Raw genomic sequence first — 55,306 nt, 5'->3', positions numbered from 1 at the left:
GTGGGTGCCGGATGTACTGCCCTTCCTCCGGTCTGCGCTTTCAGTTCGTAGCCGAGATAGCCCACGTAACCGAGGTTGAAGTCGAGTTCCGGATGCGAGGGCACGAAGCGCGTCGCGAGTTGCGCGTCCAAGTAGTCGAAGAACGGAACTCGAATGTGCTCGTCGGACAATCCTTTTCGGCTGACCGTCAACACCCCGGCTTGTACGTCGTACGTGATGAATTCGGCCAGCGGCCCCGCGGAATCGCCCAGAATCGAAAAGCGTGCACTCGGCTCCGCAGTGGCCGAGCGGTCCAGCCAGAACGCATTGGGGCCTTCGGCGAACAGTGCTGCAAACGCCGCCGACGGGTCCACGGCAAAATCGAGGGTCACGTCGTCGACGTCGTAGTTGATCGCCGGTCGCAAGTCGGGCGTTTGTGACGCCGGTTCGTGTCGGATCACCGAATCCAGAGTTCGTCCGACAGACAGATCGCGGAAGTTCGCGAGCAGATCGATGCCGAACTCGGTACTGATGGACTCCGGATGAAACTGCACGCCCCACATCGGCTTGGTCCGGTGCCTGACACCCATGAGCAGTCCGTCGGAGGTCCACGCGGTGCGAACGAAGGCATTCGGCAGATTCTCGACGGTCAACGAGTGGTAGCGAACAGCTCGGAACGGTGACGGAAGTCCGGCAAAGATGCCCGAACCGTCGTGATCGATCAGCGAGATGCGGCCGTGCATCGGGACGGGCGCAACCACCACGTCGGCACCGAACAACTCGCACAAGCCCTGGTGACCTAGACAGACACCGAGAAGTGGGAGAGGTGCCTCCTCGATGAAACGGCGGCTGATTCCGAAGTCACGCTCGCGATCGGGCCGGCCGGGACCGGGGGAGATGACCACGTTGTCGTACGACGCGAGATCGAGGGAATCCCAGTCCGCGTCGTTGCGGACCACGGTGGGCACAACCCCGTTGACCTCGGTCAACAGGGTGAACAGGTTGTAGGTGAACGAGTCGTAATTGTCCACCAGAAGGGTGCGGGAACTCATGTCGATGATCCTGATCTCGGTCCGACGGATTCCCGAACAGTGTCCTCCTCCTCAACGGGTGCGTTGATCACCAGGTCTTCGAGTCGACAGGTCTCGGCGATCATCAGCTCGTACAGCGAGTTGAAGAAGTCAGGGGAGAGGTCGTGACTCCGGGCGAATTCGCGTGCCCGTTCCTGCACGAGGCGGACTCGGCCGGGTTGCATCATCGGAACCTCGCGGGAGCGCTTCCACTCGCCGATACGCAGGCAGAGTTCCAGCCGCTGCCGCACCGTTTCGAGAAGTAGAGCGTCGATGGCGTCGAGGTCGCGCCGAAAGCTGTCCAACCCCTCGGCATTGTCCGGATACGCCCGGGTCTCCGTGCCTGATTCGGAACTCGTTGTGGTCAAGAACTCTTCCACGAGGCCTCCCGGTGCTCGGCGTGACGCGAGGTCGACAATGCGGTGTCCGGAACGTAAATCACCTCCGGACACCGGCACCCCGACCGACCATCGCCGTTCGGGGAGGTGTTCCACGATCGTCTTTCGCCGAAACCTGCGGCGGCCCGAATTTCTGCGAAACCTGTTGGCGGGCGAATTAGCTTGCGATGCAGGCGGGTTCGTGACCGCCTACGTGGGTGCCTATTTGGGGGTGACCCAAGTGGTGATCTCGGCGTGGACTACTTCCTTGCCGTCGCGGTCGAAGATCGAGATGGGAACGACCAGTTCAGTTCCGCTGTCGATCGCAGCGAAGTCCGGCAATGTCTCGAGGCGGGCGACTGCTCGCAGACCCGTTTCGGCTTTGGCGAGGTAGTCGACCTTCATCGACTTGGGGATCCAGCGGTGTGAGTTCGGAACCGTCGCTTCGCTCAGCATGCCCATTGCGACCTCCGCGAGATTGCAAGCTGCGATCGCGTGAAACGTGCCGAGATGGTTGTGGACACCCCACCATTTGGGGGAGCGGACCTCGCAGAGCCCTGGTTCCAGCTTGGTCACCCGGGGGAGAACGGAGGCGAAATAGGGGACGCGAATGGACATCGCCGCCGAGAAAACTGCATGTCCGAGGGCGTTGTCCGGCAATTTCTGCCATCCGCGATAGGTAGGGCTGGAGGTAGTCATGAACCTATCTTACTTCTGAGTAAGGTTGTTGTCGCGCAGCTCACTCGGAAAAGGCAGTTCGGGGGAGTTGAGGAATTGGGCCAGGTACGGCATACTGGTCGGGTTGCCTTGTCCGGGACGCGGTCGTTTGCGGCCGTGATCGGGTAAGGGTAAGACGTCACAGACGATCGATCGCAGATCCGTCAAGGGAAATCGGGTCTACGACTGTGACCATGCAAGACGAGAAGTAATGCAGGACGGAAGCAGTACCTACTTTGTGTTCGACATCGAACACGTCCGGTACGCATCACGCGCCAGATGATCGAAAGATTATCCGGCGCAGGATGAGTGAGAAGGCGACACGCCCGACCGCGTGTACCGGAGAACAATGACAAACGAACAGCGGCAGCAGATCCTGATCTCGATCCGAATCTCGGTACTCCCGAGAACTTGGACTTGGTCCCGATCGCTTCAGTGTTCGTCGTGTCATCGTCCAGGCAAGGACTGTGCAGACGAGGTAGCTCGAGCCTGACCAGGCGGGCTACGAAACGCGGCAAGAAAAGGACACTAAGCGTGGCGGGACAAAAGATCCGCATCAGGCTCAAGGCCTACGACCACGAGGCGATCGACGCGTCAGCGCGCAAGATCGTCGAGACGGTAACCCGTACGGGTGCCCGCGTCGTTGGACCTGTGCCGTTGCCGACCGAGAAGAACGTATATTGCGTCATCCGCTCGCCGCACAAGTACAAGGACTCGCGCGAGCACTTCGAGATGCGTACTCACAAGCGGCTGATCGACATTCTCGACCCGACGCCGAAGACGGTTGACGCGCTCATGCGCATCGACCTTCCGGCCAGTGTCGACGTGAACATTCAGTGACGGCGGAGACAAAAACAATGACTGATACCAAGATCAAGGGAATCCTGGGCACCAAGCTCGGCATGACCCAGGTCTTCGACGAGAACAACCGGGTTGTCCCGGTCACCGTCGTGAAGGCTGGGCCGAACGTCGTAACCCAGATCCGTACCGAAGAGCGTGACGGCTACAGCGCCGTTCAGCTCGCGTTCGGCGCCATCGACCCGCGCAAGGTGAACAAGCCGACTTCCGGCCAGTTCACCAAGGCCGGTGTGACCCCGCGTCGCCACGTAGTGGAGCTCCGCGTTGCGGACACCTCCGACTACGAGGTCGGCCAGGAGCTCACCGCCGAGGTCTTCGAGGACGGCGCATACGTCGACGTCACCGGAACCAGCAAGGGCAAGGGCTTCGCCGGAACCATGAAGCGTCACGGCTTCAAGGGACAGGGCGCGTCGCACGGTACCCAGGCTGTTCACCGCCGCCCGGGCTCCATCGGTGGCTGTGCAACTCCCGGCCGCGTGTTCAAGGGCATGCGCATGTCCGGACGCATGGGTAGCGACCGCATCACGACGCAGAACCTCTCGGTCCACAAGGTGGATGCCGAGAACGGCCTGCTGCTGATCAAGGGTGCGATCCCCGGCCGCAAGGGCGGCCTCGTGATCGTCAAGAGTGCAGTGAAGGGTGGTGCACGGGCATGACCAGCACCGAGACCAAGTTGACCCTGGACGTCAAGGTCGCCGGCGGCAAGACCAACGGCACCGTCGATCTCCCCGCTGAGATCTTCGACGCTCCGGCCAACATCGCGCTTCTCCATCAGGTTGTCGTCGCGCAGCTCGCAGCTGCTCGTCAGGGAACCCACTCCACCAAGACCCGCGGCGACGTCCGCGGCGGTGGAAAGAAGCCGTACCGCCAGAAGGGCACCGGCCGCGCACGCCAGGGCTCGACTCGCGCACCGCAGTTCGTCGGCGGCGGAACCGTTCACGGCCCGCAGCCGCGTGACTACAGCCAGCGCACCCCCAAGAAGATGAAGGCAGCCGCTCTGCGCGGAGCCCTCTCTGACCGCGCACGCAACGAGCGCATCCACGTCATCACCGAGCTGGTTGCAGGGCAGACGCCTTCGACCAAGGGCGCTATCGCGTTCCTCGGCGAGATCTCGGATCGCAAGAAGCTGCTGCTCGTCGTGGGTCGCCAGGATGTAGCCGCTTGGAAGAGCGTGCAGAACCTGGAAGGCGTGCATCCCATTGCACCCGACCAGCTCAACACCTACGACGTGCTCAATGCAGACGATGTCGTGTTCAGCGTCGAGGCACTCAACGCGTTCATCCACGGGCCCGCAGAGAGCGCTCAGAACAAGGAGGACGCCAAGTGAGCACCATCGCTGACCCCCGCGACATCCTGCTCGCTCCGGTCATCTCCGAGAAGTCCTACGGACTGATCGAGGAAGGCACCTACACCTTCCTGGTGCACCCGGACTCGAACAAGACGCAGATCAAGATTGCCGTCGAGAAGGTCTTCGGCGTCAAGGTGACCAGCGTCAACACCGCCAACCGTCAGGGCAAGCGTAAGCGGACCCGATTCGGTTACGGCAAGCGCAAGGACACCAAGCGCGCGCTCGTGACCCTGTCCGCTGACAGCAAGCCCATCGAGATCTTCGGAGGACCGGTCGCGTAAGCGCCGGGACTTGACGAGACATAGAGGACGAGAAGACTCATGGCAATCCGTAAGTACAAGCCGACAACACCGGGCCGTCGTGGCTCGAGCGTCTCGGACTTCGCCGAGATCACTCGGTCGACCCCCGAGAAGTCGCTGGTTCGCCCGCTGCACGGTCGCGGTGGACGTAACGCACACGGTCGTATCACCACCCGTCACAAGGGCGGCGGACACAAGCGTGCATACCGACTGATCGATTTCCGTCGCAACGACAAGGACGGCATCCCGGCAAAGGTCGCTCACATCGAGTACGACCCCAACCGCACAGCAAACATCGCACTCCTGCATTACGCAGACGGTGAGAAGCGCTACATCATCGCCCCCAAGGGCCTGGTGCAGGGTTCACCGATCGAGTCCGGTGCAGGCGCCGACATCAAGCCGGGCAACAACCTGCCGCTGCGCAACATCCCGACTGGTACCACCATCCACGGTGTGGAACTGCGTCCCGGCGGCGGAGCCAAGATGGCTCGTTCCGCAGGCGCCAGCATCCAACTCCTCGGTAAGGAAGGCAGCTACGCCACGCTGCGTATGCCTTCCGGTGAAATCCGTCGCGTCGACGTGCGCTGCCGCGCATCCGTCGGCGAGGTCGGCAACGCCGAGCAGTCGAACATCAACTGGGGCAAGGCCGGCCGTATGCGTTGGAAGGGCAAGCGCCCGACCGTTCGTGGTGTCGTGATGAACCCGGTCGACCACCCGCACGGTGGCGGCGAGGGCAAGACCTCAGGTGGACGCCACCCGGTCAGCCCGTGGGGTAAGCCGGAAGGCCGTACCCGCAAGAACAAGGCAAGCGACAAGATGATCGTCCGTCGCCGCCGCACCGGCAAGAACAAGCGCTAGGAGGGAGTGAAGGATGCCACGCAGCCTTAAGAAGGGCCCGTTCGTCGATGACCACCTCCTCGCGAAGGTGGATGTACAGAACGAAAAGGGAACCAAGCAGGTCATCAAGACCTGGTCCCGTCGTTCGACAATCATCCCGGACTTCATCGGCCACACGTTTGCAGTTCACGACGGCCGCAAGCACGTCCCCGTGTTCGTTTCCGACTCCATGGTCGGACACAAGCTCGGAGAGTTTGCACCGACCCGCACGTTCAAGGGTCACATCAAGGATGATCGGAAGGCGAAGAGGCGATGAGCAACACCGAAACCGCCAACCCGACTGCCAAGGCCGTAGCGAAGCACGTTCGCGTTACGCCGATGAAGGCACGTCGAGTTGTGGACCTGGTCCGCGGGCGCTCGGTTGAAGACGCCCTGAACATCCTGAAGTTCGCGCCGCAGGCAGCGAGCGAGCCGGTCGCCAAGGTGATCGCCTCCGCAGCAGCCAACGCCGAGAACAACCTCGACCTCGACCCCAGCACGCTTGTCGTTGCTACGGCGTTCGTGGACGAGGGCGCGACCCTCAAGCGGTTCCAGCCGCGTGCACAGGGACGTGCGTTCCGTATTCGCAAGCGCACCAGTCACATCACCGTGATCGTGGAGAGCCTGCCGAAGACCGGAACATCGACCCGTAATCGCCGGAAGGGAAGTGCTCAGTAGTGGGCCAGAAAATCAACCCGCACGGCTTCCGTCTCGGCATCACCACCGACTGGAAGTCTCGCTGGTACGCAGACAAGCAGTACGCGGAATACGTCAAGGAAGACGTCGCGATCCGTAAGCTCCTCGCCACCGGCATGGAGCGCGCAGGAATCGCGAAGGTCGAAATCGAGCGCACCCGTGACCGTGTTCGCGTGGACATCCACACTGCACGTCCGGGCATCGTCATCGGCCGCCGCGGCGCCGAAGCCGATCGCATCCGCTCCGAGCTCGAGAAGCTGACCGGCAAGCAGGTTCAGCTGAACATCCTCGAGGTCAAGAACGCAGAAGCTGAAGCACAGCTCGTCGCACAGGGTGTGGCCGAGCAGCTCTCGAACCGCGTTGCCTTCCGTCGTGCAATGCGCAAGGCCATCCAGTCGGCCATGCGTCAGCCCAACGTCAAGGGAATCCGCGTTCAGTGCTCCGGTCGTCTCGGCGGCGCCGAGATGTCCCGTTCGGAGTTCTACCGCGAAGGCCGTGTGCCGCTGCACACGCTTCGTGCGGACATCGACTACGGCCTCTACGAGGCCAAGACCACCTTCGGTCGCATCGGCGTCAAGGTCTGGATCTACAAGGGCGACATCGTCGGTGGCAAGCGCGAGCTCGCCGCCAACACGGCCGCACCGGCCGGGGATCGCCCGCGTCGTGAGCGTCCGAGCCGTCCGCGTCGTTCCGGTGCCACCGGTACCACTGCGACCAGCACCGAGGCCGGCCGCGCAGCGACCGCAACCGCCGATGCTCCCGCAACTGAACAGAATCAGGAGGGCTGACGCATGTTGATCCCACGGCGGGTCAAGCACCGCAAGCAGCACCACCCGAGCCGTTCGGGTGCCGCCAAGGGCGGTACCCAGGTGACCTTCGGTGACTACGGCATCCAGGCTCTCGAGCCTGCCTACATCACCAACCGGCAGATCGAGTCCGCTCGTATCGCCATGACTCGGCACATCAAGCGTGGCGGCAAGATCTGGATCAACATCTTCCCGGATCGCCCCCTCACGAAGAAGCCGGCCGAAACCCGAATGGGTTCCGGTAAGGGTTCGCCCGAGTGGTGGATTGCCAACGTCAAGCCCGGACGCGTTCTGTTCGAGATGACATACCCCAACGAGGAGATTGCTCGTGAGGCCCTGCGCCGCGCGATGCACAAGCTCCCGTGCAAGTGCCGGATCGTGACCAGAGAGGAGCAGTTCTGATGGCTACTGGAACCCCAGCAGCAGAGCTCCGCGAGCTCAGTGAAGACGAGCTGGTCACCCGGCTCCGTGAGTCGAAGGAAGAGCTTTTCAACCTTCGTTTCCAGATGGCTACCGGCCAGATGGACAACAACCGACGACTGCGCACCGTTCGTCACGAGATCGCGCGCATCTACACCGTCCTGCGTGAGCGTGAGCTCGGACTCGCTGTGGGTCCGGATGCAGGTGACGCGGCATGAGTGAGGAAAAAGCAGTGAGCACAGAAGAGCGCGCGAGCCGTAAGGTCCGTGTCGGATACGTCGTGTCCGACAAGATGGAAAAGACGATCGTGGTCGAGCTCGAAGACCGCGTCAAGCACAAGCTCTACGGCAAGATCATCCGCCGTACGACCAAGGTGAAGGCGCACGACGAGAACGGCGTTGCCGGCGTCGGCGACCGCGTTCAGCTGATGGAAACCCGTCCGCTGTCCGCGACGAAGCACTGGCGTCTGGTCGAGGTCCTCGAAAAGGCCAAGTAAGCCTGATCGAATCCTCGAGCTGATCGAGTATCACCGAATGGCCCGCTTCCCCTTGGGGGAGTGGGCCATTCGGCGTTTCAGGCTTTCCGAGATTGTTCCGGGTGAGGGGTTCGAGTTGCGTCGAGCAGTGCTGATTTGGTAATCGGCGAACCCTTCCCTACAATAGAACGGTTGCCTGTGGCAGAGGTGTGTCTTCACGTGCGCAGCTCGAACGGTGCTTGCAGTGATCGTCTCCCGGCGTCAGTCGGTGGGACTGCAGCTCAGACACGACGCAGGTGGCAACAATGACCGCGCGCACCGGGTCGGTAATCCGTTGCGCACGAAATTCCAGGTCTAGGGAGATCAAGTGATTCAGCAGGAGTCGCGAGTTCGCGTCGCTGATAACACGGGTGCCAAGGAAATCCTTTGCATCCGCGTTCTCGGCGGTTCGTCACGTCGCTACGCCGGGATCGGTGACGTCATCGTCGCCACCGTCAAGGACGCAATCCCCGGTGGAAACATCAAGAAGGGTGAGGTCGTCAAGGCCGTCATCGTTCGTACGACCAAGGAGCGCCGTCGTCCGGACGGTTCCTACATCAAGTTCGACGAGAACGCTGCAGTGCTCATCAAGGCTGACAGTGATCCCCGTGGAACCCGCATCTTCGGACCCGTCGGCCGTGAGCTGCGCGAGAAGAAGTTCATGAAGATCGTTTCGCTTGCCCCGGAGGTGCTGTGATGAAGGTGCACAAGGGTGACACCGTTCTGGTCATCGCCGGCAAGGACAAGGGCGCGAAGGGCAAGGTCATTCAGGCCTACCCCGCGACCGACAAGGTCCTCGTCGAAGGCGTGAACCGAATCAAGAAGCACACCGCGGTTTCCGCGAACGAGCGCGGAGCATCCTCCGGCGGCATCGTCACGCAGGAAGCCCCGATCCACGTTTCCAACGTTGCAGTCGTCGACTCGGACGGAAACCCCACTCGCGTGGGCTACCGCACCGACGAAGAGTCCGGCAAGCGCGTTCGGATTTCCCGGAAGAACGGGAAGGACATCTGACATGACCTCCACCGAAAACAAGGTCCAGCCGCGCCTCAAGGCACGCTACCGCGCTGAGATCAAGGACGCGCTCAACAGCGAGTTCGACTACTCGAACGTCATGCAGATCCCCGGCGTCGTCAAGGTTGTCGTCAACATGGGCGTCGGCGACGCTGCCCGTGACGCCAAGCTGATCAACGGCGCTGTCCATGACCTGTCGCTGATCACGGGCCAGAAGCCCGAGATCCGCAAGGCACGTAAGTCCATCGCGCAGTTCAAGCTCCGCGAAGGTATGCCCATCGGCGCACGCGTCACCCTCCGTGGCGACCGCATGTGGGAGTTCCTGGACCGCCTCGTGTCTGTCGCTCTGCCCCGTATCCGCGACTTCCGCGGTCTCTCGGGCAACCAGTTCGACGGCAACGGCAACTACACGTTCGGCCTCAACGAGCAGTCGATGTTCCACGAGATCGACGTGGACAAGATCGATCGCCCCCGCGGTATGGACATCACCGTCGTGACCACCGCAACCAACAACGAAGAAGGCCGTGCACTGCTCAAGCACCTCGGCTTCCCGTTCAAGGAGAACTGAGCGCATGGCTAAGAAGGCATTGGTCAACAAGGCCAACAAGAAGCCCAAGTTCGCGGTTCGCGCCTACACCCGCTGCCAGCGGTGCGGTCGCCCGCACTCGGTGTTCCGCAAGTTCGGCTTGTGCCGTATCTGCGTTCGCGAGATGGCTCACGCCGGCGAGCTTCCCGGAGTTCGCAAGAGCTCTTGGTGATCTGAGGCCCTCGGGCTTCGTCACACCACGCATCTGAATGGGCGTGGGTTCCTTTGGAGCCCACGCCCATTCGGCGTTTCAACCGAGATGTGCGCTGAATGTGCATCGTGCTGATCCTGAAAAGAACTGTCCCGCTGCAACTCTGGGTCGAAACGGTCCGTCGGCCGTCGACGTCGATCTTCGGACGTGAACGAGCAGTTCAGATTTCGGGACGCCTCGATACCTGGCCCGGCAGTGTCTTCCGGGCGATGGTGAGGTAGGCGACGTGGCATCTCGGTGGACACCTGCGCCAAAGTTCCCTACACTAGAGCGGTTGCCGTGGCTGACGCATGCGTTCAGCTCGGTGCGGTAACTTACGCCGTCTGACACAAGTCGGACGGCCCAGCCGAATTGCTGGAGGCCCACGATCGGATTCGTCCGGTGTTGCATGGGAACCACAGCGAGAAAGGTGTCGAGGTCGACCTATGACCATGACTGACCCCATCGCAGACTTCTTGACGCGTCTGCGCAACGCCAACACGGCGTACCACGATGAGGTGAAGCTTCCCCACTCGAAGATCAAGGCGAACATCGCCGAGATCCTCAAGCGTGAGGGCTACATCTCCGATTTCCGTACCGAAGACGCTGAGGTCGGCAAGACCCTCATCGTCGACCTGAAGTACGGACCCAGCCGCGAGCGTAGCCTCGCCGGCGTGCGTCGCGTTTCCAAGCCCGGACTCCGGGTTTACGCGAAGTCCACCAACCTGCCCAAGGTCCTCGGAGGCCTCGGCGTGGCCATCATCTCCACGTCGTCCGGTCTGCTCACCGATCGCCAGGCGGCCAATCAAGGAGTAGGCGGGGAAGTCCTCGCCTACGTCTGGTAAGGGAGGCCACCACAATGTCGCGTATTGGAAAGATTCCGGTCACCGTCCCCGCGGGCGTTGACGTCACGATCAGCGGCCAGGATGTCACCGTCAAGGGTCCCAAGGGCACCCTCGCGTTGACCATCTCCGAGCCCATCGCAATCGAAAAGGCAGAGGACGGCTCGCTGAGCGTCACCCGCCCCGACGACGAGCGTCGTAGCCGCGCGCTGCACGGTCTGTCGCGGACCCTCGTTGCGAACATCATCACCGGTGTTACCGAGGGTTACACGAAGAAGATGGAGATCCACGGTGTTGGTTACCGTGTGGCACTGAAGGGCAAGGACCTCGAGTTCGCGCTCGGCTTCAGCCACCCGGTGCCGATCGAGGCTCCCGAAGGCATCACCTTCGTCGTCGAGTCGCCCACCCGGTTCTCGGTGTCCGGCATCGACAAGCAGAAGGTCGGGCAGATCTCGGCCAACATCCGTCGTCTCCGTCGTCCGGACCCGTACAAGGGTAAGGGCGTGCGTTACGAGGGTGAGCAGATCCGCCGCAAGGTCGGAAAGACGGGTAAGTGATATGAGCCAGACTGCAAACCAGAAAGCCAAGCGGATTCCGCTGGGCAAGGATGCGTCCACCAAGCGTCGTCTCTCGAAGACGCGTCGTCACTTCCGTCTCCGCAAGAAGGTCTCCGGCACGCCCGAGCGTCCCCGCTTGGTCGTCAACCGGTCCTCGCGCCACATCCACGTCCAGCTCGTGGACGACCTGGCAGGCCACACCCTGGCCTCCGCGTCGACCATCGAAGCCGACGTGCGCGTGGCAGAGGGCGACAAGAAGGCTGCGAGCGCGAAGGTCGGTCAGCTGATCGCCGAGCGCGCCAAGGCTGCCGGCGTGGAAGCAGTTGTCTTCGACCACGGCGGACACGGCTACCACGGTCGCATCGCGGCCCTGGCAGACGCGGCTCGCGAAGGCGGGTTGAAGTTCTGATGACCAACATTTTCAACGGAAGGACAGCCTGATGCCGGGACGTCAAAGGCGTGACGGCGGAAGCGGACCCGCCGGACAGAATGGCCCCAACAGCGGTGACAACAGCAACGCTCGTGGGGACAACCGTGGTGGCGGCCGTGACCGTCGCGACGGTGGCCGTGGCGGAAACGCTGCGGAGAAGTCACAGTTCATCGAGCGCGTTGTCACGATCAACCGCGTTTCCAAGGTCGTCAAGGGTGGTCGTCGCTTCAGCTTCACCGCTCTGGTGATCGTGGGAGACGGCAACGGACTGGTCGGCGTCGGCTACGGAAAGGCCAAGGAAGTTCCCGCGGCCATCCAGAAGGGTGTCGAGGAGGCTCGCAAGAGCTTCTTCCGCGTCCCGATGATCGCCAACACCATCACTCACCCCGTTCAGGGTGAGGCTGCTGCCGGCATCGTCATGCTTCGCCCGGCAAGCCCCGGTACCGGTGTTATCGCCGGTGGCGCTGTGCGCGCCGTGCTGGAGTGCGCTGGAATCGCGGACATCCTGTCGAAGTCGCTCGGTAGCGACAACGCCATCAACGTCGTGCATGCGACCGTTGCTGCGCTCAAGGGTCTGCAGCGTCCCGAGGAAGTTGCGGCTCGCCGCGGCCTCACCCTCGAAGAGGTTGCACCCGCCGGCATGCTTCGCGCTCGCGCACAGGCTGCTGGGAGTGTGAAGTAATGGCAGATCTCAAGGTCACTCAGATCAAGAGCATCATCGGGACCAAGCAGAACCAGAAGGATTCTCTGCGCACGCTCGGTCTCAAGGGCATCCGTCAGACCGTTGTTCGTGAGGACAACGCACAGAACCGCGGTCTGATCAACGTGGTGCGCCACCTCGTAACAGTTGAGGAGGTCTAACCATGACCATCAAACTGCACCACCTGCGCCCCGCTCCCGGATCCAAGTCCAACAAGATTCGTGTTGGACGCGGTGAGGGCGGCAAGCGTGGTAAGACCGCAGGTCGCGGTACCAAGGGCACCAAGGCACGTAACACCGTGCGCGTGGGCTTCGAGGGTGGACAGATGCCGCTTCACATGCGTCTGCCCAAGCTCAAGGGCTTCAAGAACCCCTTCCGCACCGAGTACCAGGTCGTCAATGTCGGCGACATCGCCCGTCTGTTCCCCGAAGGTGGAGCAATCACGGTCGAGGATCTCGTTGCCAAGGGCGCAGTCCGCAAGAACCAGCTCGTCAAGGTTCTGGGCGACGGCGAACTGACTGTTGCCGTTCAGGTGACCGTCGACAAGTTCACCGGTTCCGCCAAGGAAAAGATTGCTGCAGCCGGTGGTTCCGCTACCGAGCTGTGAGTGATCACGCTTAGCTAGTCCGATGGCCGCAGCGCAGCGTTTGCTGCGTTGCGGCCATCGGCGTCTACGAGGTCGTGTCACGGATTGGTCGTGCTTGCTCGGACGGGTCAGTATTCTGGTCACCGAGTGGCAAATGTATCTTCGGCTTACCCGGTTTTCGTGGTCTGCCCGCTTAGTTCCCAAATGCTCACTGTTAGAGTTCAAAAGTTCGACAGGTCAAAACGATCTGTCTCCCTACCGTCGTGCCAGGAGGATCTTTGCTTTCCGCCTTCGTCTCGGCCCTCAGGACCCCAGACCTGAGGCGGAAGATCCTCTTCACCCTCGGCTTGGTGGCTCTGTATCGGGTCGGCGCTCTCATTCCGTCCCCAGGTGTCGACTACGGCCGCGTGCGTCAGTGCATCGATATCGCCAACTCGGGTGACTCGGCAGGTATCTACTCGCTGATCAACCTGTTCTCCGGCGGTGCTCTGCTTCAGATGTCGATCTTTGCGATCGGCATCATGCCGTACATCACGGCAAGCATCATCGTGCAGCTGCTGACCGTGGTGATCCCGAAGTTCGAGGAACTTCGAAAAGAAGGCCAGTCCGGTCAGGCCAAGATGACGCAGTACACGCGTTACCTGTCCATCGCTCTGGCCATCCTGCAGTCGACTGGCATCGTCGCCCTTGCGGCGCGTGGACAGTTGCTCCAGGGCTGTGACGACATCATCGCCGACAAGTCGATCTTCGGTCTTGCCATCATCGTGCTGGTCATGACTGCCGGTGCTGCCATGGTCATGTGGTTCGGTGAGGTCATCACCGAACGCGGCGTCGGCAACGGTATGTCGCTCCTCATCTTCGCCGGTATCGCATCGCGTATCCCGAGCGAGGGCAAGTCGATTCTCGACAGCCGCGGTCCACTGGTCTTCGCCTTCGTCTGCCTCGCAGCGCTGTTGATCATCGCCGGTGTCGTCTTCGTCGAGCAGGGTCAGCGCCGCATCCCGGTGCAGTACGCAAAGCGGATGGTCGGACGCAAGATGTACGGCGGATCCTCGACGTACCTGCCACTGAAGGTCAACCAGGCCGGCGTCATCCCGGTGATCTTCGCGTCTTCACTGCTGTACCTCCCGAACTTGATCGCACAGTTGACTTCGGCCAGCACAGCGGTCGACCCCAGCTGGTGGCAGCGCTTGATCAACACCTACCTGGTGAACCCGGCCAACCCGGTGTACATCGCGATCTACTTCGGCCTGATCGTCTTCTTCACGTACTTCTACGTCGCCATCACCTTCAATCCCGAAGAGCGCGCCGACGAGATGAAGAAGTTCGGTGGCTTCATCCCCGGTATCCGACCCGGTCAACCGACCGCGGACTACCTCAACTACGTGCTGAGTCGCATCACCCTTCCGGGTGCGATTTACCTCGGCACCATTGCTGTTCTGCCCAACCTGTTCCTCGATATCGGGAATGGTGGCGGCGCGCAGAACCTGCCGTTCGGTGGCACCGCGGTGCTGATCATGGTCAGCGTCGGTCTGGACACCGTGAAGCAGATCGAGAGTCAGCTAATGCAGCGTAACTATGAAGGGTTCCTCAAGTGAGACTTGTCCTCCTTGGTCCTCCCGGTGCCGGCAAGGGCACCCAGGCCGCTATCTTGTCCGAGAAGTTCGGCGTTCCCCACATTTCGACGGGTGATCTCTTCCGCGCGAACATCGGTCAGGCCACCGCTCTCGGTGTAGAAGCAAAGAAGTACATCGACGCCGGTGAACTCGTACCGAGTTCGATCACCAACGACATGGTGAAGGCTCGCGTCGCAGAACCGGACGCAGCAAACGGATTCCTTCTCGACGGATTCCCGCGCTCGGTCGAACAGGCTCAGGCACTCGAGGGAATCCTGAAGGACCTCGACACCAAGCTCGACGGTGTTCTCTCCTTCGTCGTCGACGAGGACATCGTGGTCGAGCGCATGCTCGCCCGCGGTCGTGCAGACGACACCGAGGACGTCATCCGCAACCGCCTCCGGGTCTACCGCGACGAGACGTCACCGCTGTTCGACTACTACAAGGACAGCATCGTCTCCGTCGACGCGATCGGCGAGGTCGAAGAGGTCAACGCACGCGCACTGGCAGCGTTGGGTAAGTAATGGTCTTCGGGCGTAAGCGCAAGGTTGTTCCGTTCCGCTCCGCGGGCGAACTCGACGCGATGGCTGCTGCCGGCGCGATCGTGGGTTCGGCGTTGGTGGCGGTGCGCGCTGCGGCGAAGCCCGGTGTCAGCACTTTGGAACTGAACGCGGTCGCAGAATCCGTCATTCGTGACGCCGGCGCCGTGCCCTCGTTCCTCGGGTACCACGGCTTCACCGGTTCGATCTGCTCCTCGGTCAACGATCGCGTCGTTCACGGGATCCCTTCGGCTCAGGACATCCTGGCCGAAGGTGACCTCGTTTCGATCGACTGCGGTGCGATCCTCGACGGTTGGCACGGTGACTCTGCTTGGACGTTCGGTGTCGGCGAGATCAGCGTCGCCGATCAGGAACTGAGCGAGGCAACTCGGCTTTCGATGGAAGCCGGGATCGCGGCGATGATCGCAGGCAACCGTCTGACGGACGTTTCGCACGCGATCGAGGTCGGCACCAAGGCGGCCGAGAAGTTGCACGGTCGTTCCTACGGCATCGTCGACGGATACGGCGGACACGGAATCGGTCGGGAAATGCACATGGATCCGTTCCTCGCCAATGAAGGCGCCCCGGGTAAGGGTCCTGAATTGGTTGTCGGATCTTGCCTGGCGATCGAGCCGATGCTCACGCTCGGCACCACCGACACGGTGATTCTCGACGACGACTGGACTGTCGTGACCACCGACGGTTCCCGCGCAGCGCACTGGGAACACACAGTCGCTGTGACCGAAGACGGGCCGCGGGTTCTTACCCTTCGGCCGGAGTAGTCGGCACAGTCGCTGACAAGTGTTGGCAGCGAGCATGTTTCACGTTCGAAAAAGTCCCAGCCTCATGTCGAGGCTGGGACTTTTTCGACGGGGGAGCGGTGTGTGTCGTCACCCTGACCGGAGGCGCATTTGGCCTGGTCGTTTACATCGCGTAACATGGCTAGGCGGTGCGCTATGCGCGTCGATAGTTCGTGTGCCTACGCCCGGATCGCTCCGGGATCGGGCCCGCGAACTGCCGGCGATCTTTCCATTGCGTGCCAATGTAACGGAAGCCGATGCACGAAGCATGCCAAACCAAACGGATCGCGGAGGATATGGCTAAGAAAGACGGGGCCATCGAGGTCGAAGGACGAGTAGTCGAGCCGCTGCCCAATGCGATGTTCCGCATTGAGCTCGAGAATGGCCACAAGGTCCTCGCCCACATCAGCGGAAAGATGCGTCAGCACTACATTCGCATCCTCCCGGAAGATCGCGTTGTCGTAGAGCTCTCGCCCTACGATTTGTCGCGCGGACGCATCGTTTACCGCTACAAGTAACGAACTTCCCGGACCTGACCTGGGTCAGGGAGAAGTATGTCTGCTGCGGTTCATCGCGGCAGGCTGCGACAAAACAGGAGATCAGAAGACGTGAAGGTTCAGCCGAGCGTCAAGAAGATCTGCGAGAAGTGCAAAGTGATTCGCCGTAACGGTCGAGTCATGGTGATCTGCGAGAACCTGCGTCACAAGCAGCGTCAGGGCTAGATCTAGCTTTTCGAAGATCTGCTTGGCAACAAGCAAAGAAGACCTCCCAGTACCAGCCATTGTTGACGAGACCCCACGCGATCGTTCACCGATCGCCAAGGTCGGACAATGGTTCACCCCCGGCACGGAGGCCGGGGCCCCACTGAGTTAGTTGATGAGATCATCTGCGCCTTCGGGCGTCGGTACTCGGCAAGAGGCACAGGGGAAGGGCTGGGAGCAGACCTCCGCACACCGATAAGGAAATGCCACCATGGCACGTCTCTCTGGTGTTGATCTTCCTCGCGAAAAGCGCATGGAGATCGCACTGACATACATCTACGGCATCGGCCGTACCCGCTCCAAGGAAATCCTTGACGCCACCGGCGTCAGCCCGGATCTCCGGAGCAAGGACCTCTCGGACGAGGACCTTGCAAAGCTCCGCGAGTACATCGAGGAGTCGCTCAAGGTCGAGGGTGACCTTCGCCGCGAGGTTCAGGCCGACATCCGTCGCAAGATCGAGATCGGCTGCTACCAGGGCCTGCGCCACCGTCGTGGTCTGCCCGTGCGTGGTCAGCGCACCAAGACCAACGCCCGTACCCGTAAGGGTCCGAAGCGCACCATTGCCGGCAAGAAGAAGGCGAAGTAATGCCCCCGAAGTCACGTAGCACCGGTCCGAAGAAGACCCAGAAGACGCGTCGCAGGGATAAGAAGAACATCCCGCACGGCGCCGCTCACATCAAGAGCACCTTCAACAACACCATCGTGTCCATCACGGACCCCGCCGGAAATGTCATTTCCTGGGCGTCTTCGGGACACGTCGGCTTCAAGGGTTCGCGTAAGTCGACTCCCTTCGCCGCTCAGCTTGCTGCTGAGAGCGCTGCCCGCAAGGCGCAGGAGCACGGTGTCAAGAAGGTTGACGTCTTCGTCAAGGGACCGGGATCCGGTCGCGAGACCGCAATCCGTTCCCTCCAGGCTGCTGGCCTCGAGGTCGGCACCATTTCCGATGTAACCCCCCAGCCGCACAACGGCTGCCGTCCGCCCAAGCGGCGTCGGGTATAGCGGGAAGGATAGGTAGAAGAAAATGGCACGTTATACCGGACCCATCACCCGCAAGTCGCGTCGTCTGCGCGTCGACCTCGTTGGAGGCGACCAGGCATTCGAGCGTCGCCCGTACCCGCCCGGACAGCACGGCCGCGCGCGTATCAAGGAGAGCGAGTACCTGCTCCAGCTGCAGGAGAAGCAGAAGGCTCGCTTCACCTACGGCGTCATGGAGAAGCAGTTCCGCCTGTACTACAAGGAGGCGAACAACCGCCCCGGCAAGACCGGTGAGAACCTGCTTCGCATCCTCGAGTCGCGTCTCGACAACGTCGTGTACCGCGCAGGCCTCGCTCGCACGCGCCGTCAGGCACGTCAGCTGGTCACGCACGGTCACCTTCTCGTGAACAACAAGAAGGTCGACATCCCGAGCTACCGCGTCTCGCAGTACGACATCATCGATGTCAAGGAGAAGTCGCTCTCCACGCTTCCGTTCCAGGTTGCGCGTGAGACCGTCGGCGATCGCCCGGTTCCCGGGTGGCTGCAGGTTGTCGGCTCGCGTCTGCGGATCCTGGTTCACCAGCTTCCCGAGCGCGCGCAGATCGACATCGCTCTGCAGGAACAGCTCATCGTCGAGTACTACTCGAAGTAAGGTGCTCCGCACCCCGTGAGTGGTTGAGGAGTCTCCGGATTCCTCAACCACTCACGGGGCCGCAGGCCCTTTCCCATCGTGGGCGTCAAATAGTGGACGTCCGTACAGGAGGAAATACCAATGCTCATTTCTCAGCGACCCACGCTGACCGAAGAGGTCATCGCTGATAACCGCTCGAAGTTCGTCATCGAGCCCCTGGAGCCAGGTTTCGGGTACACGCTCGGCAATTCGCTGCGCCGCACGCTGCTCTCGTCGATCCCCGGCGCTGCTGTCACCAGCATCCGTATCGACGGCGTTCTCCACGAGTTCACCACCGTCCCGGGCGTGAAGGAAGATGTCACCGACATCATCCTGAACCTCAAGGGCCTCGTCGTGAACTCCGAAGAGGACGAGCCGGTCACCATGTACGTCCGCAAGCAGGGCCCCGGCGCTGTTACCGCAGGCGACATCGTGCCCCCGGCAGGCGTCACCGTGAACAACCCTGATCTGCACATCGCCACCCTGAACGACAAGGGAAAGCTGGAGATCGAGCTCGTTGTCGAGCGCGGTCGCGGCTATGTCCCCGCCGTCCAGAACAAGGCGTCCGGCGCAGAGATCGGCCGTATCCCGGTCGACTCGATCTACTCGCCGGTGCTCAAGGTCACCTACAAGGTGGAGGCCACTCGCGTCGAACAGCGCACCGACTTCGATCGGCTCGTTCTCGACGTGGAAACGAAGAACTCCATCACCGCACGGGACGCGCTCGCTTCTGCGGGCAAGACCCTGGTTGAGCTCTTCGGCCTGGCCCGTGAGCTGAACGTCGAAGCAGAAGGAATCGAGATCGGACCCTCGCCCGCCGAGGCTGATCACATCGCTTCCTTCGGACTCCCCATCGAGGATCTGGACCTCACGGTCCGCTCCTACAACTGCCTCAAGCGCGAAGGTGTTCACACCGTCGGTGAGCTTGTCGGCCGTACCGAGTCCGATCTGCTCGACATCCGCAACTTCGGACAGAAGTCCATCGACGAGGTCAAGGTCAAGCTGCATTCGCTCGGCCTGTCCCTCAAGGACAGCCCCGCATCCTTCGATCCCACCACCGTTGCCGGCTACGACGCCGCCACCGGAACGTGGAGTGACACTGATGCCGGTTCCTTCGGCGATGCCGAGGGTACCGAGGACTACGCCGAGACCGAACAGCTGTAGCAGCTCAGGTCCTTTACTAGGAGATCATCATGCCCAAGCCCAAGAAGGGTGCCCGCTTCGGCGGGTCGGCTTCCCACCAGAAGGCGATTTTCGCCAATCTGGCTACCGCGCTCTTCGAGCACGGTCGCATCACCACCACCGAGTCCAAGGCCAAGGCACTGCGCCCCTACGCCGAGAAGCTCGTCACGCACGCAAAGGCCGGCACGCTGGCTCACCGTCGTGAGGTGCTGAAGGTCATCCGTAACAAGGATGTCGTTCACACCCTGTTCGCCGAGATCGGCCCGTTCTACGCGGACCGTAACGGTGGATACACCCGCATCATCAAGACGATCCCCCGCAAGGGTGATAACGCTCCGATGGCAATCATCGAGCTCGTCAAGGAAAAGACGGTCACCTCCGAGGCTGATCGCGCTCGTCGCGTCAAGTCCTCGCAGGAAGCTCCCGCCGCAGAGAACGTCGTCGAGGCCGTAGAGGCCGACGCGACCGAGGCTGAGGTCGAGAACGCTGACGCAGTCGTCGAGGCCATCGAGGACGAGACCGCAACTGCGGCCGACGCTCCCGAGGCCGAAGAGGCCAAGAAGGACTAGTCTCCCTTGGTTTCGGCACACGCTGAATCGAACGAGCCCGCCGCCCCCACCGGGGACGGCGGGCTCGTTCGATTGCGGCTCGACATCTCCTATGACGGCACCGATTTCTCGGGTTGGGCCCGTCAGACCGACCTGCGCACCGTGTGCGGCGAGATCGAAGACAAGTTGGGAACGGTACTACGACAACCGGTTCAGCTCACTGTTGCCGGTCGAACGGACGCTGGTGTCCACGCAACCGGGCAGGTAGCGCACGTCGACGTCCCGGGCGAGTTGCTCCCGGACGACCCTTCGCGACTTGTGCGCAGGCTCGCACGATTCTTGCCCAAGGACGTTCGGGTCAAACAGATCTCGGTGGTTCCCGGTGAGTTCGACGCGCGATTCTCGGCGATGCGACGCTATTACGAGTACCGGGTGACCAACGCGGCATTCGGCGTGGAACCCCTGCGCGCACGCGATACCGTGTCGTACCCCAAACCACTCGATCTCGGCGCGATGCAGGAAGCGTCGAATCGGCTTCTCGGCCTTCACAACTTCGCGGCATTCTGCAAGCGTCGAGAAGGTGCCACGACGGTGCGAGAGCTGCAACGATTCGACTGGGCACAAGAGGGCACGGTATTCACGGCCTACGTGAATGCGGACGCATTCTGCTGGTCGATGGTTCGCAGTCTCGTCGGCGCAGCCCTCTCCGTCGGTGAGGGACGGCGCACCGCCGACTGGCTGGCAGGTTTGCTCGACGAAACTTCGCGGTCCAGTTCCATCCTCGTTGCGCCGGCGCACGGACTTTCGTTGGTCCGCGTGGACTACCCCGACTACTCGGAACTGGCTGCCAGGAACGCGATTACCCGTGAGACCCGCGAGATTCCGTCTTCGGGTGGATGCTGCGGCGACTGATCGGCTGCATACAAAATGCCCTCCCACTCCGGTGTGGGAGGGCATTCGTATCGGGCGGCTATCCCGCCAGTTGGCGCGCGATGACCAGCCGCTGAATCTGGTTGGTGCCCTCGAAGATCTGCGTGATCTTGGCCTCGCGCATGTAGCGCTCGACGGGGAAGTCCTGGGTGTATCCGTACCCACCGAATACCTGAACGGCGTCGGTGGTGACCTTCATTGCCGCGTCGGTGGCAACAAGCTTTGCGACGCTGGCATTGCGCGAATACGGCACTCCGGCGTCGCGGCGGCGGGCAGCATCGAGGTAGGTGGCACGAGCGGAGTCAACTGCGGCAGCCATATCGGCGAGCACGAATCCGAGTCCCTGGTGATCGATGATCCGTTTGCCGAATGCCTTGCGCTCTTTCGCGTAAGCGACCGCGTCGTCGAGCGCGCCCTGGGCGATTCCGACGGCAACGGCAGCGATTCCGAGTCGGCCGGAGTCGAGCGCGCTGAAGGCGATCGGGAGCCCCTGTCCGCGCTGACCGATCAATCGCTCGTCAGGAATGAAGGCGTCGTCGTAGTTCGCGGAGGCAGTGGGGACCGCGCGTAGCCCCATCTTCTCTTCTGGTTTACCGAAGCTGAGGCCCTCGGTGTCCTTGTCCACCAGGAGGCAGGAGACCCCGCGTGAGCCGTCGTCACTGGTGCGGGCGAAGAGGTTGTAGAAGTCCGCCTTGCCGCCGTTGGTGATCCAGGCTTTCGAGCCGTTGACGCGGTAACCGCCTTCGGTGGGCGTCGCCTTGCACGACAAAGCGGCGGCGTCGGATCCGGCCTGCGCTTCGGAGAGGCTGTATGCGCCGATGGTGTTGCCACCCAGCATGTCCGGAAGCCAACGGTTCTTCTGTTCGTCGGTGCCGAAGGTGAACAGCGGGAAGCATGACAGGCTGTGCACGCTTACCGCCACCGCAACCGCGGCCCAGCGAGAGGCGATCTCTTCGAGGACTTGGAGGTAGACCTCGTACGGCTGATCGCCGCCACCGAACTCCTCGGGATACGGAAGGCTCAGTAGGCCTGCTTGTCCGAGTGCAGGGAACACTCCGTCGGGATACTTCTCGGCCTTCTCGTATTCGTTGACCTTGGGCGCGAGTACCTTGTCCGCGACATCACGCGTCAGTTCGATGAGATCGCGAGCTTCTTGGCTGGGCATCAGGCGTTCGACGGGCACGGTCGGCTCCTAGCTAGGTAGTAGTACTGAGAACGATACTGCAGTACTGTCTTGCGTATGGCAAGGCTGGTTCGCAAGACGACTGCGCGCAGGGCGGAACTGTTCGATCAATTGGTCGAGCTGTTCCTGAGCGAGGGTTTCGCCCACCTCACGCTCGACGAGATCGCAGCTCGTCTGCACTGCTCCAAGAGCACCTTGTACACCGTGGCGGCCGGCAAGGAGGACCTCGTGCGGGCGGTGACAGTTCACTTCTTCCGTGCGGCGACCGATGCGGTGGAGAGCGCCGTCGCTGCAGAGGCGACGCCCACTCGTCGAGTGGCGGTCTATCTCGAAGCAGTCGGTGATCAATTGTCCCCGGCGTCCCGTCAATTCATGGAAGACCTGTCTGAATCGGCGTCGGCGAGCCAGGTTTACGAGAAGAACACCTCGATCGCCGCGGATCGCGTGCGAGCACTGATCGTGGAGGGGGTGGATTCGGGCGCATTCCGGCAGGTACACGCGTCATTTGTTGCCGATGCGGCCGCGGCGACGATGGTTCGGATCCAGCAACGCGCGGTTTATCGGGCAACGGGATTGGACGACGCCAGCGCGTATCGGGAATTGGCGGCACTCATCACGGACGGGATCACTGCGTGAGAGGTCGCTAGCATCGATGTTCATGGCACCTTTGAACGTCGAAGTCATCGTAGGTTCGGTCCGCGAAGGGCGAATAGGACGAGCAGTGGCGGATTGGTTTGTCGAGCGCGCAACCACGAACCCGTCGTGGAAGGTGTCGGTGATCGACCTCAGAGAGCTGTCGTTGCCCCAGGATTTCTCGGATTCACCTGCCACGGAGGTTTTCCGCAAGCGAATCGGGCGCGCCGACGCTGTTGTTGCCGTGACCTCCGAATACAACCACGGATATCCGGCTGCCCTCAAGACCGCATTCGATTCCGTGAAGCACGAGTGGCGGGCCAAGCCGATCGGCTTCGTGTCCTACGGCGGGATTTCAGGTGGTGTTCGGGCCGTCGAACAGCTGAGGCAAGTAGTGGCGGAGTTGCACATGGTCTCGGTGCGTCAAAGCGTGACCATTCACCGGGTTCGTAAGCAATTCGGACACGAGCCGTACGGCATCGATCCGATTGCGATCGATGCGACCGAGAAGATGATTCGTGAATTGCATTGGTGGGGGAGCGGATTGCGTACGCAGCGTGCGAGTGACCCATACCCCGGCTGATCGGGAACCTACGCGATCACGCCATCTGGTGAGCGTCGCCGGCTCGTGGACGACCGATGAACGAGGTCTCGGAAGCAATGGTCACCAGGGTCAGTTCGACGCGAGTGCGGCCGGTTTCGACCGTGATCTTGTCGCCGAGTGCGAATGGCTGGACTATCGAAATTTCAGGGTCGATCCGAGGCCATTGGCGCGGATGTCCGTACACGTAGATCGCGGTCACGCCGGCACGCGGAGGCAGCCCCTCGACTCCGTCGAACACGACAGTGTTGAAGGAGCCTTCAGGCCCACCGCCCTGACCGGACACGCGGAGTCGGTCGGGCACTCCCATGGAGTCGGTGAGCGCGGTCCAGGCTTCCGGTCGATCAGTGTGGATGAGTACTCGTGCGCCGGTCGCGATGGCTCTGAAGATCAATTGCTGAGCTAGATAGAGTTCGCCGGCGACAAAGACCGTGTTGACGCCGGGCCCCGAAATTCTTGCTGTGACACCGTTCCCGTTTCGGTCGGAGCCGATGAGCTGGCCGCACCCGGCAAGAGGAAGAGCGAGCGAGTCGAGTGTGTCTGCGTCCATGCGGATGTGCGGCGTGATCGGGTCCAGCGCCGTCAGTGCGGTCGGCAGGTTGGTCAACAGTCCGTCGCGTTGGCGCCCCCGTAACGAGAGCAAACCGGCCAACGGTGCGTTCTCAGGTGGATTGCGCGTGGTGAAACGGCAAGTCGCGCTGACATTCGCCTCTCCGCGTTCGCCGTTGGGGCGCAAACGAATTGTCACGGATGTCCCGACCGTTGCCACTGCCCATATTCGAGTCAGGGTCGAGGTGGTGATGAAGCGGGGTTCAATCCCGTATCCCACGTTGGACACGCCGGGCAACGGGGTACTTCGCCACGTTTCGGTGACCTCATCGCTGTCCACTCCTCTTGTCACCTGGGCAGTGGACGAGGCAATTTCCGGTGCGGTCAGGATCCGCGCCTTGCATCCCGCTGTATCGAGAACCCGGATGACACGATTGGCGGCAACAGCGATCGCGCGGCCCGCGCCCTGTTCACCCCCGCCGCGGCGCTCGACTGCTGCAGAACCCTCGAGTGCGTCGAAACGTAGTGCAAGCCACACACTTCTGGTGGCGGTGGCTGGTAGCGGTCCGATGAGTCGTTCGTAGACTTCGGTGGCCGGGGTTCCGGATGCGGCGCGATATCCGTGACTGACAATGTCGATGCCGGTGAGCGAGATGTCCTGCTGATGAAGACAATCCACGAGCGCAGCCGTGGGCAGAAGATGGGACGCGTCGAACGAATGACGCCCGATCCTGGTCAGGTAGTCGCGCGGTGGAGCGATCTCGACGACAGCGACGAGTGAAGATCCGTCCACTCGCAGCCCGATCGACTGCTCGGAGGGGGTGTGAAAACTGACGATCGTTCCGCCGTCCACGTTCTTGTGGCGAAGATAGCGAAAGTACCTGGCAATCCAGGACATTACCGACCAACCGCCCACATGGAGCAGCATTGATCCGGCAACCACACAACCAATTGTCAGCGCCCAGAGCCAATCCAGCCCACTGACCATCGCGATTCCGCCCGCACCGATTCCGAGAATCTGTGCCGACACGAATTCGCGCGCCGAAATCCTGTGCGACGACGGCCAATGCTTCAACCGCGATCGGTCCACGGTTCCTCCCCGATACCTGACCTGCCTACTACCCGAAATTTCCGCCCCAGCGAAACTGTACTGTGTCTTCGCAAGGGGATGTAAGGCACGGGGGGAATGATGGCTGCAACACCTACCACGCGCTGGCAGGTCAACGGATACCGTTTCTTGGTCAGGCGGATGGAACATGCGCTGGTAAGACGAGACGTACGGATGCTTCATGATCCGATGCGATCTCAGTCGCGCGCCTTCACCGTCGGAATAGTCCTCGCCGCACTGGGATTGGCGGGATGCGCAGTACTCGCCCTCTTTCGGCCACAGGACAAGATCGGTGATGCCGACATTGTGGTCGCAAAAGAATCGGGCGCAATGTTCGTCGCCATGGAGGGTACTTTTCGTCCTGTGCTGAACTTGGCCTCCGCTCGACTGATTCTGGGTTCGCCAGGAAAACCGGCAATGGTCAAGGCATCCGAGGTCGAGGCGAAACCCCGGGGCGCGCTCGTCGGCATTCCCGGCGCACCGTCCGCGCTGCCGGAATCGTCCGACCCGACCAACGCCTTGTGGACGGTATGCGATTCCGTCGGATCCGACGGGAGAAGATCGTTGACGACTTCGGTCCTGGTCGGCTCGTCCAATGTCGGTGATAACACGACATATCTGACGAATGACAGTGGATTTCTGGTGAAGTCGGGTTCCGATCACTTTCTCGTGTACGACGGGAAGCGAGCGGCAATCGATGTGGATAATCCGGCGATCATGCGGGCTTTGGGACTGGAAGGGGCACAGGCGCGTCCGATCAGTACCGGATTCCTCAATTCGATTCCCGAAGTCCCGCGCGTCGAGGCTCCGCGAATTCCCGAACTGGGATCAGCGCCCCGGTTTCCTCTGCAGAACAAGACTGTCGGCTCCGTCGTCCAGGTTTCGGTGGGTGCGGACCCGCAGTACTACGTGGTACTCGAGAACGGTATCCAGAAGGTCGGCGCGGCAGTTGCCCAACTGATCTACTTCTCGGATTCGCAGGGCGCTACCGGGATCACCAGCGTCACCCCAGATGCCATCAGTCGTATCCCCTCGGTGAGTGAGCTGGCCGTCGACTCGTTGCCGCTGGTGGCTCCAGCGGTACTCGACGATCACGACGCACCTGTCGGCTGTCTGGAATGGGGTCCCTCACCTGCCGTCGAGGGCGGCGAAAGTAGTTCTGCAACCCTGAAACTCATCGCTGGATTGCAGGTTCCGATCCCGGAGGGTGGCAAGTTGGTGTCCTTGGCGCAGGCGGACGGATCGGGTGACAATCTCGACAGCGTCCATGTCGAACAGGGTTTCGGCGGGTTCGTTCAAGCGACCGGAATCGAGACGAACAGCACCAGACACGACGGAGTATTCTACGTAGCCGATACGGGTGTGAAATACGGAGTACCGGACGAAACTTCCGCTCGCGCCCTCGGATTGACGCGAACGCCTGATCGCGCGCCTTGGCAGCTGCTCGAACTACTTGCATCAGGTCCTGCGCTCGAGAAGAGTAATGCACTGATAGCTCACGACGGAGTCGCCCCCGATTCAGCGCCGGCCGCTCCGGTGAACTGATCTCGTCCGACAGTTCAGAGATCGACGTCCCGTCGTTCGGGAAGTCGCCGACGAATTACTCGACGTATGGGCATCGACGCCAACAGTGCCAGTAAGGCGAGAGTACCGACGGTTCCGGCTCCGACGAGTGCCGCGTCGCGAGATCGGTTGTCGGGGGCCTGTGGCGTGGGTAGGGGATCGATCGGTACCGACTGATGGTTGACCCTGACGCGTTCTTCTGGGACCAATTCGCCCGTGACTGCGGCGAGCGGATCGATGACGCCGTGACCGATGTAGGGATTCCAGCCCTGCGCCGGAGCGTGGGCGGTGGCTTCGATACGTTGTATGACCTGAAGTGCAGTCAGTTCCGGGTGAACTGACCTGACCAACGCAGCGGTTGCCGCGACATAGGGCGCAGCGAAACTGGTCCCGTTGAACGACTGCACGGCGCCGTCGGAACCGTAGACTCCGTTGGTCAGACCCGGCGACGTCGGGTGAAGTGAGGTGATTCCGGTGCCGGGCGCCGCCACGTCGACCCATGGACCGCCGAGGCTGAAGGAGCTGGCGGCGCCATTGGGGTCTACCGACCCCACTGTGAGTACATAGTCGTCGTACCAAGCCGGACTGGCAATCGTCACAACCGAGTTCCATGGATCGGCTTGGAAATTGAGGGGATCCGGTGGTGGATTCTGGTTCTTGCAACCTCCGGATCCGACGTTACCGGCAGCTGCGACGACTACGACATTCTTCGCGATCGTGGCGTATTCGATTGCAGCGCCGAGTCGTTGGTCGTTGATCCCGTCCCCGGCAGGTTTACAGGCGACTTCGGAGATGTTGATGACGCTGGCACCCATGTCCGCAGCGTGACGGACGGCCGATGCCATGGTGTCGACGTTTCCGTACCCGGATGAGTTCTCGGCTACGGCCGGGTCTTCGCGTTGGCCGGCCACCGAGAAGGCTGCACTGGACTGCCTGATCGAGATGATCTGTGCGTCCGGTGCAGCTCCGGAGAATCCGGAACCCTCGACCTGTTCGGCGGCAATGAGACCGGCCACGACTGTTCCGTGTGAGTCACAATCGTCGGTGCCGTCGGAGGTCCCGACGTAGTCACCGCCGCCTTCGAGCGACGGTAGCCGAGGATGCCTGCTGACGCCGGTATCGATGACAGCAATTCGCTGTCCTGCCCCTCGGGTGATCGGCCACACCGAATCGAATCCCAGATCTTGTTGAGAACGTGGAATGTCCGCACCGTCACCAACTGCCACGGCTGGGACGCACAGGGTTCGTTGTTCGGTGGGTTGTGGAGGTGCAGGCGGACCGTCCTCCGGCAGCATTGCAGGATCGACAGGGGAAGGAACCGCGCTCGATGCGCCACCCGCCCCGGCGAGAACGCTGAAGGCAACGATCACGAGACTGGCGCAGATGTTTGTTGCACGTCGAATCACCATCGATCACCGATCGCTCAGAGGCCACGCATGAGCGCGAAGAGTCCGCTGACCCAGCAGATCAACGGAACGATTGCTGCAATCGCAGCGAGGTCCAACAGTTCTGCTGCTCGTCGCATCACGGGGCTGAATGTGTTCTGGGGGGCGAGGATTCCCAGAATCAGTGCCAGGAGGAGAACGATCATCGTGATGGCGAAGATGACCATGGCATAGTCGCGATGCGCCCATGCCATGTCGCCCAGGAGAACGAGAATCACCGAGATCCCGGCCGTGATGAGTGGGATCGCCTGCTGCGCGCCCGCGTAGGTGCGCCCACGAAACATCAACACGACGGAAGTCGCGAAAGCGAGAGCAAGGTTCGGCCAGACGATCCCCTGACCAGGCCAGGACCACGCGAGTGCGACGGCAGCGGTGAGTGCGACCACTGACGTGGCCACGATCAGCCCCGTCAGATAGCTACGGGCCCGCCCTGCCCTTTCAGCCAACTCGGTCAGCCCGGGTAGTTCGGGCTCGGGCAGTCCGTCACGGTCGTCGTCGAGGGGATTACTCGGTGTCGGAACCGGGGGAAGCGGTAGTCGCGCGAACAACATAGACAGTCGAGCGGTGAACGTCAGAACGATCAATGCTGTGGCAATCACCGCGCCGCTGACGGTCGCGGTGCGCGCCTCGGGAAGCGTCGTCGTGACGGCGAAGGTGCCCACGACCGCGAGAAGGACGACGAGAAGTGCGGTGAAAACAGCTAGTCCGGCACCGCACAGGCGGAGGCAGATCAGAGTTACCGCGGCTGCAAATGCCGAACCGAGAAGCAGATGAGCCGAAAGAACAGTGCCGGGTACGCAGAGTGCGCCGGAGACGAACGCCAGCGGCACCGACGCGCATCCGAGCGTGACGGAACTTGCCGTGTCTCCGTACACGCGCGCTGTCACGACCGCGGCGACGGTGAACACCAAGGACGTGACTCCGCCGCAGACGGCGCCGATCAGCCCGGTATCGCCGAGGACCAGGGTGAGGGCCGCGATGAGCGCAGCGACGAGGGCGGCGCTCGAGCCGACAATGCGCGCGGTGATCGGAGTCCAGCGTCGGTAGATGTCTGCGTCCGTGGCCGCGACGGTGTACATGATGTCGTCGAAAAGTGGGGGTGGGGCAGCCGTGTCCGCAGCATCGAGTACGAGCAATTCCCCATCGCGGATTCCGTGCTCGTGCAACGACAGCGTCGGTGACAGCGGTGCCCTGCCGACTTTGGACAGAGTCCAGTCGACGGGCTCGAATTGTTCGGTGCTCTGGTCGAACTCGTTGAAATTGCTGTGATTGACAATTGTGTCCACAATGCCCGGAATGACCACCGCGAGCGGAACACGAAGCGGCACCGCAAGATCCACCTGCGAGTGCGCTGAAAGTACCGTCAACCTGCACAGCTCGGCAGAATGACTCGCGCGTCGTCCGTTTCCGGTGTTCGCAGCGCTGGTTGTAGTGATGCTGGTCAAGATCTTTCCCCTCCTATGACGCGATTCCCCCTTCGCGTCACCCCAGTTCACCCGAACAATACGACATGAAGTGCGCGCCCGTGTCAGGAGAGCTCCGACAACTGGTGGTACCGACCCGAGTGTCGGTGTTGTGATCTACTCTTTTGCAATTGCGCGATCACGCCTTGGGGGGCGGGCCGGTGATAGTCGGACGAGGCGCATGGCGGCATCAGCCGCAGCACCGATGGGGTGGGTGAATTGAGTACTGTCAGATTTGCGCGTCGAGCGCGCCGCGAATCGCCGCGCACACCGGGCGGCGAGCTGACGCTGCAGGCCCCACCGGAGATTCCTCGTGTCACGCCGGGAAACCTACTGACCAAACTATTTCCGGTGATCATGGTAGTTGCCATGATCGGCATGGTGGCGCTGATGTTTTCTTCCGGCATGGCGCGCAATCCGATGTCCCTGCTGTTTCCGGTCATGATGATGGTGTCGATGCTCGGGATGCTTGCCGGGGGCGGTCGTAGCGGTGGAGCAAGAGCTTCCGAAGCGAACGAGGACCGCAAGGACTACCTGCGGTACCTGGATCAGATGCGCAGCGATGTCGCTGCGACGTCCGGTGCGCAGCGTGCTGCTCTTCAATGGAGCAATCCCGAGCCGTCGCTGCTCTGGACACTCGCCGGAACTGTGCGGATGTGGGAGCGTCAGATCACCGACTCGGACTACTGTCACGTTCGTGTCGGTCTGGGTACACAGCGATTGGCCACCAGACTCGTATCTCCGGAGACCGGTCCGGTCGAGGATCTCGAACCCGTCGCTGCTGTCTCCCTTCGGCGTTTCGTCCGTGCGCATTCGGTTGTACAGGACCTGCCGACCGCCGTCTCACTTCGCGGATTTGCTGCGATGTCCATCGAGGGGCAGCGAGATTCAGCTCGTGCGCTTGTCCGCTCGATGTTGATGCAGCTGTGCACTTTCCATGGTCCGGACACGGTCCAAGTTGCGGTGGTGTGCGGACCCGATACCGAATCCGAGTGGGAGTGGGTCAAGTGGCTCCCACACGTGCAACACCCGGAGTCTCAGGACGGCGCGGGTGCTTCACGCATGGTGTTCGGTTCGTATCTCGAGTTCGAAAGTTCCCTCGGGGAACCGCTTTCGATGCGGGCTCGATTCGCTCGCAACACTCCGGCGAGTGCGGGTGTCCCGCATCTCGTGTTGGTCGTCGACGGTGGGTTGCTCGAAGGTGACACCGGCCTGTTGACCGAATCCGGGCTCGACTCGGTGACCGTCCTCGATCTGTGCGGGTTCTGCCCGCGACTGGCGGCGGCGCGCGGTTTGCGACTGGTCGTCGGTAGCGATCAGATCGGTGCGGTGAGCAGCGCAGGAGTCGAGAACTTTGCGACGCCCGACGCGGCGTCGACCAGCCTGGCGCAGTCGTTCGGACGTCGCATCGCACCGTTCCGTGCGGCATCGCAGAACGCCGTCGACGCAGCTGACGACGACCGGTCCGTTCGGACCTGGAGTCAGATGTTGGGGATCGGAAACATTGCGAGGTTCAATCCTGAGCATGGCTGGCTGCCACGTCAGGGGCGCGATCGACTCCGCGTGCCGATCGGAGTCGGACAAGACGGAAACCCCGTCGAACTGGATCTGAAGGAGTCGGCCGAGAACGGTATGGGCCCGCACGGGCTGTGTATCGGAGCCACCGGTTCCGGTAAGTCGGAGTTCCTGCGAACGTTGGTGCTCGGCCTGATCGCGACGCACTCACCCAACGCACTGAACCTCGTCCTCATCGACTTCAAAGGTGGTGCAACCTTTCTCGGCCTCGAAGAGGCGCCGCACGTTGCTGCGATCATCACCAACCTCGCCGAGGAATTGGCGATGGTCGATCGTATGAGGGACGCTCTCGCCGGCGAAATGAACCGTCGACAAGAATTGCTGCGTGCGTCAGGAAACTTCGCAAACGTCTCCGACTACGAGAAGGCGAGGCTGGCCGGCGCTGCACTCGATCCGTTGCCTGCGCTCTTCGTGGTTGTCGACGAGTTTTCCGAACTGCTCAGTCAACAGCCGGAATTTGCCGAATTGTTCGTGGCGATAGGGCGATTGGGTAGGTCACTTCACATTCACCTGCTGTTGGCCAGTCAGCGACTCGACGAAGGAAAGCTACGCGGTCTCGACAGCCATCTTTCGTATCGGATCGGTTTGAAAACGTTCTCGGCGAACGAGTCTCGTTCCGTCCTCGGCGTTCCCGATGCTTATCACCTACCGGGCACACCCGGTGCGGGATACCTGAAGTCCGATTCGGCGGAGATCGTCCGCTTCCAAGGTGCCTACGTGTCAGGCCCGTACGAGGGCGAGCGGATAGTGCCCACTCGATTCTCGGTCGATTCTCCCGTCGAACTTGCGCCGCTGCCCTTTACCGCGACGCCGGTGATCGGCCCGGAGGCTGTTGTCGTTCCCGTCGAACCCGACGTCATCGACATGGGTGAAGTCGGTGACGATGCACGTTCTCTCATGGGAGTCCTCGTCGACCGCATGCGCGGTCACGGTCCACGTGCCCATGAGGTGTGGCTCCCACCGCTCGAGTCATCTCCGACGCTCGACCAGTTGTTGCCGCGGTGGGTGGCCGGTGATCAACCTCGCGGAAATCTGAGCGCACCCTTCGGCATAGTCGACAGGCCATTCGATCAGCGCCGCGATCTACTCGTCGCCGATCTCAACGGATCGACGGGCAACCTCGCGATCGTCGGTGGCCCGCAGTCGGGAAAGTCGACGGCATTGCGCACGTTGATCTTGTCTCTGAGCATGACGCACACGTCAGAACAGATTCAGTTCTACTGCCTCGACTTCGGTGGTGGAACGCTCCTCGGATTGAAAGATCTGCCGCACGTCGGATCGGTGGCAAACCGATTGGATTCCGACCGCGTCCGGCGCACAGTTGCCGAGGTACTCGGTGTGGTCGCCAAACGCGAGCGACTGTTTCGTGACCTCGGCATCGAATCCATGGCCGATTTCCGTAGATTGCGAACAGCTGATCCCACCGGAGAAGGAGCGGCTGCGGGACTCCGAGAGGACCCGTACGGTGACGTCTTCCTCGTCGTCGACGGTTGGCCCAGCGTGCGTTCGGATTTCGAATCACTCGAGCCTCAGATAAACATGCTCGCGGGTCAAGGTTTGTCCTTCGGTGTGCACGTGATCGTCACGACGTCGAGGTGGGCCGAGATTCGGCCGGCGCTCAAGGATCAACTGGGTACACGTATCGAACTTCGATTGGGTGATCCGGGCGATTCGGATGCGGGTCGCCAGAAAGCGAGCTTGGTGCCGGAACGTCGACCGGGTCGTGGCATCACTCGCGACGGACTTCACCTTCTCACCGGACTACCTCGAATCGACGACACGCCAGGTAGTGAGAACTCGAGTGCGGCTGTGGCGGCGACCGTCGAACGTATTGCAGCCATGTCGAATTCGCGTCCGGCACCGACCGTGCGGATGCTTCCGGATTCGTACTCGCGGGCAGAACTTCTCGAAACTGTCGGGACTCGGTGGCCCTCATCGAGTGCGGCCGACGGTCGGTGCCTCACCGTACCGATCGGGCTCGGTGAGACCGACCTCGCCCCGGTGTACATGGACTTCCGGGAACACCCGCACTTCTTGATATTCGGCGACACCGCGTGTGGGAAGACATCTCTCTTGCGCGGAATAGCCGAAGGGATCATCGCGTCGAATACGCCGGCTCAGGCCAAGCTGATCATCGGTGACTATCGGCATTCCCTACTGGGGGTGGTCGAAGGGAATCACCTCGGCGGGTACTCGGCGTCGTCGACGACATTCGGTGAGTTGATGGTCGACCTGGCTCGGATCGTTGCCGCCAGAATGCCGAACGCGGAGACGACACAGCAGCAATTACGGGAACGGTCGTGGTGGAGTGGGCCGGAGATTTACGTACTGATCGACGACTACGACCTTGTGGCCACATCGAGTGGTAACCCGGTGGCGCCGTTGCTCGAATACATCCCACATTCCAAGGACATCGGTTTGTATCTGGTGATTGCCCGCCGTTCCGGTGGCGCAGCCAGAGCTCTGTACGAACCGGTGATTGCGAGAATCCGCGACATGGCACCGGCCGGATTGATCATGAGCGGAAGTCGTGACGAGGGAAATCTCGTCGGCACTGTCCGCGCGTCGGCAATGCCCGAAGGTCGTGGGGTCTACGTTTCTCGCTCGCAAACCCAACTTGTCCAAGTTCCGTGGATGCCACCGCTGTGACCGTTCCGTCCGCGGTGTCGGTCTCGGTACATTGGGGCACATCCAACATCTGGGTCGTATCGGGTCAACGCGAATTCTGTTGCAGTGCAGACCTCAGACGCGAACCGGCGTCGGGGCCCGGGACGGCCGTTGTCAATGCAATCGATTTTGTCGACGACGATTATGTCGACGTGGACGGTCGGATTGTCCCGACCGTATTGGAGTTGGCCAGGCTGATCTCCAGCGCGATGGACGGGTGCGGAATCGTCGACGCAGACATTCTTTATCTCAGTCATCCCTCGGATTGGGGCGTCCCGCGCAGGCGCCGATTGCTGGATGCCGCACGGCGAGTGGCGCACGATGTCGTCCTCGTGCCGACCGCGATCGCGGCGGCGAGGTCGGCGCATACGGCCTGGCGATCGCGGTGTGTCGTCCTCGAACTGCGCGGCGGAATGGTGGTCGCTTCCGTAGTCGGTGAGGTTGACGGTGAACTACGAATCGACGGGGCACAAAGTTCGGAGATCGCAGACCTTGCGGGGTTGTTTTCCGCGATCGGTGACTTGTCGGTTCGGGACGCTGTGGTGTTGGTCGGGCCGCGCTCCCATGCGGTTGCGGCTTCACTCGAACGTGGGTCGACGAATGTTCACGGTCACGCGAGCATTCGAATTCTGGACGAGAGTCGTGTGGCTTCGTCTCTGGTGGATCCTCGAGCGCTCGTTCGCCAGACAACCGTGCGGGACAGTTCCGGGCGAATCGTCGACAATTCGGCTTTTGGTGCCGGGTGGGTAGGCACTCCGGACATTGCGATGTCGGTTCCTCGCGCGGACTCGAATGCCCCTCTGCCGCGTCGTGTCGATGGGAACTTCGGAGGCCGTCGACGGTTCGCTGTGGCGCTTGTAGTGGGCGCCGTCGCCGCTGCGGCCGCGGCAACGATCGTGGTGTCCATTCGCGATCGAGGCGATTCTCCGTCGGCGGAGTCGGCCGCAGCTACGGCGGAAGACAATGTCGAGAACGTGCAGGCGTCGAAAGAGCAGGGAAAGCCTGTCCCGAAGAATTCGCTGCCGTCGATCGACGCCGGTGCCACGCCGGAACTCGTGCGTGTGGACCTGGGAAGCGTTGCAGCAGAACTACCTTCCGATTGGAAACTCGTGCCGCGAGGGGCCTCGAGCGGGCGTACCGATTTGTTGCCCAGCGCCGGTGCGGATCGCATGATCGTGGTCGTCGAGAAACGCCTGGCCGAAGGTGCGGGATTCGATTCCGTCGAAGCTGCTTTGCGTCAGCAGTTTTCGACGTTCGAAGACCCTTTGCGCTTCGGGGAGTTTTCCGTGCTCGACGATGGTGCAGGAAAACAGGCAGTGGTGTATCTCGAGTTTCCGGACGATTTCTCCGAGGTGCGTTGGCACGTGTACGTCGACAACGGATGGCAAGTGAGTATCGGCTGTCAGTATCTTCTCGGCGAGTGGGACAGTCTCGAAGCGGACTGCCTGCGGACGTGGCAGTCACTCGAATTCACGCCGTGACCTCGGATCGGTTGGTTCTGAAAATATTCTTCGGTCGGGCCGGAACCGTTGGCACTGAGGTCGCGTCAAAGTATGTGTAGCGCACATCAGGGAGTTCCGCTCGACCCCGGTGCACGTCCGACGGACAAGCCGTCGTGTGTGATCGCCGATACCGAACGGTACTCACCGAATCCAGGGGGACGACATGGGCTTTACCGCAACTACCGCTGAATTGATCGATTCGGCGGGGACCATCGACGGACATCTCGGTGACATCAGGGGACTGGTCAACGCTGTTCGATCGGAGGCCGACGCTTCGCACAATTCGTGGAACGGCGCGGCGCAGGTCGAATACGCAGGGATCATGGAGCGATACAACAGCGCGGCCCTGAAGTTGGACACCGCTCTGACCGACATCTGCGAGCAGATCAAGCAGGCTGCGGGAACCTTCGACTCGACCGAAGACGACAACGTCAGCTCGCTTCGCGGCGCGACGGTGAACATGTCCTGACCGTCAGCTCTTCACAGTTCGATCGAGCAGTTCTCAGCCAGTAGTTCTCACAAGATCTCTTCAGTCACACCGAACCGGGAGCAGTTATGTCCGACAGGATCAAGTACGACTTCGGCGGCCTCGCAATGCTGTCCGATCAGATGAAACAGCAGGCCAAAGCGATCAACGACAAGCAGGGCGACATCAAAGTTGTCGTGGACAAGCTGCAAGCAGGTTGGGAAGGCGCAGGTTCCGAAGCGTGGAACGACGCACAGCGCCGCTGGGCCCAGGCCTCCGAAGAACTGAACATGGTTCTCGCGCAGATCGCCGGAGCGACGGCAAGCGGTTCCGAGAAGATGCAGGAAGCTGATCGGATCGCCGCAAACGGGTTCGGTCGCTGACAGCAATCATGTCGTGATGACACCCGACTGCCCCGGTACTGACAGGTGCCGGGGCAGTCGTGCTGGACGAGGATGCTGTTGGCAGGGAGGGCCGCGCTTTGACCTGGCCGCGCTTTGACCTGGCCGCGCTTTGACCTGGCCGCGCTTTGACCCGGCCGCGCTTTGACCCGGCCGCGCTTTGACCTGGCGGTGGGTAGACCGGTATCGTCTATCGGTGGCGTGCCGTAGGGCTCCGGCAGAAATGCGTGGAGACCGGCGGTTCTCGGGTCTCAACTGGCCGCCGAGGATCGTTTACGCGATACGCACATGGTCAGCAGTGGAATGAATTAAGACGAGGAAGATCTGTGTCTACGTACACCCCGAAGGCCGGAGATGTGACCCACTCGTGGCACGTCATCGACGCCACTGACGTGGTGCTCGGCCGTCTTGCCGTTCAGGCAGCGAACTTGCTGCGTGGCAAGCACAAGCCCACCTACGCACCGCACATCGACGGTGGTGACTTCGTTGTCATCATCAACGCTGAGAAGGTTGCCATCAGCGGCAACAAGCTCCAGGGCAAGAACGTTTACCACCACTCCGGATTCCCGGGTGGCCTGAAGTCCCGCACTGTCGGTGAGGTCCTCGACAGGACTCCCGATCGTCTCGTCGAGAAGGCCATTGTCGGCATGCTCCCCAAGACGAAGCTCGGCCGCGCAATGAGCAGCAAGCTCAAGGTCTACGCGGGCCCGAATCACCCCCACACCGCGCAGCAGCCGGTGCCGTTCGAGATCAAGCAGGTCGCACAGTGACATCGCCGGAAGAGCAGAACGTGTCCGAAGAGAACATCGAAGCAGTGGAAGAGCTTGTTTCCGCTGACGCAGTCGAGGTCGTCGAAGAGGTTGCTGCAGCTACGCTCGCACCGATCGTCCTCGATCGCCCGGTCCAGACCGTCGGTCGCCGCAAGGAGGCTGTCGTTCGCGTCCGGATGGCTCCCGGCACCGGTCAGTTCAAGCTCAACGGCCGTACGTTGGAGGATTACTTCCCCAACAAGGTTCACCAGCAGCTGATCAAGGCTCCGCTGGTGCTCGTCGAGCGTCCCGAGTCTTTCGACATCATTGCACTGCTGCACGGTGGCGGCCCGTCCGGTCAGGCAGGCGCTCTGCGTCTGGCTATCGCGCGCGCACTCATCGAGGTAACCCCTGATGATCGTCCGGCCCTCAAGCGTGCAGGCTTCCTGACGCGTGATGCCCGCGCTGTCGAGCGTAAGAAGTACGGCCTGAAGAAGGCCCGTAAGGCATCGCAGTACTCCAAGCGCTGATGCTTTGCCGAGGTTGACCCAACGGGTCTGCTTCGGCACCTGTTCACCACAAGAGCGGGCGTCCATCGTTACCGGACGCCCGCTCTTGTGTTTCTCGAAGAAATTCCATGCTCGAAGTTCCAATTTCGAGGTTCTCAGGATTCAGGAGTCGTTCTATGGGTCGGTTGTTCGGTACTGATGGTGTTCGTGGACTTGCCAATTCGGATCTGACTGCAGATCTTGCATTGAGATTGGCAGTTGCCGCAGCGAGCGTACTGACAGCCGACACCTCGGATGCACGTCCGACCGCCGTGATCGGTCGCGACCCCCGCGCCAGCGGTGAGATGCTTCAAGCTGCAGTGACGGCCGGGCTGAGTTCCGCAGGCGTCGACGTGCTCGACGTGGGTATTCTTCCGACTCCCGCAGTTGCATACTTGACGGCAAAGCTCGACGCCAGTCTCGGTGTCATGATTTCGGCATCGCATAATCCCATGCCGGACAACGGAATCAAGATCTTTGCAGCCGGTGGACACAAGCTGGACGACTCGGTCGAGGTAGCGATCGAGGATGCACTCGACGGCACCGCGCCACCCGTCCTTCCGACAGGCGCCGGGATCGGCCGAGTCCGTACGGTCGACGACGCAGCTCAGTTGTACCTGGCGCATCTGGCGAGCGCGGCGAGCGAGCCACTCGCCGGACTCACCGTTGTCGTCGACTGCGCCAACGGCGCTGCTTCCGCGCTCGCACCGGTTGCCTACGCCGCAGCGGGTGCTCGCGTCATCGCGATCAGCGCCGATCCAGACGGCCTCAACATCAACGACGGTTGCGGATCGACACACCTGGAGAATCTCCAGAAAGCCGTGGTCGATCACGGGGCTGACCTAGGGCTCGCGCACGACGGCGACGCCGACCGCTGCCTGGCCGTCGACGAGACCGGCGCGGTGGTCGACGGTGACGCGATCATGGCAGTTCTGGCGATCGCGATGAACGAGGCCGGAGAGTTGGTCGAGAACACTCTCGTCGCGACCGTCATGAGCAATCTCGGGTTGCACATCGCCATGCGCGAAGCAGGTATCAACATCGTGACTGCTGCCGTAGGTGACCGCTACGTCTTGGAAGAACTGCGCGCGGGCGGGTACAGCCTCGGCGGCGAACAGTCAGGCCATGTCGTGTTGCCGGCGTTCGGCACCACGGGCGATGGGATTCTCACCGGTCTCCGGCTGCTCGGACGCATGGCTCGTACGCGTGAGTCGGCATCCGCACTGGCCGCAACGATGACCACCCTCCCTCAAGTACTGATCAACGTGAAGGTCGGGGACAAGGCGACGGTGGCAGCGTCGCCGTCGGTACTCGCAGCCGTCGCGGACGCCGAGCGCGTTCTCGGTGACGGTGGTCGAGTGCTCCTGCGCCCGTCCGGGACAGAGCAACTGGTCCGCGTCATGGTCGAGGCCACCGAACTTCCGCTCGCGCAGAAGCTGGCCGACGAGTTGGCTGAAATCGTCGGTTCGGTCTAGTTCTTCGTTACGCGTGCGCGTTTTCGAGAGAGCGTCTACGCGTTCGCGTATTTGAGGGAACGTAATTGCGCCCGGCTGCGTCCAAGGAGTCAAAGGCCGCTCGACGTGCGAGTGGTTCCGCTGAAACTTGGGGGCGCTCGTGGACGTCGACCGTGCTGGAACAGACGAATTGGCACGCCACGCGGTGTCTGTGGCTCAGGGTCTGCGCGATTCTGCGGCACCGCTCAGGCGTTTGCGATGGAGCGGTGCCGTTTCGGGCCGTGACTACGTCGAGCACGGAGCCGCTTTGGCGTCGGCATTGTCGGCCCTGAATTCTCGATTGGCTGGGCGTGCCGACCTTCTCGATACGCTGGGACGCCGGCTTTCCTCCTCGGCTCAGGTGATCGCCGAGGTGGACCGTGAGGGTGCGCAGCGGTTGCGGGATTCCGGCGGGTCGGCCTCGTGATAGCGAACAGCCATACAGCCCAGGCAGTTCCGAACGGCTACTACTCTTTCGAAGACATTCTTGGACTGCGTGATTCACTCGTGCGTTCCGACGAGATTCTGGACGCCGGCGCCCGCGGACTGCAGTTTTTCGACCGATTTCACGACCTGGCCACTCGGTTGGGGTTCGAAGAACGAGTTCTCACGTCTTACGAGGATTCGTATCGCGCAGAGGCCGGCATCGATTTCGAGCCCCTGGCGCGAGACGTGTCGGACATGGCTGGGGCGGTGGATGGTTCGGTCGCGGAGATCGCGATGCTGACGGTCCTGGCGGAGAATCTTCCTGCGGTGTGGAATGTTTCCGACGTCGACGCGGTCGCAGATCAGGTCTTCGCGGCGCGGCAAGAAGCTCGGTCCGATGCGGATTCGGCGCCATTGTTGATCGTGCTGGCAGACGAACTCGCACAGACTGTTCGAAGGGCTCTGGCAGACAAGGCTTTCAAGGTGGCCAGCCTGGACCGGGCGATCATCGGCGGTCTGGGTGCGGGGGAGATCGACCAGTTGGTCCGCGTCGCTTCCCGCGGTGGTGCCTCGACGCCCTGGCTGGACATAGTTTTTCGTTCGGCGTACCTGGAGGCTCGCGACGAATTCGACAGAGCGTGTGCGCAGTGCGCGAGCGCGGTAGGCGATGCTTTCGATGCCGCGACTGCGTGGGTGACAGACGCGTTCCCGTCGACCTTGCCGGTCGCCGAGACGAACGAATCCGTCACCGCGGCTGCGCCGATCTCTTTCTCGATCGGCGGCAACACGTGGGGCTTCTCGATTGCGCCCGACGGTCGTGGGGTGAGTCTCGATGTCGCCGGCGCCGACGGGAACTCTGTGTCGGTCACCGTGGCGTTGGACGAAAATGGTTGGCCGAGAATAGTTTTCGATGCCGGCCAGGAGGCAGCCATGCAGGAGACACACCCGCAAGAAGCTGCCCAGCCCGCGACACACCAGCCTGATATTCCCCAGCCCGAGGTGCCGGTTGAATCCACCGCCGAAGTCTCGCCCGCGCCGGACCCGGAGCCGCCTGTCACAGTCGCTGACGAGTCGATCGCGGTCCCCGACGGAGAGACGGGTGCGGAGTTGGCCGGAGCTGGTCCGCTGTGAGGTCCGTGCACGCGCCGTTCGAAGTGATCCGTCGAACCCTCGATTCTCAACTCGACGACTTCCGTGAGCGCAGAGCGGCCGCGGCGAGCGAGGAATCGCGCCACGAGCCGCCGTCGCCTCGGTATGAAACGACATCTGCCGAGAACGGCACGGATGGGACCGTGAGAGCCGGCCCGTATCTGCGCTCCGCCTCCGAGCCGACGCCGACGCCGACGAAGCCGAGCCCGCCGACGAAGCCGAGCCCGCCGCCGGTGGCGAGCACGGAACCCTACTTACGCAACAGCTGGCTGGCCCGCGCGTCGGAGTGAGGTTCGACCGGCAGCAACGGCGCCGTGTGCGGAATCTCGACGTCGGGATCAGCAAAATCCTTGTACTTTTTGTCGCCGGTCAGATGGAACAACAGGAAGCCCGTGAGCAGGCACCGTGTGGCGGACTGTGTCTTGCGCTCGGATCCACCGAGACCCAGGGCACCGAGGAGTCGTCGGCCTTCGATCAGTCCGGCGTCTTGGCCGTCGTTCACGGTGCGTGCGACGACGGGACCGCCCCACTCCACGCTCAGCGGGCGGGCATTGCTGGTCAAGGAATCGACGTCGTCTTCGCCGGCGAGGATCAATCCGGGCGCTGTGATCTTCGACGCGTAGTTCTCTGCCTTGGGTGCTGTCGGGGCCGGGAACAGTGCGGCTACCGCACCGACATCCCCGCGCTGCGCTGCGGCCAGTACCGCCGCGCCCGCGCCCATGCCGTGACCGGCAAAGGCGACCCGATCGGGTTGGACGCTGATCTGGCCGGGGCCGAGTCGGACGCCGACGCAGATGTCGAGCGTCGCCCGAAGATCTGCAGCCAATCCGAGATGTGACGGGACCGGACCGCGTTCGCTGTCGGGCGCCGCTGCGACAATTCCCCAGGAAGCGAGGTGCTGGAGTGTTTGCTCGTACTTGTGTGACCCGACCATCCACCCGTGCGCGAAGGCAACGGCGGGGAGATTGAAACCGGTTTCCGGCGTGTACACGACACCCGGCTGTCCGGCCAGGGCGAGGTTGCCGCGGAGAACTCGGTGCGGGCCGCGCTTGGACAGCTCACGGGTCAGTGTCTTCAGTTTCGGTGCCACGGTTGAAGACGTTATCCGATGAGCCGCCTCGTGTATGCGGAGCGGACGCTGCAACCAGGTGCGGGAACCGCAAAATGCGCCCACCACTGATGTCCAAGTACCCTGAGTCACCATGTGCGGAATCGTGGGATACGTCGGCCACCGCCCAGCTCTGGGCGTTGTGGTGGAGGCTTTGCGACGAATGGAGTATCGCGGGTACGACTCGTCGGGAATCGCGATTCTCGACGGAACCGGTGGGGTCGAGATCGAGCGTAAGGCCGGCAAGTTGGCCAACCTCGAGGCGGAGCTCGGCGAGTACGGTGCGGATCACTTTGTCGGTACGTCCGGTATGGGCCATACCCGTTGGGCGACGCATGGGCGTCCGACGGACCGCAATGCGCACCCGCATCGTGATGCCTCGGGCAAGCTGGCTGTCGTTCACAACGGAATCATCGAGAATTTCGCCCCGCTGCGTGCAGAGCTCGAGGCTGCAGGCGTCGAACTGCAGAGCGACACGGATTCCGAGGTCGCAGTCCACCTCGTAGCCCGGGCGTACGCGCAGGGGCAGACGGCAGGCGATTTCATCGAGAGTGCGCTGTCGGTGGTTCGTCGGTTGGAAGGTGCGTTCACACTCGTCTTCACGCACGCCGATCACGCAGACACGATTGTTGCGGCGCGCCGCTCCACGCCGCTCGTCGTCGGTGTCGGTGAGGGCGAGATGTTTCTCGGCTCCGACGTCGCTGCATTCATCGAGCACACACGCGATGCGGTTGAACTCGGACAGGATCAGGCAGTGGTGATCACTGCCGACAGCTACCGGATCTCCGACTTCGCGGGTAACGAGGCAGAAGGACGCCCGTTCCGCATCGACTGGGATCTCGCGGCCGCCGAAAAGGGTGGTCACGATTACTTCATGCTCAAGGAGATCGAAGAGCAGCCGACTGCTGTCGCCGACACGCTCCTCGGCCACTTCGAAAACGGGAAGATCGTCCTCGACGAGCAGCGGTTGTCCGATCAGGAACTGCGCGACGTCGACAAGGTGTTCGTTGTCGCTTGCGGTAGCGCTTACCACTCCGGTCTGTTGGCGAAGTACGCGATCGAGCATTGGACGCGTCTACCTGTCGAGGTCGAACTCGCCAGCGAATTCCGTTACCGCGACCCGGTTCTCGATCGTTCGACGCTTGTTGTCGCGATCTCGCAGTCGGGGGAGACGGCCGACACGCTCGAAGCTGTCAAGCATGCCAAGGATCAGAAGGCACGGGTTCTCGCGATCTGCAACACCAACGGTGCGCAGATCCCGCGTGAGGCCGACGCCGTCCTCTACACCCGGGCAGGACCGGAAATCGCGGTCGCGTCCACCAAGGCGTTCCTTGCGCAGGTGACCGCGAATTACCTCGTCGGATTGGCATTGGCGCAGGCGCGCGGCACCAAGTACCCGGACGAGGTCGCCCGCGAGTACGCCGACCTCGAAGCGATGCCCGCATTGGTCAGCAAGGTACTCGAGACGGCAGAACCGGTGCGCGCGTTGGCACGCCAGTTCGCGCACGCGTCGACCGTGCTGTTCCTCGGTCGCCACGTCGGCTACCCGGTGGCGCTCGAGGGTGCACTCAAGCTCAAAGAGCTTGCCTACATGCACGCCGAGGGCTTTGCCGCCGGTGAGCTCAAGCACGGCCCGATCGCGCTGATCGAGGAGGGCCTGCCGGTCATCATCGTCATGCCGTCGCCGCAGGGTCGCGCTGTGCTTCACTCGAAGTTGGTGTCGAACATCCAGGAGATCAAGGCACGCGGTGCGACGACGATCGTCATCGCGGAGGAAGGCGACACCGTCGCCGCGGCGCATGCGGATCACCTGATCGAGATTCCGGCGTCACCGACACTGCTGCAGCCGTTGCTGTCCACGGTTCCGTTGCAGATCTTTGCAGCCGAGGTTGCCGCGGCGCGCGGATACGACGTCGACAAGCCGCGTAACCTGGCGAAATCGGTTACGGTCGAATAGCTTTCGCCCAAAACCCGGGCCCCGCAGTCGAAAGACTGTGGGGCCCGAGTGCGTTACTGCGCCGCAACGACGACGGTTCCGCGCATCTCGGGATGAGGTGTGCAGGTGTAGTCGTAGGTCCCGGGTTCGGTGAACGTGTAGGTGTAGGTTCCCGACTTCTTGAGTGGGCTGCGGAGTTTGCCCTTGGCGTCACCGAGGCCGCTGACGTCGTGAGCCATTCCGTTGTCGTCGAACACCCACGTGACCGTCTCGCCGACGTTCACGGTGATGGAAGCGGGGGAGTACGCCATCCCGGAGATTGTGACCACAGGTCCGCTGGCCGTCGTTTCCGGAGCCGGTGGTGTGGAGTCGGTGGTGGAACTGCACCCGACCAAGCCGAGAGCGAGCACGAGTCCCGCGATTGCCGGGCGAAGACGTGATTTCATGGTTCCGAGGGTAGCGACGGCAACTGAAGGGTTCCGACATGCGTGGGTTCTACACAGCCGATCAGGTGCGAGCAGCGGAGGCGCCACTGCTCGACAAGCTGCCGGACGGGGTGCTGATGCGTCGAGCGGCTTACGGTCTCGCGCGAGTCGTCGCGGACGAATTACGTTCGCGCACAGGATCGGTCGCACATCGGTCCGTGACGCTCCTGGTAGGTACCGGCGACAACGGCGGTGACGCCCTGTGGGCCGGTGCGTTGCTCCGCAAACGAGGTGTGAGTGTCCGGGCCGTGCTGCTCGACCCGGCCCGCGCTCATCGGGCGGGCCTCGACGCTCTTCTGAAGGCCGGTGGCCGAGTCGCCGCCGAAGTCGGGTCGCCGGATCTGGTGATCGACGGCATCGTCGGGATTTCCGGGCACGGCGGTCTGCGGCCGAATGCGGCTGAGCTGGTCGGCCAGGTGGATGCGCCGATCGTGGCGGTCGATCTGCCGAGCGGCGTCGACGCGAACACCGGCGCAGTGGACGGTCCGTCGGTACGCGCTGATGTGACGGTCACCTTCGGTGCGCTCAAACCGGTACACGTACTCGCGGCGCCGCTGTGTGGTCGTGTCGAACTCGTGGACATCGGATTGAGCGTCGGCGAACCGGAGTTCGGTTCGCTCGATCCGGCCGAGGTCGGCGCGCTGTGGCCGGTACCTGGTCCAGACGACGACAAGTATTCGCAGGGTGTGGTGGGCATCGTTGCGGGAAGCGAGCAGTATCCGGGCGCGGGCGTGCTCTGTACCGGCGCCGCGGTGACCGCGACCTCCGGTCTGGTCCGCTACGCCGGGCACGGAGCCGCAGAGGTGCTGTCCCGGTTCCCGGAGGTGATCGCCAGTGAGACGTTCGAGGCTGCGGGGCGAGTTCAGGCCTGGGTGGTCGGCCCCGGTATGGGTACCGACGATGCCGCTGTGCGACTTCTCGCGTCGGTACTCGCTTCCGATGTGCCTGTTGTCGTCGATGCGGACGGACTGACCTTGCTGGCTCAGCGTCCCGAACTTGTCGCAGCACGGGCCGCGCCGACACTTCTGACTCCCCACGCCGGCGAGTTCGCACGATTCACACCTCTCGGCGACGACAGAATCGCAGCCACGCGTGCTCTTGCCGAACGACTCGGAGTCACGGTGCTACTGAAGGGCCATACGACGGTGATCTCGGATCCGGGCGGTGAGGTCCTGGTCAACGACGCCGGCGGCTCCTGGGCGTCGACGGCAGGTTCGGGTGACATCCTCTCCGGCGTGATCGGCGCGTTGCTGGCTGCGGGTCTGGGGCCTCTCGAAGCCGGGGCCGTCGGCGCGCGGGCCCACGCGTTGGCTGCGAATATCGCCGCCGCGGGCGATCGGAGCGATGTCGCCGGAGCACCGATTTCGGCGTCACCCCTGCTGGGAGGACTGCGCGAGTCGGTGCGTGTGCTCCGCTCTTTTGCCCAGAACTGAGTGTGTTCAAACCCGAACACGTGTCCGATCCTGTGTTGGTGGCAGGATTGTCGCCATGACGCTTGCCCAGGGAAGAGCACCGAAGGAGCCTGCGGAGGGGAAGTCGAGCCAACTCGGCATCGCAGTAGGGCCTCAGACGGAGGCAGTCGTCGATCTGGACGCTATCGCGCACAACGTGCGAGTCCTGCGTGAATTTGCCGGGGATGCTGCGTTGATGGCGGTCATCAAGGCGGACGGATACAACCACGGCGCAGTTGCGGTGGCACGGACGGCACTCTCAGCCGGAGCCCGGGAACTGGGCGTCACCACCATCGCCGAGGCATTGGTTCTTCGCGAGGCAGGCATCACCGCTCCCGTCCTGGCCTGGTTGCACGGCGTCGACGCCGATTTCGCGTCGGCGATCCGCTCGGACGTCGAGATCGGGGTCTCCTCGCCGCGACACCTGGCTGCGGTGGTCGACGCGGCACGAGTTCTGGGACTACCGGCGACGGTGACGCTCAAGGTGGACACCGGTCTCAATCGCAACGGCGTATCGAGAACCGAGTGGCCGCAGATGCTCGACGACCTCGCCGCTGCCCGGGACGAGGGCAAGATCCGGCTACGCGGAGTGTTCTCGCACCTCGCGCACTCCGACGAGCCACATCACGACGTCATCGACATGCAGAAGCAACGCCTGATCGACGCGGTTGCCGACGTCCGTGCCCACGGATTCGACCCCGAAGTTGTTCATCTTTCCAACTCGGCGGCGACGGTTACCCGCCCTGACCTGCGATTTGACATGGTTCGACCCGGAATAGCGATATATGGATTGTCTCCGGTGCCCGAACTCGGAGATTTCGGTCTACGACCGGCGATGACGCTGCGAGCGAAGGTGATTCTGGTGAAGAAGGTGGCCGCCGGAGAGGGCGTCTCCTACGGGCATCAGTGGGTCGCACCGCACGACACCACTCTTGCGCTGCTGCCCGTCGGCTATGCCGATGGTTTGTCTCGTTCACTGAGCGGCAAGTTCGAAGTGCAGTTGGGCGGTAAGCGTCGCCAGGCGGTCGGGCGTATCTGCATGGACCAGGTGTTGGTGGACCTGGGGCCGGACGGCGACGGAGTTCGCGAAGGCGACACCGCGATCTTCTTCGGCAACGGCGATCACGGCGAACCCAACGCGCAGGCCTGGGCCGACGTACTCGACACCATTCACTACGAGGTCGTGACCGGAATACGTGGACGCACTGTGCGTACGTACATCGGGGGAGAGACGTCATGAAGACTGCAGGAAAAATGAGCATTCTCGGTGGCCTGCTCAGCGCTGTGGCGCTCGGGTCGATGGCCGGCGTGAACGCATTCAAGACCGCGACGCGTCCTGGCCGGGAAATCTACGCCGACGAGGACTTCGACCTCATGACGCGCGACCGCAAGAGCACTGTGCGCACCGAGGACGGCGTCGAGCTGGCAGTTCGCGAAGTGGGACCGGACGACGCTCCGCTGACAGTCGTTTTCGTGCACGGATATTGCCTGAGTGCGCTGTCCTGGCATTTCCAGCGCCGCCAGCTCGAAGAGCGATGGGGCAACAAGGTTCGCATGGTGTTCTACGACCAGCGCGGACACGGGGATTCGGGTATGCCACGCTCGAAGAGTTGTACGGTTTCGCAGCTCGGCCGCGATCTCGCGACCGTCGTCGAGGCCAAGGTACCCAAGGGCCCGATAGTTCTCGTCGGTCACTCGATGGGCGGTATGACGGTACTCGCGCTCGCCGGTCAGCGACCCGAATGGTTCGAGGGCCGCGTCATCGGCGTCGGGCTGGTCGCGACGACGGCGGCAGGCCTGGCCGAGACCGGTCTGACCCGCAATCTGCAGAACCCGATCATCGACGGTTTTCGGTTGGCAGTGCGCACCTCACCGGGAGTGGTTCAGCACGCCAGGGGCGCTGCGCGAGTCCTGATTACTCCGATCCTGCGCGCGGCGTCGTACGGCACCGATGTCAGCCCTCGGCTGCATGAACTCTCGGACGGCATGCTCGATCGGACCTCGGTCGTGACCATCGTGAATTTCCTGCGGACGTTGGAACTGCACGACGAGTCCGCGTCCCTCGAGGTCCTCGCGCACACACCAGCAGTGGTGATCTGCGGCGATCAAGACATGATGATTCCGTTCATCAGCTCCAAGCGTCTCGCTGCCGATCTCCCCGAATCCGAACTCGTGCGAGTTCACGGGGCCGGCCATCTGGTGCAGCTCGAGTTCCCGGCGATCGTCACCGACGCAATCGACAAGCTGGTGCAGCGTGCGCAGGTCGAAGAGCGGTCCGATGTCGGCTGAGAACTTCACCGGACTTCCCGAATCCGGACAGATCACGTTGGAAACGGCCGAGGACACCGAGGCTTTCGGCCGACGATTGGCGGCGGGGCTTGTTGCCGGCGACCTGGTAGTGCTCGACGGTCCGCTCGGGGCAGGCAAGACGGCGTTGACTCGCGGTATCGGAGCGGGCCTCGGCGTGCAGGGCCGGGTGACGTCCCCCACGTTTGTCATCGCCCGTGAGCATCGACCGGGCACCCGTCCCGGCGGCGGCGATCCCGTCGGCATGATTCACGTCGATGCATACCGACTGGGCGACAGCGGACCGCACGCACTCGACGAACTCGATGCTCTCGACCTCGATACAGACCTCACCGACGCAGTGGTGGTTGTCGAATGGGGTGGCGACGTTGTGGAAAGGCTCGTCGAACGGCACCTGCGAGTGCAGCTTCATCGGGAACCTGAATCAGATGTGCGGACGGCCAGCTGGGCCTGGACGTCGTGAAACGGAATTTGGTGTCACAGCCGTCGTGACCCTCCCGGGCCGGAAGTAGTTCTTCACGTGCGGGTACCCTGAGAAATCGTGCTTGTTCTCGCAATTGACACCTCCACTCCGGCAGTCACTGCCGGAGTCGTCTCCCTGTCGGCTTCGTCACCGGACACAGTGGAGACGCTTGCCGTGCGTGTCACGGTCAATCCTCGTGCGCACGCCGAGGTCCTGACTCCTCACGTCCTCGAATGCCTCGCCGAGGCAGGGCTCACGCCGGCCGAGTTGAATGCCGTCGTAGTGGGTGTCGGGCCGGGGCCGTACACCGGTTTGCGGGTCGGCATGGCGACTGGCGCTGCCTTCGGCGACGCACTCGGTGTTCCCGTGTACGGCGTCTGCAGCCTCGACGCCATCGCGGCTGCGGTACCGACCACGGAGAGCTTGCTCGTCGTGACCGATGCGAGGCGTCGCGAGATCTATTGGGCGCGCTACGACGGCGGTGCGCGCGTCGAAGGGCCGGCTGTGAATTCCGCCGGCGACGTCGATCATTCGCCTTCGACTATGATTGCCGGATCCGCTTCGCATGTGGACTTCTTCGACCTGCCCGTCGACCCCGCTGAGACACCGTCGCCGGCCGGGTTGGTGACAGTCGCTGCCCGCGAGATTCTGGCCGGCTCGGTTCCTGCCCCGCTCGAGCCGCTGTACCTCCGACGCCCGGATGCGAAGACCCTCGCAGAACGTGGCAAGTGAGACAGAGCCGGTGAAGTGACAGAGCAGATGAAGTACAGCATCGAGCCGATGAATGTCGATGACGCCGAACGGTGCGCCGAGTTGGAACGCGCCTTGTTCGCGGGCGACGGGCCATGGAGCGCGCAAGCCTTCGTCTCGGAACTTGCGGGCGCACATAATCATTATTTCGTTGCCAGAGAACCCAACGGTCACGTCCTCGGCTACGCCGGAGTCGCCCTTTTGGGGGCGTCGCCGAACATGGAGGCCGAGGTTCACACCATCGGCACGGATCCTTCGGCTCAGCGGGTGGGAATCGGCAGCGCGTTGCTCGATGCGCTTCTGACGCTGGCGGATTCACGGCAGTGCCCGGTGTTCCTGGAAGTGCGTACCGACAACGAACCTGCGATCGCGCTGTACCGGCGTGAAGGATTCGAGATCGTCGGAACGCGAAAGAAGTACTACCAGCCCAGTGGGGCAGATGCGTACACGATGCGACGGCCCGCCGTGCTCGGTGTCCGCGAAACTGAGGAGCAGCAAGCATGATCGTCATGGGTGTCGAAAGCTCTTGCGACGAAACAGGAGTCGGTGTCGTTCGCTGGAACGGCGACGGAACCTGCGACCTGTTGGCCGACGAGGTGGCCTCGAGCGTGGATCAGCACGCCAGGTACGGCGGAGTGGTTCCAGAAGTAGCCTCGCGGGCTCACCTCGAGGCGATAGTGCCGACGATGCGCCGCGCCCTTGCCGTCGCCGGTATCGAGAAGCCCGACGCGCTTGCCGTCACTATCGGACCTGGCCTGGCCGGCGCGCTGCTGGTCGGTGTTGCCGCCGCGAAAGCTTATGCGGCAGCATGGAACATCCCCTTCTATGCGGTCAATCACCTCGGTGGTCACGTCTCCGTGGACACTCTCGAGCACGGTCCGTTGCCCTCGTGCGTCGCATTGCTCGTCTCCGGTGGTCACACGCACCTGCTTCACGTCGAAGATCTGGGTAAGCCCATTGTCGAACTGGGCACGACTGTCGACGACGCCGCCGGCGAGGCCTTCGACAAGGTGGCCAGACTGCTCGGACTCGGATTTCCCGGCGGACCGGCACTCGATGCTGCTGCGCAAGAGGGAGATCGGAACGCAATCGCCTTTCCTCGTGGCATGACCGGCCCGCGCGATTCGCGGCACGACTTCTCGTTCTCGGGACTCAAGACGTCGGTCGCTCGCTATGTCGAATCGAAAGAGCGCGCAGGCGAGTCCTTTTCGATCCCGGACATCGCTGCCTCGTTCCAGGAAGCGGTTGCCGACGTACTGACGATGAAGGCAGTGCGTGCAGCCAAGGATGTCGGAGTCGACACGTTGGTTCTCGGCGGCGGTGCCACGGCCAATTCACGTATCCGCTCGCTCGCCGAGCAGCGCTGCGTCGAAGCCGGAATCACGTTGCGAATTCCGAAACCTCGACTCTGCACGGACAACGGCGTCATGATCGCTTCGTTGGCCGCCCACCTCATCGGGAACGGCGCAGGCCCTTCGGAACTGAGTGTTGCGACCGACCCGGGGTTGTCGGTCTCGGTCAGCCAGTTGATGCGCTGAGATTCAGGCTGCGCTGAGAATCAACCGACTGGGACCGGTTCCCGATCCGGTGTGGTCGCGGCACCCGGTTCGGGCGTCGCGATGTTCGGTTCACCGGGCTTTGTCGTCGGATTACTCCCACCGGGGGTCGTGATTTCCGTTTCGGTGGAACCGGATCCGGGATTTTCCGGTGTCGTCGGGTTTTCGCCGCCGCTCTCGCCCGGGCCGATACCGCCGCCCGGGTTTCCCTCGGTCGGATCGATCGGAGGCGTCGCCTCCGTGTCCGGGAGCGTCGGCCACCATGCCGGCGGATCGGGCAGTGTGATTCCGGGGATGGTCGGCCAACTGGGAGTCGTTGTTGTCGTCGTCGGCGGCGCGGTTGTGGTCGAGGTGTCGGGTATCGGCGCCGGCGGAAGCGTGTACTGATGCGTTGTGTACGTGTGTGTGCCGTACGGCTGTGAGTCGAACGGTGTTGTGGGATACCCGTACTGCGGGTATGTGCTACCCGCTACCGAAGGTAGGGGGTCATGAGACGGGATGATCGTCGAACCGGTGCTCAGCGTCGCTTCGGGGCTCACCGTCGTCGTGGTCGAACCGGTTCCGACGGGCGAGACAGCGGTGTCATCGGTCGGCACCAATTCCTTTGCGCCGTAACCGAGTACCAGTCCGCCGACGACGAGCGCGCCGATCAGAGCGCCGGAGACCTTGGCCGTGGATCCAGAGCGCTGTGCAGTTCCGGAGCCCAACAAGGGGAAACGGATTGCGGTGATCGAATCAGCAAGGAGCGCAGCACCTTTGGTTGCCGCAGTCTCGGGCTCGTCGATCTCGACCAGGGGGAGATCGACGGCAGCGGCGACAGCGGAGCGCACGGCTGGAATGTGTGCACCACCGCCGATGAGTACGACGGCTCCGACGGGCCGCGGCGAGCCGTTCACGACCTCACGGATGAAGGTGACGGCGCGCTCGATGTCCGGGGCGATGATGGCCTCGAACTCGTCGCGCGAGATCGACATCGCATCGACGGGAAGGTCGATGGTGACCTTGGCGGCCGTGGACAGTTGTTCCTTCGCGACGTGGCACCGGGCGGCAAGTAGTTCCGCGTCGGTGTAGCGGCGCAGGTGCCCTGCGGCCTTCTCCGTGACGAACTCGACGAGAGCCCGGTCGATCCCGGCCCCCGCGAGGGCGTCGATACGGTCGGAATGCAGAACTTCACCGGTGTGGTCGACGACGGACACCGTCAGGCCCTGATCTCCGACATCCACCTGAGCTGTCGTGTCGTACCGCTCGGTCTTCCCGGTCTCGGCAAGGTAGGCGTGTACGGCGGCAGGTTCGGGGATGGCACGGACCTGCTTCGGCGAGCGGGAGAGCGAAGACCTGATACTCGCGAGCTGGTCGTCCGTGCGATAGCTGACACCGATGGAGCGCGGCGCCGCAGATCCGTCCGTTACCTGCGTCGTCATCAGCTTGATGGAAGCGCGAACGAGGTCGCCGACGTTGGAATTGGCCTGATCGGCCGAGACGAATCGGGTCTCGGCAGGCACGGCTCCTGGCGCATTTGTGCTGGTATCGGTGTCGACGAGGGCTGAATAGACACCGGAAGATCCAGTGGAAATTCCCAGTGAACAACTCATCGCGCACCTCCTCGCAGTCAATACCGGTCAATGTTCAATCGACCGCCGTTATATGAACGTTACAGAAGGTTCGTGAGGATTGCTCAGTGCTTTTCGTCTCCGTGATGCTCATTTCGGACCGAAAGGGTGGTTTTACCTGGGAAATTGTCGATCATTGATTCATGCAGAAAAAAGGCAATTCCCCCCACATCGACGGGGAGCGGCGACGCGCGCTGATCCGTGGCGCGGTGCTTCGACCCACGCTGACGGTGATCGCCTTCGGATGCGCGTATTTCTTCCTGCCGTGGATCGACGTTCACACGGCGGGTGCGATCTTCCTGTTGATCGGTGGAGGGGTGGCGGTGCTTGCCGTGACCACCTGGCAGGTGTGGCGAATTCTGCGTTCCGACGTGCCTTCCCTGCAGGCGGTGGAAGCTGTGGCGGTGGTCATGCCGACGTACTTGTTGTTGGTGTCCATCACCTATTTTTCGGTCGAGCATGCGAGCGCCGGCAGCTTCACCGAACCACTGTCACGGATGGCGGCGCTGTATTTCTCGCTGTCCGTCTTCTCGACCGTCGGTTTCGGCGACATCGCGGCGCAAACGGATCTGGCCAGGGGACTTGTGAGCCTGCAGATCATCTGCAATCTGGTATTGATCGGGTTCGGTGTTCGATTCGTGGTTGCCGCAGTGTCGTGGGCGAAAGCGCACCGCTCGAGTTCGAGCGGACCTGAAATCGCCTAGGACACTGCGGCAATCGGGATCATCGTCCGGTGTGAACCAACAATTCGACGTTCTGATCGACGCCGGTACCGGTCAACTTCGGGTCGCGGTGGATGTCGTTGAACGACAGTTCCCGGTACAGCGAGGCGAGCCCGGCTGCCGACTTGTCGCTGTAGTCGGCGGAATTGGGGCTCTCCGCCTCGAAGAGCGTCGCGAGCAATGACACCGTTCCGTCGTGGTTGTCTGCGATCTCGACGATGCGCCCGAGCTGCGGGTAGTCGATGTGCGAGGCGGTGTTGATCTCCCAGAAGCCCTGTTCGGGGGTCGCGCCGGGCCACGGGGTGATCTTGTTCTCGTGAGTGTGTCCGTTGACCCAGGCGAGCACGTTCGGGAAGCGGTGCAGCAAGTCGAGAAGCTGTGAACCGCGGAAGCGCGGCTCGAGGATGTTCTCGGGATCGGGAATGAGATTGTCCATCGTGTCGCTCGTGTGGTGACTGAACAGTACGAAGTAGGTGTCACTACGCGACTCGGTGACGCGAGAGCCCGCTGCGTCGTAGTAGGTGCTGCTGCCGGCGCGCAGGGTGTTCTCGATCCACTGGAACTGAGCGGCGCCCAACGAACCGTCGACGAAGCCCGCCCGGTTGGTGGAGTCCATGCTGATACCGACAACGCCCGGTGCGATCTCGAACGAGTAGTAGCCGATACCCGTTTCTCCGGCGTCGGGGGCGAAACCGTGCCCGACGGGGCCGGGGCCGGTATGCGCCGGATCAAGGTGTGCGGCGATGAACTGCCGCGGTGTGAACGGTGCGCGCGACGGGTCGGGGGTGACCTGGCGCGGCGGCGTCGTGAAGGCGGACAGGATTCCGGGAATCGCACTGGGATCGAACTTGGTGGCGATGTCGATCTGCTTGGCCTGCTCGGGTGAACCGGGCACCTCGAATTTGAGAGATCCCGTGTACATCGCTTCGAGCGGCGGGATACCGCTGGGCACCGTGCCGGACACCGAATCGTCGTGATTGCCGAACACGCAGTACCAAGGCGTGTTCAGGCCGGGGCTCGACACGGGAGTGAACGCGGCACCGAAGAAATCGGGGATCTCGGGGAAACCGGCCTTCTTGTACATGTCGAGCATCGGTGACTCAGGGTTCCAGTAGAGATCCGCGCCCGAGTTCTGCACACCCTCGTAGCGATCCTTGGCGCCGGTGTTGGCGACGACGGTTCCACCGTTGAGGGAGGTGAGGAACCAGTCGAGTTCGGCGAATTCCTTGTTGTCAGTGTTGTCGCCGGTGGTGACAACGGCATCGAAGGGTCGCGACGTGTGTGGGCCACTGCCGATCGAGTTGACTCGTCGGACAAGTGAAATCAGCCCGTGCGCCGTCAGGGTCTCCTGTGGGCGGAACGCCGAGCCGGTGATCTGGTGGACGTACTCGAATCGCATGGGGGACTGGGCGTCGACGATGTGGACGTCGGTCAGCTGTACGAGCGAGGCGAGTGCGGTGCGGCGATCCTCGCGTCCTGACTTCGGCTCGGCCAACTCGCTGCGCACGATGTTCGCCCAACCCGGCCCGGCAGTGAGCCTGGTGTAGCCGCTGCTGCTGACGGGCGTGGACACGGACTCGAGAGTGGTGCCAGGACCTGACGTCGGAATGGTCGACGCGCCTGCATATTGCAGGCCCCACGGCTTGCCAAGGCTGACCGCGCCGACGGCGCCGAGTCCGGCGAAGGTCAGAAAACTACGGCGATTGATGTTCGTCACGAAGTGAACAATAGGTGAACGTGGTGGACGGTTGTCCTGTTTCGCTCTGGACGAAGAGAAAAATGCGCCCAGTCCTTGAGGGTTGGCACTCTCACGTATAGAGTGCCAATTGGCGCTGATCGAGTTCCGGCACCCGCGACGACGGGACTGCAGTGACGCGCCGTAAACGGCATACCCAAACAGCTGTCCGAGGATCGCCTCGGACGCACATACCCCAAAGTGGAGGGCTCATCGTGGCGAGCGTCAACATCAAGCCGCTCGAGGACAAGATCCTCGTCCAGGCCAACGAGGCTGAAACGACGACGGCTTCCGGCCTGGTCATTCCTGACACAGCCAAGGAAAAGCCCCAGGAGGGCACCGTCGTTGCAGTCGGCGAAGGCCGCGTCAACGAGCAGGGCAACCGCATCCCGGTCGACGTCAAGGAGGGTGACACGGTCATCTACTCCAAGTACGGCGGAACCGAGATCAAGTACGCCGGCCAGGAATACCTGATCCTGTCGGCACGCGACGTGCTGGCTGTCGTCTCCAAGTAAGACACACGTGATCCGCCCCGGAGTCCACACAGGATCCCGGGGCGGAATGCGTTCACGCCCCGAAGATTCAGGAGCTGACAGAACAGATGTCCAAGCAAATTGCGTTCAACGAGACCGCACGCCGCGCTCTCGAAGCCGGAGTCGACAAGCTTGCCGACGCCGTCAAGGTGACCTTGGGCCCGCGTGGACGCCACGTCGTGCTCGCCAAGGCATTCGGCGGCCCCACCGTCACCAACGACGGTGTGAGCATCGCCCGTGAGA

Annotated in this window: 67 protein-coding genes (2 of these 67 only partly in view); 55 read left to right on the top strand and 12 right to left on the bottom strand. The window is 62.6% G+C overall.

Annotated elements, in window-relative coordinates:
* From pabB to ACFWEM_RS14840, 3 genes are all read right to left on the bottom strand, one after another.
* A protein-coding gene (gene pabB, locus ACFWEM_RS14850; RefSeq protein ID WP_378534474.1) for an aminodeoxychorismate synthase component I crosses the window boundary here: on the bottom strand, positions 1–1,031 show its start. 1,054 nt of this gene lie to the left of the window's left edge; 1,031 of the gene's 2,085 nt are visible here — the first part of the coding sequence; its start codon is at positions 1,029–1,031; its stop codon lies off the left edge, out of view.
* The gene (locus ACFWEM_RS14845) at positions 1,028–1,543 is read right to left on the bottom strand and encodes a chorismate mutase family protein (protein ID WP_378534472.1); all 516 of its coding nucleotides are present in this window, start codon (positions 1,541–1,543) and stop codon (positions 1,028–1,030) included. Before ACFWEM_RS14845 ends, pabB begins: the two co-directional genes overlap by 4 nt.
* A 105-nt stretch (positions 1,544–1,648) precedes the next feature.
* Entirely contained in the window at positions 1,649–2,125 is a 477-nt protein-coding gene (locus ACFWEM_RS14840; protein ID WP_378534470.1) for a hotdog fold domain-containing protein, read from the bottom strand.
* Between the two features lie 552 nt (positions 2,126–2,677).
* On the opposite strand from ACFWEM_RS14840, the gene rpsJ reads away from it, so the two are divergent.
* The 32 genes from rpsJ (at position 2,678) to truA (ending at position 20,868) form a co-directional block, all read left to right on the top strand.
* Positions 2,678–2,983, top strand: coding sequence for a 30S ribosomal protein S10 (gene rpsJ / locus ACFWEM_RS14835; protein ID WP_003938093.1), 306 nt, complete (start codon positions 2,678–2,680; stop codon positions 2,981–2,983).
* A 17-nt stretch (positions 2,984–3,000) separates the two neighbouring features.
* Positions 3,001–3,657, top strand: a complete 657-nt coding sequence (gene rplC, locus ACFWEM_RS14830) for a 50S ribosomal protein L3 (protein ID WP_003940826.1) — start codon at positions 3,001–3,003, stop codon at positions 3,655–3,657.
* On the top strand, positions 3,654–4,328 hold the full coding sequence (rplD, locus tag ACFWEM_RS14825; RefSeq protein WP_003940723.1) for a 50S ribosomal protein L4: 675 nt from the start codon (positions 3,654–3,656) through the stop codon (positions 4,326–4,328). Before rplC ends, rplD begins: the two co-directional genes overlap by 4 nt.
* Entirely contained in the window at positions 4,325–4,630 is a 306-nt protein-coding gene (gene rplW, locus ACFWEM_RS14820; protein ID WP_003940990.1) for a 50S ribosomal protein L23, read from the top strand. Before rplD ends, rplW begins: the two co-directional genes overlap by 4 nt.
* Positions 4,631–4,669: 39 nt before the next feature.
* Positions 4,670–5,506, top strand: a complete 837-nt coding sequence (rplB, locus tag ACFWEM_RS14815; RefSeq protein WP_033231378.1) for a 50S ribosomal protein L2 — start codon at positions 4,670–4,672, stop codon at positions 5,504–5,506.
* Positions 5,507–5,519: 13 nt separating this feature from the next.
* Positions 5,520–5,801, top strand: coding sequence for a 30S ribosomal protein S19 (gene rpsS, locus ACFWEM_RS14810; protein ID WP_003940820.1), 282 nt, complete (start codon positions 5,520–5,522; stop codon positions 5,799–5,801).
* The gene (gene rplV, locus ACFWEM_RS14805; protein ID WP_003940717.1) at positions 5,798–6,202 is read left to right on the top strand and encodes a 50S ribosomal protein L22; all 405 of its coding nucleotides are present in this window, start codon (positions 5,798–5,800) and stop codon (positions 6,200–6,202) included. The genes rpsS and rplV overlap by 4 nt, the downstream gene beginning before the upstream one ends.
* Positions 6,202–7,008, top strand: a complete 807-nt coding sequence (rpsC, locus tag ACFWEM_RS14800; protein WP_003941003.1) for a 30S ribosomal protein S3 — start codon at positions 6,202–6,204, stop codon at positions 7,006–7,008. Before rplV ends, rpsC begins: the two co-directional genes overlap by 1 nt.
* 3 nt (positions 7,009–7,011) lie before the next feature.
* Positions 7,012–7,428: a 50S ribosomal protein L16 gene (gene rplP, locus ACFWEM_RS14795; protein ID WP_003940899.1), complete on the top strand. Its 417-nt coding sequence runs from the start codon at positions 7,012–7,014 to the stop codon at positions 7,426–7,428.
* Positions 7,428–7,664 carry a 50S ribosomal protein L29 gene (gene rpmC / locus ACFWEM_RS14790; RefSeq protein WP_003940734.1) on the top strand — a complete coding sequence of 79 codons (237 nt, stop codon included), beginning with the start codon at positions 7,428–7,430 and terminating at the stop codon, positions 7,662–7,664. The genes rplP and rpmC overlap by 1 nt, the downstream gene beginning before the upstream one ends.
* Positions 7,661–7,942, top strand: a complete 282-nt coding sequence (gene rpsQ, locus ACFWEM_RS14785; protein ID WP_003941020.1) for a 30S ribosomal protein S17 — start codon at positions 7,661–7,663, stop codon at positions 7,940–7,942. The genes rpmC and rpsQ overlap by 4 nt, the downstream gene beginning before the upstream one ends.
* 346 nt (positions 7,943–8,288) lie before the next feature.
* Positions 8,289–8,657 carry a 50S ribosomal protein L14 gene (gene rplN / locus ACFWEM_RS14780; RefSeq protein WP_003940951.1) on the top strand — a complete coding sequence of 123 codons (369 nt, stop codon included), beginning with the start codon at positions 8,289–8,291 and terminating at the stop codon, positions 8,655–8,657.
* Positions 8,657–8,974, top strand: a complete 318-nt coding sequence (gene rplX / locus ACFWEM_RS14775; protein WP_003941019.1) for a 50S ribosomal protein L24 — start codon at positions 8,657–8,659, stop codon at positions 8,972–8,974. The genes rplN and rplX overlap by 1 nt, the downstream gene beginning before the upstream one ends.
* A 1-nt stretch (position 8,975) precedes the next feature.
* Entirely contained in the window at positions 8,976–9,542 is a 567-nt protein-coding gene (rplE, locus tag ACFWEM_RS14770; protein WP_003940924.1) for a 50S ribosomal protein L5, read from the top strand.
* Between the two features lie 4 nt (positions 9,543–9,546).
* On the top strand, positions 9,547–9,732 hold the full coding sequence (locus ACFWEM_RS14765; protein WP_003940698.1) for a type Z 30S ribosomal protein S14: 186 nt from the start codon (positions 9,547–9,549) through the stop codon (positions 9,730–9,732).
* Positions 9,733–10,196: 464 nt separating this feature from the next.
* Complete coding sequence (gene rpsH, locus ACFWEM_RS14760; RefSeq protein ID WP_003940873.1) at positions 10,197–10,595, top strand: 30S ribosomal protein S8; 399 nt, start codon at positions 10,197–10,199, stop codon at positions 10,593–10,595.
* 14 nt (positions 10,596–10,609) lie between these two features.
* A complete protein-coding gene (gene rplF, locus ACFWEM_RS14755; RefSeq protein ID WP_003940970.1) occupies positions 10,610–11,149 on the top strand; it encodes a 50S ribosomal protein L6 in 540 nt (179 codons plus the stop codon).
* Position 11,150: 1 nt separating this feature from the next.
* Entirely contained in the window at positions 11,151–11,558 is a 408-nt protein-coding gene (gene rplR / locus ACFWEM_RS14750; RefSeq protein WP_003940996.1) for a 50S ribosomal protein L18, read from the top strand.
* A gap of 31 nt (positions 11,559–11,589) precedes the next feature.
* Positions 11,590–12,261: a 30S ribosomal protein S5 gene (rpsE, locus tag ACFWEM_RS14745; RefSeq protein ID WP_003940718.1), complete on the top strand. Its 672-nt coding sequence runs from the start codon at positions 11,590–11,592 to the stop codon at positions 12,259–12,261.
* A complete protein-coding gene (rpmD, locus tag ACFWEM_RS14740; protein ID WP_003940751.1) occupies positions 12,261–12,440 on the top strand; it encodes a 50S ribosomal protein L30 in 180 nt (59 codons plus the stop codon). The genes rpsE and rpmD overlap by 1 nt, the downstream gene beginning before the upstream one ends.
* 2 nt (positions 12,441–12,442) lie before the next feature.
* Complete coding sequence (rplO, locus tag ACFWEM_RS14735; RefSeq protein WP_138869531.1) at positions 12,443–12,886, top strand: 50S ribosomal protein L15; 444 nt, start codon at positions 12,443–12,445, stop codon at positions 12,884–12,886.
* 257 nt (positions 12,887–13,143) lie between these two features.
* On the top strand, positions 13,144–14,463 hold the full coding sequence (gene secY, locus ACFWEM_RS14730; RefSeq protein WP_020906895.1) for a preprotein translocase subunit SecY: 1,320 nt from the start codon (positions 13,144–13,146) through the stop codon (positions 14,461–14,463).
* Positions 14,460–15,005, top strand: a complete 546-nt coding sequence (locus ACFWEM_RS14725) for an adenylate kinase (protein ID WP_003940868.1) — start codon at positions 14,460–14,462, stop codon at positions 15,003–15,005. The genes secY and ACFWEM_RS14725 overlap by 4 nt, the downstream gene beginning before the upstream one ends.
* Positions 15,005–15,802, top strand: a complete 798-nt coding sequence (map, locus tag ACFWEM_RS14720) for a type I methionyl aminopeptidase (protein ID WP_378534467.1) — start codon at positions 15,005–15,007, stop codon at positions 15,800–15,802. Before ACFWEM_RS14725 ends, map begins: the two co-directional genes overlap by 1 nt.
* A gap of 314 nt (positions 15,803–16,116) precedes the next feature.
* Positions 16,117–16,338, top strand: a complete 222-nt coding sequence (infA, locus tag ACFWEM_RS14715) for a translation initiation factor IF-1 (protein WP_003418601.1) — start codon at positions 16,117–16,119, stop codon at positions 16,336–16,338.
* 90 nt (positions 16,339–16,428) lie between these two features.
* Entirely contained in the window at positions 16,429–16,542 is a 114-nt protein-coding gene (gene rpmJ / locus ACFWEM_RS14710; RefSeq protein WP_003938068.1) for a 50S ribosomal protein L36, read from the top strand.
* A 250-nt stretch (positions 16,543–16,792) separates the two neighbouring features.
* Positions 16,793–17,167 (top strand): 30S ribosomal protein S13, encoded by a 375-nt coding sequence (gene rpsM, locus ACFWEM_RS14705; RefSeq protein WP_003940834.1) that lies wholly within the window; start codon positions 16,793–16,795, stop codon positions 17,165–17,167.
* Complete coding sequence (gene rpsK / locus ACFWEM_RS14700; RefSeq protein ID WP_003940683.1) at positions 17,167–17,580, top strand: 30S ribosomal protein S11; 414 nt, start codon at positions 17,167–17,169, stop codon at positions 17,578–17,580. Before rpsM ends, rpsK begins: the two co-directional genes overlap by 1 nt.
* A gap of 22 nt (positions 17,581–17,602) precedes the next feature.
* On the top strand, positions 17,603–18,208 hold the full coding sequence (gene rpsD, locus ACFWEM_RS14695) for a 30S ribosomal protein S4 (protein ID WP_003940769.1): 606 nt from the start codon (positions 17,603–17,605) through the stop codon (positions 18,206–18,208).
* Between the two features lie 120 nt (positions 18,209–18,328).
* Complete coding sequence (locus tag ACFWEM_RS14690; RefSeq protein WP_003941016.1) at positions 18,329–19,390, top strand: DNA-directed RNA polymerase subunit alpha; 1,062 nt, start codon at positions 18,329–18,331, stop codon at positions 19,388–19,390.
* A 29-nt stretch (positions 19,391–19,419) separates the two neighbouring features.
* Entirely contained in the window at positions 19,420–19,977 is a 558-nt protein-coding gene (gene rplQ, locus ACFWEM_RS14685; protein ID WP_020906897.1) for a 50S ribosomal protein L17, read from the top strand.
* Between the two features lie 6 nt (positions 19,978–19,983).
* On the top strand, positions 19,984–20,868 hold the full coding sequence (truA, locus tag ACFWEM_RS14680) for a tRNA pseudouridine(38-40) synthase TruA (RefSeq protein WP_378534465.1): 885 nt from the start codon (positions 19,984–19,986) through the stop codon (positions 20,866–20,868).
* Positions 20,869–20,926: 58 nt separating this feature from the next.
* On the opposite strand, the gene ACFWEM_RS14675 is transcribed toward truA, so the two are convergent.
* Complete coding sequence (locus ACFWEM_RS14675; protein ID WP_230812255.1) at positions 20,927–22,069, bottom strand: acyl-CoA dehydrogenase family protein; 1,143 nt, start codon at positions 22,067–22,069, stop codon at positions 20,927–20,929.
* Positions 22,070–22,126: 57 nt separating this feature from the next.
* On the opposite strand from ACFWEM_RS14675, the gene ACFWEM_RS14670 reads away from it, so the two are divergent.
* Both ACFWEM_RS14670 and ACFWEM_RS14665 read left to right on the top strand, forming a co-directional pair.
* Complete coding sequence (locus tag ACFWEM_RS14670) at positions 22,127–22,705, top strand: TetR/AcrR family transcriptional regulator (RefSeq protein WP_378503995.1); 579 nt, start codon at positions 22,127–22,129, stop codon at positions 22,703–22,705.
* A 22-nt stretch (positions 22,706–22,727) separates the two neighbouring features.
* Entirely contained in the window at positions 22,728–23,285 is a 558-nt protein-coding gene (locus tag ACFWEM_RS14665; protein ID WP_378447816.1) for an NADPH-dependent FMN reductase, read from the top strand.
* A 16-nt stretch (positions 23,286–23,301) separates the two neighbouring features.
* Here the strand turns inward: ACFWEM_RS14665 and eccE are convergent, their stop codons facing one another.
* Entirely contained in the window at positions 23,302–24,942 is a 1,641-nt protein-coding gene (gene eccE / locus ACFWEM_RS14660) for a type VII secretion protein EccE (protein ID WP_378534463.1), read from the bottom strand.
* Between the two features lie 96 nt (positions 24,943–25,038).
* Between eccE and eccB the strand changes: the two genes are divergently transcribed.
* On the top strand, positions 25,039–26,505 hold the full coding sequence (gene eccB, locus ACFWEM_RS14655) for a type VII secretion protein EccB (RefSeq protein WP_378534461.1): 1,467 nt from the start codon (positions 25,039–25,041) through the stop codon (positions 26,503–26,505).
* A 14-nt stretch (positions 26,506–26,519) separates the two neighbouring features.
* Here eccB and mycP read toward each other — a convergent pair whose 3' ends face one another.
* Together mycP and eccD are read right to left on the bottom strand one after the other, a co-directional pair.
* Complete coding sequence (gene mycP / locus ACFWEM_RS14650; protein WP_378534459.1) at positions 26,520–27,932, bottom strand: type VII secretion-associated serine protease mycosin; 1,413 nt, start codon at positions 27,930–27,932, stop codon at positions 26,520–26,522.
* Between the two features lie 14 nt (positions 27,933–27,946).
* Entirely contained in the window at positions 27,947–29,413 is a 1,467-nt protein-coding gene (gene eccD, locus ACFWEM_RS14645) for a type VII secretion integral membrane protein EccD (RefSeq protein WP_378534457.1), read from the bottom strand.
* A 237-nt stretch (positions 29,414–29,650) separates the two neighbouring features.
* On the opposite strand from eccD, the gene eccCa reads away from it, so the two are divergent.
* The 9 genes from eccCa (at position 29,651) to ACFWEM_RS14600 (ending at position 40,389) form a co-directional block, all read left to right on the top strand.
* Positions 29,651–33,655 (top strand): type VII secretion protein EccCa, encoded by a 4,005-nt coding sequence (gene eccCa, locus ACFWEM_RS14640; RefSeq protein ID WP_378534455.1) that lies wholly within the window; start codon positions 29,651–29,653, stop codon positions 33,653–33,655.
* Positions 33,652–35,154: a type VII secretion-associated protein gene (locus ACFWEM_RS14635; RefSeq protein WP_378534453.1), complete on the top strand. Its 1,503-nt coding sequence runs from the start codon at positions 33,652–33,654 to the stop codon at positions 35,152–35,154. Before eccCa ends, ACFWEM_RS14635 begins: the two co-directional genes overlap by 4 nt.
* A 184-nt stretch (positions 35,155–35,338) precedes the next feature.
* A complete protein-coding gene (locus ACFWEM_RS14630; RefSeq protein ID WP_003940986.1) occupies positions 35,339–35,644 on the top strand; it encodes a WXG100 family type VII secretion target in 306 nt (101 codons plus the stop codon).
* Positions 35,645–35,730: 86 nt separating this feature from the next.
* The gene (locus tag ACFWEM_RS14625) at positions 35,731–36,024 is read left to right on the top strand and encodes a WXG100 family type VII secretion target (RefSeq protein ID WP_003940975.1); all 294 of its coding nucleotides are present in this window, start codon (positions 35,731–35,733) and stop codon (positions 36,022–36,024) included.
* A 344-nt stretch (positions 36,025–36,368) separates the two neighbouring features.
* On the top strand, positions 36,369–36,812 hold the full coding sequence (gene rplM / locus ACFWEM_RS14620; protein WP_019747566.1) for a 50S ribosomal protein L13: 444 nt from the start codon (positions 36,369–36,371) through the stop codon (positions 36,810–36,812).
* Positions 36,809–37,321: a 30S ribosomal protein S9 gene (gene rpsI, locus ACFWEM_RS14615; RefSeq protein WP_230812265.1), complete on the top strand. Its 513-nt coding sequence runs from the start codon at positions 36,809–36,811 to the stop codon at positions 37,319–37,321. Before rplM ends, rpsI begins: the two co-directional genes overlap by 4 nt.
* Positions 37,322–37,476: 155 nt before the next feature.
* A complete protein-coding gene (glmM, locus tag ACFWEM_RS14610) occupies positions 37,477–38,814 on the top strand; it encodes a phosphoglucosamine mutase (protein ID WP_378534450.1) in 1,338 nt (445 codons plus the stop codon).
* 139 nt (positions 38,815–38,953) lie between these two features.
* On the top strand, positions 38,954–39,259 hold the full coding sequence (locus tag ACFWEM_RS14605) for a hypothetical protein (protein ID WP_378534448.1): 306 nt from the start codon (positions 38,954–38,956) through the stop codon (positions 39,257–39,259).
* Entirely contained in the window at positions 39,256–40,389 is a 1,134-nt protein-coding gene (locus tag ACFWEM_RS14600) for a hypothetical protein (protein ID WP_378534446.1), read from the top strand. Before ACFWEM_RS14605 ends, ACFWEM_RS14600 begins: the two co-directional genes overlap by 4 nt.
* Before the next feature lie 46 nt (positions 40,390–40,435).
* Here the strand turns inward: ACFWEM_RS14600 and ACFWEM_RS14595 are convergent, their stop codons facing one another.
* Both ACFWEM_RS14595 and ACFWEM_RS14590 read right to left on the bottom strand, forming a co-directional pair.
* A complete protein-coding gene (locus ACFWEM_RS14595; RefSeq protein ID WP_378534444.1) occupies positions 40,436–40,651 on the bottom strand; it encodes a hypothetical protein in 216 nt (71 codons plus the stop codon).
* A 6-nt stretch (positions 40,652–40,657) separates the two neighbouring features.
* Positions 40,658–41,497, bottom strand: a complete 840-nt coding sequence (locus ACFWEM_RS14590; RefSeq protein ID WP_378534442.1) for a dienelactone hydrolase family protein — start codon at positions 41,495–41,497, stop codon at positions 40,658–40,660.
* A 112-nt stretch (positions 41,498–41,609) separates the two neighbouring features.
* Here ACFWEM_RS14590 and glmS point away from each other — a divergent pair, with 112 nt between their 5' ends.
* On the top strand, positions 41,610–43,472 hold the full coding sequence (gene glmS, locus ACFWEM_RS14585; protein ID WP_378447804.1) for a glutamine--fructose-6-phosphate transaminase (isomerizing): 1,863 nt from the start codon (positions 41,610–41,612) through the stop codon (positions 43,470–43,472).
* Between the two features lie 53 nt (positions 43,473–43,525).
* Here the strand turns inward: glmS and ACFWEM_RS14580 are convergent, their stop codons facing one another.
* Positions 43,526–43,897: a plastocyanin/azurin family copper-binding protein gene (locus ACFWEM_RS14580; RefSeq protein ID WP_378534440.1), complete on the bottom strand. Its 372-nt coding sequence runs from the start codon at positions 43,895–43,897 to the stop codon at positions 43,526–43,528.
* Positions 43,898–43,935: 38 nt separating this feature from the next.
* On the opposite strand from ACFWEM_RS14580, the gene ACFWEM_RS14575 reads away from it, so the two are divergent.
* The 7 genes from ACFWEM_RS14575 (at position 43,936) to tsaD (ending at position 50,445) form a co-directional block, all read left to right on the top strand.
* Positions 43,936–45,369, top strand: a complete 1,434-nt coding sequence (locus tag ACFWEM_RS14575; protein ID WP_378534438.1) for an NAD(P)H-hydrate dehydratase — start codon at positions 43,936–43,938, stop codon at positions 45,367–45,369.
* Between the two features lie 55 nt (positions 45,370–45,424).
* Entirely contained in the window at positions 45,425–46,627 is a 1,203-nt protein-coding gene (gene alr / locus ACFWEM_RS14570) for an alanine racemase (RefSeq protein WP_378534436.1), read from the top strand.
* Complete coding sequence (locus ACFWEM_RS14565; RefSeq protein WP_003940782.1) at positions 46,624–47,676, top strand: alpha/beta fold hydrolase; 1,053 nt, start codon at positions 46,624–46,626, stop codon at positions 47,674–47,676. The genes alr and ACFWEM_RS14565 overlap by 4 nt, the downstream gene beginning before the upstream one ends.
* The gene (gene tsaE, locus ACFWEM_RS14560) at positions 47,666–48,157 is read left to right on the top strand and encodes a tRNA (adenosine(37)-N6)-threonylcarbamoyltransferase complex ATPase subunit type 1 TsaE (RefSeq protein WP_378534434.1); all 492 of its coding nucleotides are present in this window, start codon (positions 47,666–47,668) and stop codon (positions 48,155–48,157) included. The genes ACFWEM_RS14565 and tsaE overlap by 11 nt, the downstream gene beginning before the upstream one ends.
* Positions 48,158–48,235: 78 nt before the next feature.
* Positions 48,236–48,889: a tRNA (adenosine(37)-N6)-threonylcarbamoyltransferase complex dimerization subunit type 1 TsaB gene (gene tsaB / locus ACFWEM_RS14555; protein ID WP_378534431.1), complete on the top strand. Its 654-nt coding sequence runs from the start codon at positions 48,236–48,238 to the stop codon at positions 48,887–48,889.
* Between the two features lie 27 nt (positions 48,890–48,916).
* The gene (gene rimI / locus ACFWEM_RS14550; RefSeq protein ID WP_378534596.1) at positions 48,917–49,411 is read left to right on the top strand and encodes a ribosomal protein S18-alanine N-acetyltransferase; all 495 of its coding nucleotides are present in this window, start codon (positions 48,917–48,919) and stop codon (positions 49,409–49,411) included.
* Positions 49,408–50,445, top strand: coding sequence for a tRNA (adenosine(37)-N6)-threonylcarbamoyltransferase complex transferase subunit TsaD (gene tsaD / locus ACFWEM_RS14545; protein ID WP_378534429.1), 1,038 nt, complete (start codon positions 49,408–49,410; stop codon positions 50,443–50,445). Before rimI ends, tsaD begins: the two co-directional genes overlap by 4 nt.
* Before the next feature lie 20 nt (positions 50,446–50,465).
* Here the strand turns inward: tsaD and ACFWEM_RS14540 are convergent, their stop codons facing one another.
* Positions 50,466–52,055 carry an Hsp70 family protein gene (locus tag ACFWEM_RS14540; protein WP_378534427.1) on the bottom strand — a complete coding sequence of 530 codons (1,590 nt, stop codon included), beginning with the start codon at positions 52,053–52,055 and terminating at the stop codon, positions 50,466–50,468.
* A 161-nt stretch (positions 52,056–52,216) separates the two neighbouring features.
* On the opposite strand from ACFWEM_RS14540, the gene ACFWEM_RS14535 reads away from it, so the two are divergent.
* Positions 52,217–52,777, top strand: coding sequence for a potassium channel family protein (locus ACFWEM_RS14535; RefSeq protein ID WP_378534425.1), 561 nt, complete (start codon positions 52,217–52,219; stop codon positions 52,775–52,777).
* 19 nt (positions 52,778–52,796) lie between these two features.
* Here ACFWEM_RS14535 and ACFWEM_RS14530 read toward each other — a convergent pair whose 3' ends face one another.
* Positions 52,797–54,512, bottom strand: a complete 1,716-nt coding sequence (locus ACFWEM_RS14530; RefSeq protein ID WP_378534423.1) for a TIGR03767 family metallophosphoesterase — start codon at positions 54,510–54,512, stop codon at positions 52,797–52,799.
* Between the two features lie 233 nt (positions 54,513–54,745).
* On the opposite strand from ACFWEM_RS14530, the gene groES reads away from it, so the two are divergent.
* Entirely contained in the window at positions 54,746–55,045 is a 300-nt protein-coding gene (gene groES / locus ACFWEM_RS14525) for a co-chaperone GroES (protein ID WP_003940763.1), read from the top strand.
* A gap of 86 nt (positions 55,046–55,131) precedes the next feature.
* Positions 55,132–55,306, top strand: partial view of a chaperonin GroEL gene (gene groL, locus ACFWEM_RS14520; RefSeq protein WP_378534421.1) — the beginning only. 1,436 nt of this gene lie beyond the right edge of the window; only the first 175 of its 1,611 coding nucleotides appear in the window; it begins with the start codon at positions 55,132–55,134; the stop codon falls past the right edge of the window.

Origin of the sequence: Rhodococcus sp. NPDC060176, assembly GCF_042728675.1 — a bacterium.
Lineage (GTDB): Bacteria > Actinomycetota > Actinomycetes > Mycobacteriales > Mycobacteriaceae > Rhodococcus_F.
This window is presented reverse-complemented; position numbering and strand designations above follow the sequence as displayed.

Coding starts and splice junctions, on each gene's coding strand:
- rplQ (WP_020906897.1), top strand. CDS start 19,420: ATGCCCAAGCCCAAGAAGGGTGCCCGCTTCGGCGGGTCGGCTTCCCAC.
- rplO (WP_138869531.1), top strand. CDS start 12,443: ATGACCATCAAACTGCACCACCTGCGCCCCGCTCCCGGATCCAAGTCC.
- rplP (WP_003940899.1), top strand. CDS start 7,012: ATGTTGATCCCACGGCGGGTCAAGCACCGCAAGCAGCACCACCCGAGC.
- ACFWEM_RS14670 (WP_378503995.1), top strand. CDS start 22,127: ATGGCAAGGCTGGTTCGCAAGACGACTGCGCGCAGGGCGGAACTGTTC.
- eccB (WP_378534461.1), top strand. CDS start 25,039: ATGATGGCTGCAACACCTACCACGCGCTGGCAGGTCAACGGATACCGT.
- rpsE (WP_003940718.1), top strand. CDS start 11,590: ATGCCGGGACGTCAAAGGCGTGACGGCGGAAGCGGACCCGCCGGACAG.
- alr (WP_378534436.1), top strand. CDS start 45,425: ATGACGCTTGCCCAGGGAAGAGCACCGAAGGAGCCTGCGGAGGGGAAG.
- rplV (WP_003940717.1), top strand. CDS start 5,798: ATGAGCAACACCGAAACCGCCAACCCGACTGCCAAGGCCGTAGCGAAG.
- rplC (WP_003940826.1), top strand. CDS start 3,001: ATGACTGATACCAAGATCAAGGGAATCCTGGGCACCAAGCTCGGCATG.
- mycP (WP_378534459.1), bottom strand. CDS start 27,932: ATGGTGATTCGACGTGCAACAAACATCTGCGCCAGTCTCGTGATCGTT.
- infA (WP_003418601.1), top strand. CDS start 16,117: ATGGCTAAGAAAGACGGGGCCATCGAGGTCGAAGGACGAGTAGTCGAG.
- ACFWEM_RS14625 (WP_003940975.1), top strand. CDS start 35,731: ATGTCCGACAGGATCAAGTACGACTTCGGCGGCCTCGCAATGCTGTCC.
- rplB (WP_033231378.1), top strand. CDS start 4,670: ATGGCAATCCGTAAGTACAAGCCGACAACACCGGGCCGTCGTGGCTCG.
- ACFWEM_RS14565 (WP_003940782.1), top strand. CDS start 46,624: ATGAAGACTGCAGGAAAAATGAGCATTCTCGGTGGCCTGCTCAGCGCT.
- ACFWEM_RS14535 (WP_378534425.1), top strand. CDS start 52,217: ATGCAGAAAAAAGGCAATTCCCCCCACATCGACGGGGAGCGGCGACGC.
- rpsM (WP_003940834.1), top strand. CDS start 16,793: ATGGCACGTCTCTCTGGTGTTGATCTTCCTCGCGAAAAGCGCATGGAG.
- tsaE (WP_378534434.1), top strand. CDS start 47,666: ATGTCGGCTGAGAACTTCACCGGACTTCCCGAATCCGGACAGATCACG.
- glmS (WP_378447804.1), top strand. CDS start 41,610: ATGTGCGGAATCGTGGGATACGTCGGCCACCGCCCAGCTCTGGGCGTT.
- ACFWEM_RS14690 (WP_003941016.1), top strand. CDS start 18,329: ATGCTCATTTCTCAGCGACCCACGCTGACCGAAGAGGTCATCGCTGAT.
- rimI (WP_378534596.1), top strand. CDS start 48,917: ATGAAGTACAGCATCGAGCCGATGAATGTCGATGACGCCGAACGGTGC.
- tsaD (WP_378534429.1), top strand. CDS start 49,408: ATGATCGTCATGGGTGTCGAAAGCTCTTGCGACGAAACAGGAGTCGGT.
- ACFWEM_RS14540 (WP_378534427.1), bottom strand. CDS start 52,055: ATGAGTTGTTCACTGGGAATTTCCACTGGATCTTCCGGTGTCTATTCA.
- glmM (WP_378534450.1), top strand. CDS start 37,477: ATGGGTCGGTTGTTCGGTACTGATGGTGTTCGTGGACTTGCCAATTCG.
- ACFWEM_RS14665 (WP_378447816.1), top strand. CDS start 22,728: ATGGCACCTTTGAACGTCGAAGTCATCGTAGGTTCGGTCCGCGAAGGG.
- ACFWEM_RS14580 (WP_378534440.1), bottom strand. CDS start 43,897: ATGAAATCACGTCTTCGCCCGGCAATCGCGGGACTCGTGCTCGCTCTC.
- rpsK (WP_003940683.1), top strand. CDS start 17,167: ATGCCCCCGAAGTCACGTAGCACCGGTCCGAAGAAGACCCAGAAGACG.
- ACFWEM_RS14840 (WP_378534470.1), bottom strand. CDS start 2,125: ATGACTACCTCCAGCCCTACCTATCGCGGATGGCAGAAATTGCCGGAC.
- rplE (WP_003940924.1), top strand. CDS start 8,976: ATGACCTCCACCGAAAACAAGGTCCAGCCGCGCCTCAAGGCACGCTAC.
- rpsD (WP_003940769.1), top strand. CDS start 17,603: ATGGCACGTTATACCGGACCCATCACCCGCAAGTCGCGTCGTCTGCGC.
- rpmD (WP_003940751.1), top strand. CDS start 12,261: ATGGCAGATCTCAAGGTCACTCAGATCAAGAGCATCATCGGGACCAAG.
- rplR (WP_003940996.1), top strand. CDS start 11,151: ATGAGCCAGACTGCAAACCAGAAAGCCAAGCGGATTCCGCTGGGCAAG.
- rplD (WP_003940723.1), top strand. CDS start 3,654: ATGACCAGCACCGAGACCAAGTTGACCCTGGACGTCAAGGTCGCCGGC.
- rpsQ (WP_003941020.1), top strand. CDS start 7,661: ATGAGTGAGGAAAAAGCAGTGAGCACAGAAGAGCGCGCGAGCCGTAAG.
- ACFWEM_RS14575 (WP_378534438.1), top strand. CDS start 43,936: ATGCGTGGGTTCTACACAGCCGATCAGGTGCGAGCAGCGGAGGCGCCA.
- rpsS (WP_003940820.1), top strand. CDS start 5,520: ATGCCACGCAGCCTTAAGAAGGGCCCGTTCGTCGATGACCACCTCCTC.
- rplX (WP_003941019.1), top strand. CDS start 8,657: ATGAAGGTGCACAAGGGTGACACCGTTCTGGTCATCGCCGGCAAGGAC.
- rpmC (WP_003940734.1), top strand. CDS start 7,428: ATGGCTACTGGAACCCCAGCAGCAGAGCTCCGCGAGCTCAGTGAAGAC.
- rpsH (WP_003940873.1), top strand. CDS start 10,197: ATGACCATGACTGACCCCATCGCAGACTTCTTGACGCGTCTGCGCAAC.
- map (WP_378534467.1), top strand. CDS start 15,005: ATGGTCTTCGGGCGTAAGCGCAAGGTTGTTCCGTTCCGCTCCGCGGGC.
- ACFWEM_RS14630 (WP_003940986.1), top strand. CDS start 35,339: ATGGGCTTTACCGCAACTACCGCTGAATTGATCGATTCGGCGGGGACC.
- ACFWEM_RS14765 (WP_003940698.1), top strand. CDS start 9,547: ATGGCTAAGAAGGCATTGGTCAACAAGGCCAACAAGAAGCCCAAGTTC.
- rplF (WP_003940970.1), top strand. CDS start 10,610: ATGTCGCGTATTGGAAAGATTCCGGTCACCGTCCCCGCGGGCGTTGAC.